General features: G+C 38.5%; 53 protein-coding genes, 2 tRNA genes and 2 pseudogenes (2 of these 57 cut by a window edge). 36 read left to right on the top strand and 21 right to left on the bottom strand.

The genetic code is table 11. The features are described from left to right. Positions 1–1,227 carry the 3' portion of a M1 family metallopeptidase gene (locus AC0VZ4_RS00570; protein WP_475441592.1) on the top strand. The gene continues 615 nt to the left of window position 1, outside the view, so only the last 1,227 of its 1,842 coding nucleotides appear in the window; its start codon lies beyond the left edge, outside the window; the stop codon is at positions 1,225–1,227. Between the two features lie 67 nt (positions 1,228–1,294). Here the strand turns inward: AC0VZ4_RS00570 and AC0VZ4_RS00565 are convergent, their stop codons facing one another. Next, a complete protein-coding gene (locus tag AC0VZ4_RS00565) occupies positions 1,295–1,888 on the bottom strand; it encodes a DUF2057 domain-containing protein (RefSeq protein ID WP_149605374.1) in 594 nt (197 codons plus the stop codon). Positions 1,889–1,980: 92 nt separating this feature from the next. On the opposite strand from AC0VZ4_RS00565, the gene AC0VZ4_RS00560 reads away from it, so the two are divergent. From AC0VZ4_RS00560 to AC0VZ4_RS00550, 3 genes are all read left to right on the top strand, one after another. Then, positions 1,981–2,352, top strand: coding sequence for a histidine triad nucleotide-binding protein (locus AC0VZ4_RS00560; RefSeq protein WP_007378045.1), 372 nt, complete (start codon positions 1,981–1,983; stop codon positions 2,350–2,352). A 219-nt stretch (positions 2,353–2,571) separates the two neighbouring features. Then, positions 2,572–3,228: a helix-turn-helix transcriptional regulator gene (locus AC0VZ4_RS00555; protein WP_475440621.1), complete on the top strand. Its 657-nt coding sequence runs from the start codon at positions 2,572–2,574 to the stop codon at positions 3,226–3,228. Between the two features lie 94 nt (positions 3,229–3,322). Next, positions 3,323–5,479, top strand: a complete 2,157-nt coding sequence (locus AC0VZ4_RS00550) for a response regulator (RefSeq protein ID WP_475440620.1) — start codon at positions 3,323–3,325, stop codon at positions 5,477–5,479. A gap of 40 nt (positions 5,480–5,519) precedes the next feature. Here AC0VZ4_RS00550 and AC0VZ4_RS00545 read toward each other — a convergent pair whose 3' ends face one another. From AC0VZ4_RS00545 to AC0VZ4_RS00530, 4 genes are all read right to left on the bottom strand, one after another. After that, positions 5,520–6,095: a hypothetical protein gene (locus AC0VZ4_RS00545; protein ID WP_475440619.1), complete on the bottom strand. Its 576-nt coding sequence runs from the start codon at positions 6,093–6,095 to the stop codon at positions 5,520–5,522. Between the two features lie 38 nt (positions 6,096–6,133). Next, on the bottom strand, positions 6,134–7,561 hold the full coding sequence (locus tag AC0VZ4_RS00540; protein ID WP_475440618.1) for a mannose-1-phosphate guanylyltransferase/mannose-6-phosphate isomerase: 1,428 nt from the start codon (positions 7,559–7,561) through the stop codon (positions 6,134–6,136). Between the two features lie 75 nt (positions 7,562–7,636). Beyond that, positions 7,637–8,410 carry an amidohydrolase gene (locus AC0VZ4_RS00535; protein ID WP_337150566.1) on the bottom strand — a complete coding sequence of 258 codons (774 nt, stop codon included), beginning with the start codon at positions 8,408–8,410 and terminating at the stop codon, positions 7,637–7,639. After that, complete coding sequence (locus tag AC0VZ4_RS00530) at positions 8,398–9,540, bottom strand: methionine aminotransferase (protein ID WP_475440617.1); 1,143 nt, start codon at positions 9,538–9,540, stop codon at positions 8,398–8,400. Before AC0VZ4_RS00530 ends, AC0VZ4_RS00535 begins: the two co-directional genes overlap by 13 nt. A gap of 108 nt (positions 9,541–9,648) precedes the next feature. Here AC0VZ4_RS00530 and AC0VZ4_RS00525 point away from each other — a divergent pair, with 108 nt between their 5' ends. The 4 genes and pseudogenes from AC0VZ4_RS00525 to AC0VZ4_RS00510 all read left to right on the top strand — a co-directional run bounded on the left by AC0VZ4_RS00525 (position 9,649) and on the right by AC0VZ4_RS00510 (position 12,712). Continuing rightward, positions 9,649–10,278, top strand: coding sequence for a methylthioribulose 1-phosphate dehydratase (locus tag AC0VZ4_RS00525; protein ID WP_008136552.1), 630 nt, complete (start codon positions 9,649–9,651; stop codon positions 10,276–10,278). Next, a pseudogene (gene mtnC / locus AC0VZ4_RS00520) lies at positions 10,275–10,957 on the top strand (acireductone synthase). The gene AC0VZ4_RS00525 and the pseudogene mtnC overlap by 4 nt, the downstream one beginning before the upstream one ends. Next, on the top strand, positions 10,954–11,496 hold the full coding sequence (locus tag AC0VZ4_RS00515; RefSeq protein WP_475440616.1) for a 1,2-dihydroxy-3-keto-5-methylthiopentene dioxygenase: 543 nt from the start codon (positions 10,954–10,956) through the stop codon (positions 11,494–11,496). Before mtnC ends, AC0VZ4_RS00515 begins: the two are co-directional and overlap by 4 nt. A 124-nt stretch (positions 11,497–11,620) precedes the next feature. After that, positions 11,621–12,712 carry a RelA/SpoT domain-containing protein gene (locus AC0VZ4_RS00510; RefSeq protein ID WP_475440615.1) on the top strand — a complete coding sequence of 364 codons (1,092 nt, stop codon included), beginning with the start codon at positions 11,621–11,623 and terminating at the stop codon, positions 12,710–12,712. Here AC0VZ4_RS00510 and mtnA read toward each other — a convergent pair. Further along, positions 12,701–13,729 (bottom strand): S-methyl-5-thioribose-1-phosphate isomerase, encoded by a 1,029-nt coding sequence (mtnA, locus tag AC0VZ4_RS00505; RefSeq protein WP_475440614.1) that lies wholly within the window; start codon positions 13,727–13,729, stop codon positions 12,701–12,703. The genes AC0VZ4_RS00510 and mtnA overlap by 12 nt on opposite strands. A 129-nt stretch (positions 13,730–13,858) precedes the next feature. Here mtnA and AC0VZ4_RS00500 point away from each other — a divergent pair, with 129 nt between their 5' ends. Beyond that, positions 13,859–14,347 carry a hypothetical protein gene (locus tag AC0VZ4_RS00500; RefSeq protein WP_475440613.1) on the top strand — a complete coding sequence of 163 codons (489 nt, stop codon included), beginning with the start codon at positions 13,859–13,861 and terminating at the stop codon, positions 14,345–14,347. Here AC0VZ4_RS00500 and AC0VZ4_RS00495 read toward each other — a convergent pair. Then, entirely contained in the window at positions 14,322–15,419 is a 1,098-nt protein-coding gene (locus AC0VZ4_RS00495) for an ISAs1-like element ISPsesp1 family transposase (protein WP_475439755.1), read from the bottom strand. The genes AC0VZ4_RS00500 and AC0VZ4_RS00495 overlap by 26 nt on opposite strands. An 86-nt stretch (positions 15,420–15,505) precedes the next feature. On the opposite strand from AC0VZ4_RS00495, the pseudogene mtnK reads away from it, so the two are divergent. Beyond that, positions 15,506–16,288, top strand: a pseudogene (mtnK, locus tag AC0VZ4_RS00490) (S-methyl-5-thioribose kinase); the annotation flags it as partial. 46 nt (positions 16,289–16,334) lie between these two features. On the opposite strand, the gene AC0VZ4_RS00485 reads toward mtnK, so the two are convergent. Next, positions 16,335–17,816: an FMN-binding glutamate synthase family protein gene (locus AC0VZ4_RS00485; protein WP_475440612.1), complete on the bottom strand. Its 1,482-nt coding sequence runs from the start codon at positions 17,814–17,816 to the stop codon at positions 16,335–16,337. A gap of 177 nt (positions 17,817–17,993) precedes the next feature. After that, entirely contained in the window at positions 17,994–19,775 is a 1,782-nt protein-coding gene (locus AC0VZ4_RS00480; protein WP_475440611.1) for a DUF885 domain-containing protein, read from the bottom strand. A gap of 356 nt (positions 19,776–20,131) precedes the next feature. Here AC0VZ4_RS00480 and AC0VZ4_RS00475 point away from each other — a divergent pair, with 356 nt between their 5' ends. From AC0VZ4_RS00475 to mdoH, 14 genes are all read left to right on the top strand, one after another. Continuing rightward, positions 20,132–21,118, top strand: a complete 987-nt coding sequence (locus tag AC0VZ4_RS00475) for a GGDEF domain-containing protein (protein WP_007378027.1) — start codon at positions 20,132–20,134, stop codon at positions 21,116–21,118. Positions 21,119–21,201: 83 nt separating this feature from the next. Beyond that, positions 21,202–21,957: a bifunctional demethylmenaquinone methyltransferase/2-methoxy-6-polyprenyl-1,4-benzoquinol methylase UbiE gene (gene ubiE / locus AC0VZ4_RS00470; protein ID WP_007378026.1), complete on the top strand. Its 756-nt coding sequence runs from the start codon at positions 21,202–21,204 to the stop codon at positions 21,955–21,957. Positions 21,958–21,968: 11 nt separating this feature from the next. Then, positions 21,969–22,643 carry a ubiquinone biosynthesis accessory factor UbiJ gene (locus AC0VZ4_RS00465; protein WP_007378025.1) on the top strand — a complete coding sequence of 225 codons (675 nt, stop codon included), beginning with the start codon at positions 21,969–21,971 and terminating at the stop codon, positions 22,641–22,643. Between the two features lie 9 nt (positions 22,644–22,652). Further along, positions 22,653–24,254 (top strand): ubiquinone biosynthesis regulatory protein kinase UbiB, encoded by a 1,602-nt coding sequence (ubiB, locus tag AC0VZ4_RS00460; protein WP_475440610.1) that lies wholly within the window; start codon positions 22,653–22,655, stop codon positions 24,252–24,254. Positions 24,255–24,334: 80 nt separating this feature from the next. Further along, complete coding sequence (tatA, locus tag AC0VZ4_RS00455) at positions 24,335–24,583, top strand: Sec-independent protein translocase subunit TatA (protein WP_475440609.1); 249 nt, start codon at positions 24,335–24,337, stop codon at positions 24,581–24,583. Between the two features lie 5 nt (positions 24,584–24,588). Next, positions 24,589–24,921: a Sec-independent protein translocase protein TatB gene (gene tatB, locus AC0VZ4_RS00450; RefSeq protein ID WP_475440608.1), complete on the top strand. Its 333-nt coding sequence runs from the start codon at positions 24,589–24,591 to the stop codon at positions 24,919–24,921. Positions 24,922–24,969: 48 nt separating this feature from the next. After that, entirely contained in the window at positions 24,970–25,710 is a 741-nt protein-coding gene (gene tatC, locus AC0VZ4_RS00445; RefSeq protein ID WP_007378021.1) for a twin-arginine translocase subunit TatC, read from the top strand. A gap of 1 nt (position 25,711) precedes the next feature. Further along, positions 25,712–26,230 (top strand): hypothetical protein, encoded by a 519-nt coding sequence (locus tag AC0VZ4_RS00440; RefSeq protein WP_475440607.1) that lies wholly within the window; start codon positions 25,712–25,714, stop codon positions 26,228–26,230. Further along, a complete protein-coding gene (locus AC0VZ4_RS00435) occupies positions 26,230–27,015 on the top strand; it encodes a TatD family hydrolase (RefSeq protein WP_475440606.1) in 786 nt (261 codons plus the stop codon). The genes AC0VZ4_RS00440 and AC0VZ4_RS00435 overlap by 1 nt, the downstream gene beginning before the upstream one ends. Beyond that, on the top strand, positions 27,015–28,742 hold the full coding sequence (locus tag AC0VZ4_RS00430; protein ID WP_475440605.1) for a diguanylate cyclase: 1,728 nt from the start codon (positions 27,015–27,017) through the stop codon (positions 28,740–28,742). The genes AC0VZ4_RS00435 and AC0VZ4_RS00430 overlap by 1 nt, the downstream gene beginning before the upstream one ends. Positions 28,743–28,754: 12 nt before the next feature. Beyond that, entirely contained in the window at positions 28,755–29,765 is a 1,011-nt protein-coding gene (gene hemB / locus AC0VZ4_RS00425; protein WP_007378017.1) for a porphobilinogen synthase, read from the top strand. A 128-nt stretch (positions 29,766–29,893) separates the two neighbouring features. After that, positions 29,894–32,617: an ExeM/NucH family extracellular endonuclease gene (locus AC0VZ4_RS00420; RefSeq protein WP_475440604.1), complete on the top strand. Its 2,724-nt coding sequence runs from the start codon at positions 29,894–29,896 to the stop codon at positions 32,615–32,617. Between the two features lie 308 nt (positions 32,618–32,925). Then, a complete protein-coding gene (locus AC0VZ4_RS00415) occupies positions 32,926–34,545 on the top strand; it encodes a glucan biosynthesis protein G (RefSeq protein WP_475440603.1) in 1,620 nt (539 codons plus the stop codon). Continuing rightward, positions 34,517–36,478, top strand: a complete 1,962-nt coding sequence (mdoH, locus tag AC0VZ4_RS00410) for a glucans biosynthesis glucosyltransferase MdoH (RefSeq protein WP_475440602.1) — start codon at positions 34,517–34,519, stop codon at positions 36,476–36,478. The genes AC0VZ4_RS00415 and mdoH overlap by 29 nt, the downstream gene beginning before the upstream one ends. Positions 36,479–36,847: 369 nt before the next feature. Here the strand turns inward: mdoH and fusA are convergent, their stop codons facing one another. The 3 genes from fusA to ylqF form a co-directional block, all read right to left on the bottom strand. Then, positions 36,848–38,932, bottom strand: coding sequence for an elongation factor G (gene fusA / locus AC0VZ4_RS00405; protein ID WP_475440601.1), 2,085 nt, complete (start codon positions 38,930–38,932; stop codon positions 36,848–36,850). A gap of 735 nt (positions 38,933–39,667) precedes the next feature. Then, positions 39,668–40,429 (bottom strand): IS5 family transposase, encoded by a 762-nt coding sequence (locus tag AC0VZ4_RS00400; protein WP_475439610.1) that lies wholly within the window; start codon positions 40,427–40,429, stop codon positions 39,668–39,670. Positions 40,430–40,543: 114 nt separating this feature from the next. Then, positions 40,544–41,488: a ribosome biogenesis GTPase YlqF gene (gene ylqF, locus AC0VZ4_RS00395; protein ID WP_149605358.1), complete on the bottom strand. Its 945-nt coding sequence runs from the start codon at positions 41,486–41,488 to the stop codon at positions 40,544–40,546. A 91-nt stretch (positions 41,489–41,579) separates the two neighbouring features. On the opposite strand from ylqF, the gene AC0VZ4_RS00390 reads away from it, so the two are divergent. Then, complete coding sequence (locus AC0VZ4_RS00390) at positions 41,580–42,116, top strand: YaeQ family protein (RefSeq protein ID WP_475440600.1); 537 nt, start codon at positions 41,580–41,582, stop codon at positions 42,114–42,116. A 21-nt stretch (positions 42,117–42,137) separates the two neighbouring features. Then, positions 42,138–42,743 carry a PGAP1-like alpha/beta domain-containing protein gene (locus AC0VZ4_RS00385; protein ID WP_475440599.1) on the top strand — a complete coding sequence of 202 codons (606 nt, stop codon included), beginning with the start codon at positions 42,138–42,140 and terminating at the stop codon, positions 42,741–42,743. On the opposite strand, the gene AC0VZ4_RS00380 is transcribed toward AC0VZ4_RS00385, so the two are convergent. After that, positions 42,740–42,949 (bottom strand): hypothetical protein, encoded by a 210-nt coding sequence (locus tag AC0VZ4_RS00380; protein WP_007579816.1) that lies wholly within the window; start codon positions 42,947–42,949, stop codon positions 42,740–42,742. The two genes, AC0VZ4_RS00385 and AC0VZ4_RS00380, sit on opposite strands and share 4 nt — an antisense overlap. 335 nt (positions 42,950–43,284) lie before the next feature. On the opposite strand from AC0VZ4_RS00380, the gene AC0VZ4_RS00375 reads away from it, so the two are divergent. Next, positions 43,285–43,758 carry a Dps family protein gene (locus AC0VZ4_RS00375; protein WP_007377885.1) on the top strand — a complete coding sequence of 158 codons (474 nt, stop codon included), beginning with the start codon at positions 43,285–43,287 and terminating at the stop codon, positions 43,756–43,758. Positions 43,759–43,975: 217 nt separating this feature from the next. Here AC0VZ4_RS00375 and AC0VZ4_RS00370 read toward each other — a convergent pair whose 3' ends face one another. The 4 genes from AC0VZ4_RS00370 to AC0VZ4_RS00355 form a co-directional block, all read right to left on the bottom strand. Beyond that, positions 43,976–44,125, bottom strand: coding sequence for a hypothetical protein (locus tag AC0VZ4_RS00370; protein WP_475440598.1), 150 nt, complete (start codon positions 44,123–44,125; stop codon positions 43,976–43,978). 318 nt (positions 44,126–44,443) lie between these two features. Then, on the bottom strand, positions 44,444–46,519 hold the full coding sequence (locus AC0VZ4_RS00365; RefSeq protein WP_475440597.1) for a S9 family peptidase: 2,076 nt from the start codon (positions 46,517–46,519) through the stop codon (positions 44,444–44,446). Between the two features lie 144 nt (positions 46,520–46,663). Further along, complete coding sequence (locus AC0VZ4_RS00360) at positions 46,664–47,233, bottom strand: chitin-binding protein (RefSeq protein WP_475440596.1); 570 nt, start codon at positions 47,231–47,233, stop codon at positions 46,664–46,666. Between the two features lie 227 nt (positions 47,234–47,460). After that, the gene (locus tag AC0VZ4_RS00355) at positions 47,461–48,117 is read right to left on the bottom strand and encodes a cytochrome b/b6 domain-containing protein (protein WP_475440595.1); all 657 of its coding nucleotides are present in this window, start codon (positions 48,115–48,117) and stop codon (positions 47,461–47,463) included. A gap of 106 nt (positions 48,118–48,223) precedes the next feature. Between AC0VZ4_RS00355 and AC0VZ4_RS00350 the strand changes: the two genes are divergently transcribed. The 3 genes from AC0VZ4_RS00350 to AC0VZ4_RS00340 all read left to right on the top strand — a co-directional run bounded on the left by AC0VZ4_RS00350 (position 48,224) and on the right by AC0VZ4_RS00340 (position 49,794). Beyond that, complete coding sequence (locus AC0VZ4_RS00350; protein ID WP_149605352.1) at positions 48,224–48,928, top strand: AzlC family ABC transporter permease; 705 nt, start codon at positions 48,224–48,226, stop codon at positions 48,926–48,928. Beyond that, the gene (locus tag AC0VZ4_RS00345; protein ID WP_004335020.1) at positions 48,925–49,224 is read left to right on the top strand and encodes an AzlD domain-containing protein; all 300 of its coding nucleotides are present in this window, start codon (positions 48,925–48,927) and stop codon (positions 49,222–49,224) included. The genes AC0VZ4_RS00350 and AC0VZ4_RS00345 overlap by 4 nt, the downstream gene beginning before the upstream one ends. 72 nt (positions 49,225–49,296) lie before the next feature. Continuing rightward, positions 49,297–49,794, top strand: coding sequence for a glutathione peroxidase (locus AC0VZ4_RS00340; RefSeq protein WP_475440594.1), 498 nt, complete (start codon positions 49,297–49,299; stop codon positions 49,792–49,794). 118 nt (positions 49,795–49,912) lie between these two features. On the opposite strand, the gene AC0VZ4_RS00335 is transcribed toward AC0VZ4_RS00340, so the two are convergent. After that, the gene (locus AC0VZ4_RS00335; RefSeq protein ID WP_007579801.1) at positions 49,913–50,098 is read right to left on the bottom strand and encodes a PA3496 family putative envelope integrity protein; all 186 of its coding nucleotides are present in this window, start codon (positions 50,096–50,098) and stop codon (positions 49,913–49,915) included. Between the two features lie 388 nt (positions 50,099–50,486). Between AC0VZ4_RS00335 and AC0VZ4_RS00330 the strand changes: the two genes are divergently transcribed. Next, positions 50,487–51,281: a YggN family protein gene (locus AC0VZ4_RS00330; RefSeq protein ID WP_475440593.1), complete on the top strand. Its 795-nt coding sequence runs from the start codon at positions 50,487–50,489 to the stop codon at positions 51,279–51,281. A 238-nt stretch (positions 51,282–51,519) separates the two neighbouring features. On the opposite strand, the gene AC0VZ4_RS00325 is transcribed toward AC0VZ4_RS00330, so the two are convergent. Then, positions 51,520–52,962 carry an aminotransferase-like domain-containing protein gene (locus AC0VZ4_RS00325; RefSeq protein ID WP_096792197.1) on the bottom strand — a complete coding sequence of 481 codons (1,443 nt, stop codon included), beginning with the start codon at positions 52,960–52,962 and terminating at the stop codon, positions 51,520–51,522. Between the two features lie 102 nt (positions 52,963–53,064). Here AC0VZ4_RS00325 and AC0VZ4_RS00320 point away from each other — a divergent pair, with 102 nt between their 5' ends. From AC0VZ4_RS00320 to AC0VZ4_RS00300, 5 genes are all read left to right on the top strand, one after another. Next, on the top strand, positions 53,065–53,994 hold the full coding sequence (locus AC0VZ4_RS00320; RefSeq protein WP_306725093.1) for a DMT family transporter: 930 nt from the start codon (positions 53,065–53,067) through the stop codon (positions 53,992–53,994). A 529-nt stretch (positions 53,995–54,523) separates the two neighbouring features. Then, positions 54,524–54,664 (top strand): hypothetical protein, encoded by a 141-nt coding sequence (locus tag AC0VZ4_RS00315; protein WP_007377900.1) that lies wholly within the window; start codon positions 54,524–54,526, stop codon positions 54,662–54,664. Between the two features lie 218 nt (positions 54,665–54,882). Further along, a tRNA-Ser gene (locus AC0VZ4_RS00310) sits at positions 54,883–54,973 on the top strand. 52 nt (positions 54,974–55,025) lie between these two features. Then, a tRNA-Ser gene (locus tag AC0VZ4_RS00305) sits at positions 55,026–55,118 on the top strand. Between the two features lie 491 nt (positions 55,119–55,609). Next, positions 55,610–56,098, top strand: a complete 489-nt coding sequence (locus AC0VZ4_RS00300) for a DUF4124 domain-containing protein (RefSeq protein ID WP_342865198.1) — start codon at positions 55,610–55,612, stop codon at positions 56,096–56,098. Here the strand turns inward: AC0VZ4_RS00300 and AC0VZ4_RS00295 are convergent. Continuing rightward, positions 56,082–57,206 carry an aminotransferase class V-fold PLP-dependent enzyme gene (locus AC0VZ4_RS00295; protein WP_475440592.1) on the bottom strand — a complete coding sequence of 375 codons (1,125 nt, stop codon included), beginning with the start codon at positions 57,204–57,206 and terminating at the stop codon, positions 56,082–56,084. The two genes, AC0VZ4_RS00300 and AC0VZ4_RS00295, sit on opposite strands and share 17 nt — an antisense overlap. Position 57,207: 1 nt before the next feature. After that, positions 57,208–57,671, bottom strand: partial view of a PrnB family protein gene (locus AC0VZ4_RS00290; RefSeq protein WP_475440591.1) — the 3' portion only. Its footprint extends 706 nt past the window's final position; 464 of the gene's 1,170 nt are visible here — the last part of the coding sequence; the start codon falls outside the window, past its right edge — the gene reads right to left on this strand; the stop codon is at positions 57,208–57,210.

Here is a 57,671-nt window from a genome sequence, read left to right as displayed (position 1 = left end):
GATATGCCACAAGCAATTTCACCTTACCTAATTGCTATTGGCGCAGGTAACTTAGAATTTAAAGCAATGTCGCATCAAACTGGTATATTTGCTGAGCCGACAATTTTAGATGCCTCAGTTGCTGAATTTGACGACACCCAAGCCATGATCGATAAAACAAACGCGATGTACGGCGAATATGCATGGGGTCGCTACGACTTATTAATGCTACCGCCAAGTTTTCCGTTTGGTGGAATGGAAAACCCACGCTTATCATTTATTACTCCAACTGTTGTTGCTGGTGATAAAAGCTTAGTTAACCTTATTGCTCACGAGCTTGCTCATTCTTGGTCAGGTAACTTAGTAACTAACGCAACGTGGGAAGATTTATGGTTAAACGAAGGTTTTACCTCGTACGTTGAAAACCGCATTATGGAAGAAGTATTTGGTCGTGACCGTGCGGTTATGGAACAAGCACTTGATTCAGCGTCTTTACGCGCACAAATTAAAACAATTGATGCACCAGATACACGCCTTAATTTAAAGCTTAATGGCCGCGACCCAGACGATGCGTTTAGCTCAGTGCCTTACACTAAAGGTCAGTTATTTTTAATTTATCTAGAAAACAAATATGGTCGCGATAAGTTTGACCCGTTTGTAAAAGCGTACTTTAAAGAGTTTTCGTTTAAATCACTTACTACCGCGCAATTTGTTACTTACTTAAAAGCTAACTTAATTGAGAAGTACCCTGGTGTTGTAAGTATGGATAAAGTAAACGAATGGATTTTTGAGCCTGGCTTACCAAGTGATGCGCCAAACCCTACTTCTGATGCATTTGATAAAGTAGATACTGCAACAGCAGCATGGCTAAAAGGCGACACAACAGTAGCTCAACTACCAACGGCTGATTGGTCTGTGCATGAGTGGCTACACTTTTTAAATAACTTACCACGCGATTTAAGCATAGAGAAAATGAGCGAGCTTGATAGTGAATTTAACCTAACGCAATCAACTAACGCTGAACGTGCGTTTGCTTGGTTTATGCTAGCAGTAGGTAATGGTTATCAACCAATTTATCCTGCGCTTAATAAGCACTTATCAGGTATTGGCCGTCGTAAGTTAATTGTGCCGTTATATAAATCACTTATCACTAACGGTAAAAAAGACTGGGCACAAAGCGTGTACTTAAAAGCACGCCCTGGGTATCACCCTCTTGCGCAAGGCACTATTGACGCATTATTTGAATAAATAGCGTTAACTAGACACTAAAAAGGGCCAAATTTGGCCCTTTTTTTTCTGTTATTTTGTTATTTTGTTATTTTGTTATTTTTTCTAAAAAAGCTTTACGCTCTACAGTTGTGGCTTGTTGCCACCAAAAATCAAGCATATTCGCTGCGCTTGGCATCCCCTGACTATTAACAGGCCCTAGTGGCTTATTTGATTTTTGAGAAACAACAGCCGAACTTACCATTGGTTTCATCGGCTTTACTTTTTCCATTTGATTATTGGAAATAACAGTTAAGGGTTCAGGCAATGAACTGCCTTTGGCTTGTAAACTCACTTCTGGTACTTCTGCAAATAGTTTCGCCGACACGGCGTTATCTGCCCGATTAAACACCAAAGTGTAATTTTTCCCAGCTTCAACGGTAACATCTACCCAAAACGGTTCTGACTCAATCACTTCATGATCGTCAAAGCCTTGTTCATATAAGTCGGTATATTTTAATTTTAGCTGATAAGTACCCGGCGCAAGCTCTAAATCATCAACCCGACTAAATAGAGAGCTTTCTATAACACGCTCTCCCACTTGTAATGGCACAAACTCTTCAGGGAAGTGAATATTTTCTGCCATACTCGATACACTAAATAACAGCACTGCCGCACTGCCCATTAATACTGATTTACGCATATTTACTCCTTTAGTTATTTTCAGTTTGACACTGCTATGAAATTTTGTCATTAGTGAGCCTAAATTTCATAATATTTAATTAGGGACATACCATGAGTCAAAATACAATTTTTACAAAAATAATTAATCGTGAAATTCCAGCAGACATTATTTATGAAGATGATGATACCCTTGCATTTAAAGATATAAATCCTCAAGCCCCATTCCATGTATTGATTATCCCAAAAAAAGCAATTGCCACTATCAATGATATAAATGATGAAAATTCATACTTAATTGGCAATTTATATACCGTAGCAGCAAAGTTAGCTAAACAACATAATTTTGCAGACAACGGCTATCGAGTAGTAATGAACTGTAACGAGCATGGTGGGCAAACTGTATACCATATACACTTGCATATGCTTGCAGGGAAAGAGATGGGCTGGCCTCCGTATCAAGATGTTAAAAAGAGTTTTATTTAAATGATGACTTTTATTGTACTCTTTTAATATACGTTAAGTGCTAAATGTTAATCTTTCTCATGTTTAACAAACGAAAAACAATTACTTATTTGCAACATTTTATGTTTAAATAATCGTAAAATCGTACTTATTTTCAAGTAAAATAGCGACTTTCTAATACAAAAGGTGTGGAAGTCGTGATAAACTTAATCAGTCAGCTTTATAAAAGAGTATAAAAATATGAGCAGTTCTGCCTTTTTGTTATTAGATCAAGAGCCAATTAATACTATTGGCATTAACGTTTTAGAACCTTTGTTAAAAACGCAAGGCCTTGACGTAACCACAGGTACAAACATTATAGATATACCTGAAGGGACTCGATTACTGTTTATTGAAACATCAAGTAAAGATGCATGGGGAAAGCTAAAAGAACAATTAGTAAACCTACGCGTTAAATGCGATATCATATTATTTAACCTAGACGAAAATCCAGAACTAGCTAACCGTGCATTATTAAGCGGTATTCGTGGTGTGTTTTATACGACTGATAACGCCGATGTATTAATGAAAGGTATTCGTTTATTAATGGAAGATCAGCTTTGGTATCGCCGTGACATAATGTGTAACGCATTAAACCGTATGCTGCAGTTTAATAAAGATGCACTTCATAAGCTAACCGAAGGTGATATAGAACCAGTTAAATTAACTAAACGAGAAAAAGCAATTATCTCGTTAATGAGTAATGGTTCTAAAAATAAAGAAATTGCTGAAGAATTAAGTATTAGTCCGCACACTGTAAAAACTCATCTATACAGTGCATTTAGAAAAACTAAATGTCGTAATCGCATTGAGCTATTGTCTTGGGCGCAGCAAAATATACCAGACGAAATTCGTTAAATACGCATTTCGTTTAAATATAAAAACAGACACTTAGGTGTCTGTTTTTATATTTACTACCCACTTGTTAAAACATCACTTCGCTGGAACCTAAATGCTCGACTCTTTCACTCTTTACTTTGCCAGCATAGCCATAGTGGTTGTAATGACCTTGCTTAATTTTTTAACATGGCGAACAAACAAGCAAACTCCGGGTACGCTGCTTTATATTTTTTACCCTATTTTATTACTGGGTTCTGTTATTGGTTTTACCCTTGTTGGTAATACACATAATTTAGTTATTATTAGCATTGCCAGTAGCATGATGTTTGCAGCTTCTATTGTGCATTGCCTATCACTCAGCCAATTTTTAAATTATCACGGTATTGGCTTCAAATTAATCTGCTCATTTACTGCTTTTAGCGCTGTAATGCTCGGTTATTACACCTTTTATGATCCCTCTTTACACGAACGAGTTATTGCATCTGATATACAACATATAGCTGAAGCTATATTTTTATTATTTATATTTATCAAACATGCCCGTGCGCCCTATCCTAATGGCAGTATTGTATACATTATTATATTGACTCTCGTTGCTTTTAGTTTTATTGGCCGCTCGTTATTTATGGACGATATTGAACAAAGTAATCTATTAATTAATGGCTGGTTTAGCTCACTATTATTTTTAAATGGCGTCATTGCACCCATGTTCTATGCTGCAGGCATGGCCTTATTGTGTAATGAACGCAGAGAGCAGCATCTTAATAAACTAGCCGATAAAGCGCAAAAAGACTTAGAAATACGCGGACTATTTCTCTCAACTATTAGCCACGAAATACGCACCCCACTGAATGGTATTTTAGGCAGCGCTCAGCTTGTCATGAACCAAACAAGTGATACTCGTAATAAAGCTTATTGCGAGGCAATTATAAACTCCGCCGAATCACTCAATTTACTCGTAGATAAAGTACTTGATTACGCAAGCCTAGATCAAAGTGATGAAGCACTTTATGAAGAAGATATAGAATTTAAAACATGGCTCAATAATTTATGTCTATTACTGAGCCCACTTGCCGAGCAAAAACATCTTAAATTTGAGCTTGTGTGCAATATTCCAGAGCAAGCTTGTTATTACTGCGACCAACAAAAACTTAGGCAAATTATTATTAACTTAGTGGGTAATGCCATTAAATTTACCGACCACGGTGTTGTGAAAATTCAAGTTGATTTAATTTTAGAGAAACAACTTGAACACACCATAAAAATAAGTGTGAAGGACTCTGGCCCAGGCATAGAAAACGACGAGATAGCTTACTTAACAGAACCTTATGTACAAAGTAGCGCAGGTAAAGAAAAAGGTGGAACCGGCCTAGGTTTAGCCATTACCAGCCGTTTGCTTGAAAAGCTTAGTAGCCGACTCGAAATAGCCAGCCAACTTGGTACAGGCAGTGTATTTAGCTTTACCGTTACTTTTACTTTAGGTGAATTAAGCCTTGTAGAGCAGCGCCATCAAACTAAAGATTACTTAACAGGCCTTGATGTATTATTGGTTGAAGATTTAGATTTAAATCAAAAAATTGCTATAGAATTTATGGCCGACGATGAACACAAAATTAAGCTCGCAAAAGATGGAAAAAGCGCCATAGAGCTCATGCAAGCTCACCACTTCGATGTAGTGTTACTTGATATGAACTTACCTGACTTAACAGGCCAAGAAGTACTTAAACGCCTAAAGCACATAGATCATAAGAATCAACGAACTCCTGTGCTCGCTTTTACTGCAAGCCTTAGCCCCGACGAAGTAAAAGAATATTTAGAATTAGGAATAAAAGATATTGTTGGCAAACCTATTAAACACCAAAAGCTTCGCCAAGCACTTAGCGACTCTCAATCAAACCAAACGGCTAGTATTACTGTAGAACTTATTGACACTTTGTACGACGAAACCGCAGCAGAGACACTAACCACGTCGTTTAGTGAAGATGAAGTATCGTCTATTTATAACGAATTTGTACTTTCAGCACGAAATAAACTCATTCGTTGCCAAGAGCTTACTACTCAGCATCCAGAGCAATGTATTAAGCTTTTACATCGCCAGGCAAGCACAGCCTTACAGTTAGGTTTTAATCGTTATGGTATAGCGCTAAAAAAAATAGAGCGCCGCTTACTCGATAAAAAACCACACAACGACATGCTTGATGAAGCGTTAGATCTGTGGCAACAAAGCTTAGAGCAATATTTAAAGTTTGTGCGCGGGCAGTTAGAGTGAAATTAAAAAAGCGTTAAGGTTTTTTAAATTTCACTTTAAGTTAATCAAATCTTGCTACCTCTTCAAAGTTAAGACCTGTGAAACCATGTGCTTGCAAGGCACAAAAGAGGTTTAAAGAAACATCTTTATCATTTTTACGAGAATCAAAAATATATGTACCTTCAAATCGATCTTCTGGCATTTTAAATATACAGCTATGCTTAGGTAATTTTTCTTTTTTGAATATCGCTTTTTGTAATCCAATATTTAAGCTTGGCAGCATAAAAGTACTCATTTCAACATCTAAGATGCCCTCTATTTTTCGAGTGACATTATAAAAGTACCAGTTGTCATCACCTACATAGAAAGGCAATAACTCTCCCGAATCTTCGAAAAGTTCAGCTAACTCATTTGCAACATGATCCCTTATAGCAAGGCCTTGTAAATTAATTGCAGTGAAATCACCTAGGGGTGTCTCTTTTTCATTATTATAGTGGGCACTAAAATTTATCAGTGTAGACTCTTTTGTAGAAGTATCAGGTTTCCATAACTCAGATTCACATAAAGTTTCATCATCAGGAAAAATGACTCTGTAATGATTAACATCTGGCGTGATTTTATAAATGACTTTACTCATTAGTATTGGAACGTCCTTTTTGGCATGGATTTGATTTTTTAACCCCTTCCATATTTATCATCAAATCGCTCTATATCACTTTCATCAAGTACAGTACCGGTTTGCACTTCAATGACAATTAACGGCTCTTTTTGATTATTAGCCAAGCTATGAATTTGTTTTGCGGCGATATAACACGATTGATCGTGCGTTAGCGTATACGCTTGCTCATCAATACATACATTTGCAATACCCGAAACCACCACCCAATGTTCAGCGCGATGCTGATGGCGCTGCGTCGAAAGCTTAGCACCGCTGGTAACAGTAATTTTTTTAACTTTAAAGCCAGTGCCTTCAACCAAAGTGCGGTAATTTCCCCATGGACGAAAAACCACTTGATGATGGTTAAGTTTATCAGCCTGTGTTGTAGCAATTTGCTTAAGTAACAAAGGCAGAGAATCTAGCTCATTTTGATTTGCGATTAGTGTGGCATCGTGGGTATGAATAATTGCTAAGTCACTTACTCCAAGCGTGGCAATAGTGTGTTCAGCCTCGTTAATAACCAAATTATTAGCGCTTTTTTGAGCAATATAATTAGCATTTGAACTATTACCGTTTTCATCTTTTTTTGTAAGTGCATCAAGGGACGAAAAACTACCTACATCACTCCATTTTAAATCAACAGGCATAACAACTACGTTATCGCTTCGCTCTAAAATAGCGTAATCAATTGAATCGCTTGGGCAGTGCTCAAGCGCACTATTGCTTGGGCGGGTAAACCCTAAATCTTTAGTAAATTGTGCGGCTGCAGCGACACTTGTTGCTATTTTTGGCGCAAACCGCTCGAGCTCTTTTAAATAGGCTGCTGGGGTAAATAAAAACATGCCGCTATTCCAGCTATAACCTCCTTGAGCTAAATAACGATTCGCTGTATCTAAGTCAGGCTTTTCTTTAAATTGTGCAACATCGTAACAACCCGTTCCAGCAATAGCCGCGCCTTGTTTTATATAGCCATAGCCATAGCCATAGCCAGTATGAGGCTCTGTAGGAGTAATAGAAAATGTAACTAGCTTTCCTTGCTCGGCAAGTTTTACAGCTTCAGGGAGCTTAGCCGTTAATACATCAAAGTTTTCAATATGATGATCGGCAGGCATCACTAATAACGGACCGGTAACCCCATTTTGCAGTGCATAGTGGGCGGCTAATGCGATGGCAGGCGCGGTATTTTTACCTTTGGGTTCGAGTAATAATGCACTAGGATTTGAGCTTTCAGCCTGCTCGGCGGCAATAAATCGGTGCTGTTCGTTACACACTAAAATAGCATTATCAAATAAGTTATTAGTAACACGCGCTAATGTACTTTGCAGTAATGACGTGTTTTCACTAAGTAGTGATAAAAATTGTTTAGGCATCGCTTGGCGAGAAAGCGGCCACAAGCGAGAGCCTATGCCACAAGCTAAAATTACAGGAGTGATTAAAGTGTTCATAATGTATATTAGCCGCCAACAAAAATATCAGCGACTATTTTAACACTTTATTGGCTCTGCGCTAAATTAACGTGTCTATATTAATGTAAAAGGGTCTGCATCTAAATAGGCAGGAAACGCTGCTTTAAACTCATCCAGTGGTGCTTTTTCAAGTGTTATAGTAACTAGTTGCTCGGTGTCATCTTGCGCTTTAGTTAATGCATCGCCTTTGAAGTCGTATACTGCAGTACCGCCATTGTGCGCCACGCCATTACCGTCGTCACCCACTCGATTAACGCCTACTACGTAACACAGGTTTTCCATTGCGCGCGCCATAAGTAACGTATCCCAAATATGGCGGCGCACAGCTGGCCAATTTGCTACGTTTATCATTACATCGTAGTCGTTATTATTACGTTGAAATACCGGAAAGCGCAGGTCGTAACATACTTGCGGTAATAGTTTAAAACCGTTGATTTCAAAAACTTTACGCGCTTGCCCTGCTACAACGTAATCGCCCTCGCTGCCTAAGCGAAATAAATGGCGTTTATCGTAATAACTCACCTCACCATCGGGTTTTACCCAATAAAACCGATTCGCTTTTTTATCGCCTTGTGCAACAAGTGCCGAACCTGCAATAACCGCATTATGTTTATGAGCCTGCGCCTTTAACCACGTCAGTACTTTACCGTTTTCGGGCTCTGCACAATCTAAATTGATAGCAAAGCCAGTCGAGAATGTTTCGGGCAGTAAAATAAGATCGGGCTGATGCATAATTGCTTCAAGCTGCTTATTAAACATGGCTAAATTAGCATCTTTATCAAGCCAATAAAGCGAGCTTTGCAATGCTGTAATGGTTAAAGTTGACATAATATTTGCGAAGCCTCTATGAGAGTGTTGTCGTTTTTAGCAAAGCATAAACGAATTACTTTGTCGGTTGGTGCCTTTTGATAAAACACACTTAACGGAATAGCCGCAACACCTGCTTGCTCAACTAACCAATGGCAAAAATCAATATCGTTTAAATCCGATACATCACTGTAATCTAACAATAAAAAGTAAGTACCTTGGCTAGGTAAAATTTTAAAACGGCTGTTACTTAAATGGCTCGCTAATAAGTCGCGTTTTTGCTGATAAAACCCGCTTAGCTCATCTATATGCTCACCTTGCTGCTCGAGCATATCGGCAAGCGCATGCTGTGCGGGGGTAAAACTTGAAAACGTAACGTACTGATGAATTTTTCTAAATTCGACAGCTAAATCGGCAGGTGCAATACAGTAACCCATTTTCCAGCCCGTGCTATGAAATGTTTTACCAAAACTCGATATAACAAAGCTTTTGGTAAATAATTCATCATCGCGTAATACACTTAAATGCGGTTGTTCATCAAACGTAATGTGCTCATATACCTCATCGCTTATTACATATAAACTGTGAGTACTAACTAACTCTTTAAGCTCTTTTATATCTTGTGGCTGTAATATTTTACCGCTTGGGTTATGAGGCGTATTTATAATAATTGCACGGGTATTTTTAGTAATTGCTTGGCTTACTACTTGCCAATCAATGGTGTAATTTGGCGCACTTAAGGCAATGTGTACCGACTTTCCACCAGCGAGTTTAATTGCCGGTTGGTAAGAGTCATATGCAGGGTCAAATACAATCACTTCATCACTGGGGCGCACAATTGTTTGAATAGCCACAAACAATGCCTCTGTTGCACCCGAAGTAACAGTCACTTGATCAGCTGCGTTTATATCAGCTGTATATTTGCGCTTTGCTAAATCAGCAATTTGTTGCTGTAATCTTGGTACACCACTTGAAGGTGAATATTGATTAACGCCCTGCTGCACATAATAATTTAACTGCGTTTTTAAAAGATCAGGAGCATCAAACTCAGGAAAGCCTTGAGAGAGATTAATTGCCGAAAACTCATTAGCCAATCCGCTCATTTGGCTAAATATACTAACGCCTAAATTTGGTAATTTACTTTCAAACACGAGATGCCCTTAATGATGGTTTTGCGCTTAAAGCGATGCTATCATTGCTTAAAACAGAAGTATAGCCGTCTAAAAACAATTAACTTTACGCTCATTAGTGAGGAATGTATGCAAAACAATACCGCTATTTCACAACTTATTGAAGCCGGAAAATGGGTTAGCCAAAAAGGCTGGGTACCCGCAACAGGCGGAAACTTTTCAGCTCGTACTAGCACTGGCTTTGTTGTTACAGCAAGTGGGCACGATAAAGGCTCACTGACGCAAGCGCATTTTTTGCAATTAGATCACCAAGGCGAGCGCCTAGCAGGAGCTGTAAAACCATCGGCAGAAACACAATTACACCTAAGTTTGTATCAGCTTATACCTGATGCACAGTGTGTTTTACATACTCACTCTGTAGCCGCTACCGTACTGTCGCAAATTACCCAAGAGCATCAGCTTGATTTAACAGGCTATGAAATGCAAAAAGCACTGAGCGGCTTTACTTCGCATTTAGAAACGCTGAGCATTCCTATTTTCGATAACGATCAAGATATTGACCGATTAAGCCTGCTGGTCAGTGACCATCATTTACATACACCTATAGAACATGGCGTACTGATACGTGGTCATGGTTTATATGCAGTAGGACGTAATATTGATGAAGTTCGTCGCCACCTAGAAGCCTTAGAGTTTTTATTTAGCTGCGAACTAGAACGCCTAAAAATAATAGGTATTCAAGCGGGAGTAACTAAATGATTAAAGCCATTTTAACCGACATCGAAGGCACAATAACCCGTATTTCGTTCGTTAAAGAGGTATTATTTCCTTACGCGGCAAAACAGTTACCTACCTTTATACGTGCCAATGCTAATAAACCGGATGTAGCCGAGCAAATTAGTGCCGTAAAAGCCCTTATCGAAAAGCCAAACGCCGATATAGAAGAAGTCATTAGCGCCTTACTTACCTGGATTGATGAAGATAAAAAAATCACTCCACTTAAGCAGTTACAAGGCTTAATTTGGCAAACAGGGTATGAACACGGCGATTTTAAGGGGCATTTATACCCAGATGCATTTGATTTTTTACAAGCTCAACACAACAACGATATTACTTTGTATGTGTACTCATCTGGTTCGGTAAAAGCGCAGCTGTTGCTTTTTAAATACAGTGATTATGGCGACATTCGCAGCTTGTTTTCTGACTTTTTTGACACCAAAGTTGGCGCAAAGCAAGAGCGAGCTGCCTATAACACCATTGTTGAACTGTTACCATTTCAAGCAGAAGAAATACTCTTTTTAAGTGATGTAACCGGTGAGCTTGACGCCGCGCAGGCTGTGGGTTTAAAAACACTACATTTAATTCGTGATGGGCAAGCACTAAAGCACACCCTTATATTAATGACTTTAGCCAATTTAAATTGGAGCAATTAGTATGAGCCAATTAACAGTGTATGCCGACAACGATGCAAACAAAGCACTTGTAAGCACATCAGATGCTGATGATATTGCAAAGCAACTAGCTAAAGTAAACGTACGTTTTGAACAGTGGCAAGCAAATGCAGATATTAATGAGCACACCACCCATGAGCAAATTATTAGTGCGTACAAAAGCGATATAGATCGGTTAAAAACTGAAAATGGCTATCAAACAGTAGACGTTATATCTCTAGCTAAAGGTAATCATGGCGCATCAGAGCTGCGCAAAAAGTTTTTATTTGAACATACCCATAGTGAAGACGAAGTGCGTTTTTTTGTAAAAGGCCAAGGGCTATTTTGCCTGCATTTAGGCAATAAGGTTTACCAGGTACTTTGCCAACAAGGCGATTTAATTTCAGTGCCTGAACTTACCCCGCATTGGTTTGATATGGGAAGCGATCCTGAGTTTACTGCCATTCGCTTATTTAACAATACAGAGGGCTGGGTAGCAAAAAGTACTGACTCGTCTATTGCAGAGCAATTTCCCTTTCTCGATTAATAAAGCTCAGTGCACATATGCCTAAATTATATTTTCTATAAGCGTATTTATACATATAAAAAAATAAAACAAATTTATTTGCAGGATGACTTCAATCACTTAACTCTGTAATATTATTTTAGCAATGCAGCTGATAAAGAGTAACTTTCCAATGGTGAACGAACAATATCAAAAGTCTAAACAACAACTAGCCTACTCACGTAAGCAAGTTGAAAAGGCTGGTCGTATTTTTCGTAAAAATGAAGGTGATTTTGACTTTGCAATAGAGGTTGTACAAAACTATCGTGCAGCACATTTATATCCGCTGACTATTATTAAAAACCTCGTATGGAAACATGTAAAAAAGCTTCATTTGCTAGAATCGGCGACCATAGTTAGACGCTTAAAGCGCTTGCCAACTATTATAGATAAGTTACAAAGAGCCTCGTTGGATGGTAAAAGTGAAAACGCAATAAATCTGAAGCGAATGCACGATATAGGTGGTTGCCGAGTAATCTTAGATAATCTAGAGCATCTATATCAACTCAACGCCAGTTTAGATTCGAGTAGAGCAGTTCATAGCGTTAAATCATATGATTATATTGAAAACCCAAAAGCGACAGGCTATAGAGGTATTCATCGTGTTTATAAAAGTTATAACAATTTAAAATCTCACGATTATAAAGGCTTTCAAATTGAAGTTCAGTTACGCACTAGGCTTCAGCACCTTTGGGCTACTACTGTTGAAATTGTAGATATTATTGAAAAAGAAACACTAAAAACCAATCCCCAAGCAGCCGACACAGATTGGAAGCGATTATTTTTTATCATGGGTGAGTTTCTTGCAGTCAAAGATGGTTCAAATCAATTAAGTTCACAACAATCGCAGACCTTTGTTGATGAGCTTTCGGCACTAAATAAAAAGCTAGCCGCATTTCATAAGCTTGATGCATTTAATCGTGCATTCCAAGTTGACGAAATTAAAAATAAATCGAAAGATACAGGCTTTGCTTTACTCGTTCACAACACAGAAACACAAATGGGTCGAGTCTTTTTATATGCAGAAAATAAAAAGCAAGAAGCTCTAACGCATTACGCCGAACAAGAAAAACAAACTCACAATAACGTGCTTCTAGTTGCAGGGAGCGACTTGAAATCAATAGAAAAAGCCTACCCCAACTACCTAAATAGTACCTCTGAGTTTCTTTCAGAATTCAGTCGCATATTATTGAGTTAGCTCTTTAAGTTTACCCATTAATACTTGTTGCTGGTTATAAACACCTGTATCTAACACCCACCCTGTGACCAACTTTGCCGGCGTTATATCAAATGCAGGGTTATATACATTGGCATTAGTGGGTGCCCATAAAGCCTCACCAAAGCTACCGCTAACTCCGCGCACTTCTTGAGGATTACGTTGCTCTATTTCTATATCATTACCACAAGCGGTGTTGGTATCAAGCGTGGTAATAGGCGCAACTACATAAAATGGAATGTTATGAAAATACGCAAGTACGGCTAAATTATAGGTGCCCACTTTATTAGCAAAATCACCATTGGCGGCAATACGATCAGCCCCTACCACTATTTTATCTACCTTACCTGCAGCCATTAAACTTGCCGCCATATTATCGCAAATTAATGTGTAAGGTATTTTCCAGCGCTCAAGCTCAAAGGCAGTTAAGCGGCCGCCTTGTAATAATGGTCGTGTTTCATCAACCCACACATGTACGTTGCCATATTTTTGCTGCGCTTTGTAGACAACACCCAGTGCAGTACCAATACCAGCGGTTGCAAGCGCCCCTGTATTACAATGAGTTAATATGTTGTCGCCGCTATTTATAAGCTCGGCACCACGGTTTGCCATTCGCTCACACAGCTCAATATCTTCAATAAACAACTGCTCGGCTGTGGTAACAATACCGGCAACATAATCGCTTTGCGTTAAAGCTTTTCGCAATGCCGCCATACAATGCATTAAATTAACTGCCGTTGGACGAGTGGCTTCTAGTTCATTGATTACTTTTTCAAGCTCACTTTTCACTACCCCTTGCTCAGCTAAATACGCCACTAACAAGCTCGCGCCTAAACCAATAAGTGGAGCTCCACGCACTTTTAAGTTAATGATCAGCTCTTTCATGGTTTCTACATCATGGCACTGATGCCATACCTGCTGGTGAGGTAGTAAATATTGGTCGAGCACACTAAGCGACCCGTTTTCATATTTTAAACTGCTTGCGATTACATTTTGCATAATGCTTAAGGTATTAAAAATGCGTAACGTTATTTTACACCACTTTGAATAACTCTCAAGTTAGACTTGTAGACATCTAAACATTTAAATGTATAGAATGCTTAAAAGCTGATTTTTGAGATTTAAACCATGACTAACTATGTTGCTTTTAATGCACAGCGCGCTATCGATTACGTATCCACATTAATTGAATCTAAACAATGTAATTTTTTTGATTCCGGACAAACCTTATCTGCGTATGAGTTTGGTGATGGCAATCTTAATTTAGTGTTTAGAATTACTGATGAGCAAAACAATAGTGTTATTTTAAAGCAAGCTCTGCCTTACGCGCGTTGCGTGGGTGAGTCGTGGCCATTAACACTTGATAGAGCCCGTATAGAAGCACAAGTTTTACTTAACCATGGTGCTATTTGCCCTACTTATACTGCTAATATTTTACATTATAGTGAAATACAAGCCCTTACTATTTTAGAAGATTTAGGTAATTTACAAATACTGCGAACTGCACAAAATAATGCTGAGCAATTTCCTAAATTAGCGCAGCACGTAGCTACCTACTTAAGCAGGGCGCGAGCATACTTTGTTAAAAATGTTAACCAAAAAGAAGTTCTTCTCTAAAAGCATCATCATAACAAGCTCTTACACACTTACTTCTTATTGACCCCTTGCTTTTCGTATGCTGCTTTATCATGTTCCTAACGACGCGTCTAAATAGTGCCATATGTTGCGCACTTAATGGCTCATGTATTTGACAGGCATCTTCTTTAAATACGACATCCAGTATCCAGTGTTGCTGATTTTCTATCAGCCAATGTTGTCTTATTGCTTTACTTATCAATATATTGTCTGTCAACGATGTTAGGTAGTAATGTGTGTCAATACTCGTTCTATTACCCTTCGTTCGCTCTCGCTGTACCGCAACGATTGTTCTAACTGATGGCCAGCTCTCTTTAATTTCACTCGGTAATAAACGCGCATCAAGACAATCTATCGTGCGTACTTCTTTTCGCCCATGCCCTTCATCTTGTGTTACATGACTAAGTATCTCTGAGTTTTCAGATTCATACTGGTGTGTAAATGCATCTTGAATCGCGCTATAAAGTTTCTTTTGATTACCCTTTGCTTGCACTAGATAATCTGCATGTCTGCTAATTAGCTGTTTTAGCGTTTCTTTTTGGCAGTGCAAAGCATCAAGTGTAATAACGGTGTTATTGATATCGAGTATTTTCAATAAATCCCGAACTGCCGGTATTTCATTCGTCTTACTGCCAACTGTTTGGTGGAATAATGTGAGACCTGCTTCACAATCAAATGCTGAGACGAGATGTAATTTATCAGCAATGTGTTTACTTGCTCCGCGAATAGTTTTGCCATCGAAGGCAATGACAGGATGCGCTGACTTAACGCGGTTTTGATTGACCCAGCTATACATCGCGAGTAGTAATGAGTCAGTATCAACGGTTCTAAAAATCCGAGCAATACTATGTCGAGTGGGTATGCCATTTTTGAAAGAACGAAATCCTCTTAACCAATTAAGCTTACTTTCGCCATAGACTTCAATGTCTTGCCAGTTTTCACACCCTGATGTAACGGCAGTAATAATAAGAAAAAGCACATCAACTAAGTTATGGTGCTGATTTATATGTGAACGATTATCTTTGACGAGTTCTAAATGTGAGAAGAGTGACATAATAAGTTTAAGGTGATGAAATTTATGGTATTAGATCATAAAATTTGTTTATTTACAAAGTGTGATCCCGCCCTGCCTACTTAAGCCATACTGGTTTTTATAATTCAGATTTTTACTTAACCGCGCAAACTAAAAAAGCGCTCGTTAGCCAATTTACTAACCCTGAGCTTTGCCAAATCACTGAAGACTTATTTTTTAGCGATCCGTACATTGGGCACGAACGCAATAACTACCCAAAGCAACTACAAAGCGAAGTTGATGCAATACAAAAAAACAGCGCATTAAAGTTAGAAATAGCAAAATTAAAAGCTAATTTTTTATCTAACCCGCAAACATTACTCCATGGTGATATGCATAGCGGCAGTATTTTTGTTGATTGTAATAATACAAAGATGATCGATCCTGAGTTTGGTTTTTTTGGTCCTGCTGGGTTCGATATTGGCTCTTTTATTGGTAATTTACTTTTAAATTACTGCGCACAAGCAGGTCATATTGAAGATTTTTTGGCTCGTCGCAATTACCAAACACATTTACTTAGCTGTATCGTAGACACCTATAGTTTATTTGAGCAGCAATGGCTTGAATTAATACGCACTAAAACAACGGATGAATCACTAGTGCCAGTAGGCTATGCGCAATACTTTATGAAAAACGTATTGCAAGATGCTGTTGGTTACTGTGGTGCTGAGTTAATTAGGCGTACTATTGGGCTTGCGCACGTAAGCGATATAGATAGTATTAGTGATGACAATGCGCGCCTTACAGTGCAAAAACAAACATTAGCACTAGGCGAGCAACTTATTTTAAATGCAAAAGCATGCAACAACAAAGAAGCATTCTTTAGTTTATTAATAAGCCAATTAAACTAACAAGCATTAAAAAAGGCGCTATTAGCGCCTTCTAGTTAGTTAAAACTTACTTGTAGTTTTCGTAAATTTTATCAAGCGGTTCCGAAAGCCCACTTTCTTGCACTATACGTACATGCTCACGTTTTAATTCGCGTGCACTAGTCACACCACAAGAATGAGCTATTAGCCCAGCTCCATAATGAATGTATTTATTATAGTTAGCTACTCGCTGCGCTTTATCAGCTACATTTAAGCCGCGTTGCAAACGCTCGTTATGCGTAGTGATCCCGGTTGGACAAGTATCTTTATTACATTGCATTGCTTGAATACAGCCCAGTGCAAACATATGACCACGAGCCGATACAACAAAATCAGCACCGAGCGCCAATGCCCAAGCAACCTTTGAAGGAACAATTAATTTACCAGAAGCGATTATTTTAATACGATCTCGAAGCCCATGTTTTTCAAGCATATTAACTACAAGCGGTAAACTTTCGCGCAGTGGTAAACCCACCGAATCCATAAGCGGTTGCGGTGCTGCGCCCGTACCACCATCAGCACTATCTATGGTAATAAAGTCAGGTGCAGACTCGATACCGCGGTGATTTATTTCAGCGAACAACGTTTCTAACCATCCGTACGCACCAATAACAGCTTTAAACCCTGTAGGCTTACCTGTCGCGTTACGTACAGTGGCAATCATATCAAGAATATCGGCTGGATTTTTAATTTCAGGGTGACCATTGGGGCTAATCGAATCTTGCCCTTCTGGTATCCCCCTAATTTTAGCTATTTCGGCATTAACTTTGCGCCCTGGTAACATACCGCCTTTACCTGGTTTTGCACCTTGGCTCATTTTAAGTTCAAACATTTTTACTTGTTCGTGAGCCGCTATTTCTTTTAGCTTTTCAGTACTTAAATTTCCATGCTCGTCTCGTGCACCATATTTAGCTGTACCAATTTGAAATACCAGATCAGCGCCACCTTCAAGGTGGTAAGGGCTTAATCCCCCTTCACCTGTGTTCATCCAACAACCTGCTAACTTAGCTCCTTTTGATAAAGCACGTACAGCGGGTTTTGATAACGCACCAAAGCTCATACCTGATACATTAAATAGCGAGTTGGTGGTGTAAGGTGTTTTACAGTATGGACCCAAAGTAACATTACTCGGGTCGAGCGCTTCTTCATCTAAAGTAGGAAACGCACAGTTCATAAACATAACTGTACCCGTTACTTCTAAGCTTTGCGTAGAGCCAAATGCCGCAGTACGGTCAACATCTTTTGCAGCACGATAAACCCAGCTTCGTTCAGCTCGATTAAATGGCATTTCTTCTCTATCTTGCGCAAAAAAGTACTGCCTGAAAAACTCCCCTTGGCGCTCAAAAAAATACCGAAAACGCCCTATCACGGGGTAATTTCGCCTTATAGCGTGCTTAGTTTGTGTAATATCGCGAAAATAAAAAACAATTACAGTAAGCACAACGCACCCGAGTAAAACTATAAACATACTTGCAAATATATCGATACTAAACATTATAAAATTGCTCATTTATGACCCTTGGTGATTTTTAAAATAAGACCTAATAAGTACTGACCGCTTTAATGAACTAAATGGCTCATCATAATTACTAACCTGCTTACTTAAAATAAATACAACTACTTACCAACAGAGTACTAACTTACATAGCTATAAAAACAACTCAGTACCCATTTTTAAAAATTATACTTATTTACTTTCCAGCTTAACTGATTCATTTTTTATATACATACGTACTTGTGTTTCTAGCACTGATAAAGGCACTGAACCATGGCGAAGAACCTGATGGTGAAATTCGCGAATATCAAAATTTGGTCCAAGCGCTTGCTCTGCTTCAACACGTAAACGTTTAATAGTTAACTCACCAATTTTGTATGACAGTGCCTGAGCTGGCCAAGATATATAACGGTCAGTTTCTGTTTTAACATTATGCAGCGAAAGCGCTGTGTTCTCGCTCATAAAGTTCATAGCTCGCTCGCGGCTCCAGCCATACATGTGCATCCCTGTATCAACAACCAAACGTGCTGCTCGCCACATTTCATAAGTTAAGCGACCAAAACGGCTATATGGGTCTTGATAAAAGCCTGCCTCTAAACCTAAATATTCAGAGTAAAGCCCCCAACCTTCGCCAAATGCCGAAAGGTAAGCATCACGACGGTAGCTCGGTAGATTTTCAAGCTCGGCATTAAGTGATATTTGTAAATGATGTCCTGGCACTGCTTCGTGCAGAGTCAACGCTTCTAAAACATAGAGAGGGCGCTTATCTAATGCGTAAGTATTCACCCAATAATAACCTGCTTCATCATCTCGATTAGAGCCAGAATAACGGCCTGTTGTGTATTTAGGAGCAATATTGGCTGGTACGGGGGCTACGCCATAAGGTTTACGTGGCAAGGTATGAAATAGCTTAGGCAGCTGTGCATCCATTTTTTTAGCAATATAAGATGCTTCTTTTAAAAGCTGCTCTGGTGTTGTGGCATAAAATTGTGGATCCGTACGTAAAAAGTGAATAAATTCGGCGAATGTGCCTTTAAAACCTACTTCAGCTATTACGTCCTCCATTTCACTGCGAATTCGAGCGACCTCTTTTAATCCAAGTTCATGAATCTCTTTAGGCGTCATGTCGGTAATAGTGTAATACTTAGCTCTGTTTTTATAAAATGCCTCGCCATTAGGTGTATCTGATATGCCAACGCTTGTGCGTGCACTAGGTCGATACTGCTGCGTAAAAAACACTAAATAATTTTTATAAGACTGTATAACATCTTCTTTTATAATGTTTTTAGCTTTTTGTTGTAGTGCCTTAAATTCACTATCGCTCAAACCAGCAGTATTAGTTAAAAAAGGTTTATAAAACTCAGATGTAGTTATATCGTCAACAATGTAAGCATTAATTGAATCTTCGTAACCCTCTAGCACAGCTTTAGGTTGAGTAAGGCCCGTTTCTATCCCTTTTTTCATCCAATATATGTTTTGTTCAAAAAACCGTGGAACTTGCGCCAAACGTGCAAGGTATGTATCGAAATCTTGCTGATTTTTATATTGAGAGCTATTGATGATGTATGATAATCCAGAGTGAAAACCATACTCTGATGTAAGCGGCATATAATGCGCATTGAATATATACTCATCAACGCTGTTTTGTACTTGTGCTCGAATAATGCTGAAGTTTATTTGATTTTCATCACTTAATTTATCAATGCTGACGGTATCTAAATCGGCAAGTAACTGTGTTTTATTCTTATATTCTTGCGCTAAAAATTCGGGCGATAGATTTGGTAACAAGTAACCTTTAACCCCTTTTCCATTGCTATAAGGATTAATGCTTTGTCTGTAATCAACAATGCTTTTGGCTATCTGCGTAAACTGTTGATCTGCATTTTGCGTTGTTATTTGACATGCACTTAATGAGCATAAAAACATGAAACCAAGTAAAGAATGGCGCATTGGCCGCTGTAAAAAATGATTCATTGCAATTTAACTTGACGATGTAATAGATATCACAAAGCTATCGTAGGCTAAATAAATAGCAAGTAAATGAGACCAATCAACGGTTATAAACCTTACTAAAACTAAGTGTATTTCGAGAGTAAAGTATATCAACAGAAGTAAAAACAAGCTTAATTGATGAGAAAAGCAGCTATTGAGTTGTTAAAATGAAAATTTAAGTTCCGTAACTCTTTTTTTACTTTTAAATAACCGCCATAACGATTACTGTAGTAAAAAATAATAAAAGCTCGGATGCATAACCGCCTCACGGAATGAGATATTTAAATTAACTCTTATGCGTACTCAGTTGGTATTTAAAAATGATGTTCCATGATTCCATGGCAATTGCACAAGAAAAGATGACTAAAGTGTGTGTGTTTTTAGAGCGTTATGCGCTGCCGCCAACCCCGCTTAATTTTCAAGTAATTTATACCTATATTAGCCAAGCCAATATAAACCTTAAAAATGCACTAGAACGTGCGATTGCAACAGAAGAAAATATAGACAGTGTTTTAATTGAACAATTATATTTTCAATTTTTAAATGAAGGGCACACAACTCAGGTCTCGATGATTCAAAATGTTGACGGTATTATCGGGTCACTTTCTCGAAATGCTCAAGCAACAGAAAAACAAATTATCCGCTTTGCTGATCAAGTAAATGAATGTGTACATACGCTTGATGAAAACAGTATAGAACAAAGCCGTAAAGCCCTTAAAATCCTCAATACACAAACCGTAGAGTTACTAGAGCAGCATAAACAATTTAAGAAAGAACTTAGCAAAGCTAAAAAGTTACACGAAAAAACGCAAAAGCAATTAACTCAGCTCCGAAAGCAGCATATAGTAGATAGCCAAACGGGCCTTTATAAACGTCATTATTTAACTCAACAAACCCAAGTTTGGACAAATCAAGAAAAGTCCATTTGTGCCATTGCTGTTCAAATAGATAACCTTGATCACTTTGTTGATAATTATGGTGATATTCTTGGTGAAGTTATTTTGAATAAAGTCGCTAAGCAAGTACAAAAGTATGTATTCCAAAGCGGTTTACCTGGACGGACTGCTAAAGACCAATTTACTATATTACTCGCCGACATTGATCCTGAAACGGCAACTTTAATAGCCGAAAAAGTACGTAATGGGGTAGAAAAGTTGCGATTTGTTAGCTCAAAAAGTGGCACAAAACTACCCGCTATAAACTTATCATTAGGTATTGCACAGCATCAGCAACAAGATGACTTTAATCAACTTGCTAAAAAAGCCTCAAATGCAGCTTTTAAAGCTCGATCTCTTGGGCAAAGTTGTTTTATTGCTGGGCATTAAATCACCTGATAAATCATATTCAAATTGCACCTGCAGTACACAATAAAGTACACTAGTGCTTATTGCCACGATAGAGATTAATCATGAACGAAACACCGCAAAAGACCACGCATTTTGGCTATAAAACGGTAGCTGAAAACGACAAAGCCTCAATGGTTGCAGACGTATTTCACTCAGTTGCAGCAAAATACGATGTAATGAATGATTTAATGTCTTTTGGTGTGCACCGCTTATGGAAACGTCAAACTATTGCCAGTTCTGGTGTTCGCAAAGGCCATCATGTACTTGATTTAGCTGGCGGCACTGGTGATTTAACGGCTAAATTTAGTCAATTAGTCGGTGAAACAGGTCAAGTTGTTTTAGGCGATATTAACTCCTCAATGCTCAAAGTGGGCCGTGAGAAGCTGCATAACTTGGGTCTTGTTGGTAATATTGACTACGTACAAATGAACGCCGAAATGCTGCCATTTCCAGATAATAGCTTTGATGTGATCACTATTGCTTTTGGTTTACGTAATGTAACCGATAAAGACAAAGCACTTCGTTCTATGTACCGTATTTTAAAGCCAGGTGGTCGCTTACTAGTGCTAGAATTCTCCAAGCCTGAGCATGAAGTACTAAGTAAAGCTTACGATTTTTATTCATTTAATTTATTACCAACAATGGGCAAACTAGTTGCTAACGACAGCGAGTCGTACAAATATTTAGCCGAATCGATTCGTATGCATCCAGATCAAGATACCCTTAAAGCAATGATGGATGACGCTGGCTTTGAACAAACAACTTATCAAAACCTAACAGGTGGTATTGTTGCACTTCACCGTGGTTTTAAATACTAAGGCAGAGTGATATGGCGCTTGAACAAGTAACTGAAAAAAATAATGATAGGTCAACCACATCTACTTTTTTCATGTTGCCTAACTTTGTACTTTCGCTTATCGAGCATGTACTTAATCAAGCACTTAAACTCGACCCAAAGCTTTCAAAAAAACTAAATGAAGTTAAAGAGCTGCGTTTAGTTGTTGAAGTAAGAGATTGGCAACAAACAATCCAACTCGTTTTTGCTGATAAAAAACTACATTTATATACCGCACAAAGCAGTGATAACGCTGATTGCATGATAAGCGCCGATATAGATACGCTTATTGCGCTAAAAAATCCAGCGATGCTTACCCAGCTAATACGCCAAGATAAACTCGACCTGCAAGGTGATTTAAATATTGCCCAAACTTACAGTAACGCATTTTCGAGTTTAGATATTGATTGGCCAGAACAACTATCAAAGCATATTGGCGATGGCCCGGCCCAGCAACTTTATTTACACTTAACCTCGCTCAAGCAGCAAAGCAGTAAAGTAAAAAAGCAGTTAGCCACTACACTTACTAGTTTATGTCAGGATGAGCTTGCTATAACTATTCATCCCTTAGAGCTTGAGCAATTCAAACAACAAAACCGAGTAATTAAAAGCCAAGTTGCTGCTATTGAGCAGCGTATAAACGCCTTATTAAACATCGTAACCCGCTAAGGATTTTTTGTGTTGACTGCACGATTGTATTACATCACTAAAACACTACTTAGCTACGGGTTAGATGAGTTAGTCCCTAAGCATAAAACGCCCTGGTTTGCCAAAATAGTGCGTGGAAGCTTTTTTTGGCTACGCAATCAGCATAAAGAAAAATCAGTAGAGTTGCGTTTACGTCTTGCATTACAAGAGCTTGGTCCTGTATGGATTAAGTTTGGCCAAATGCTCTCCACCCGTCGCGATTTACTACCACACGATATAGCCCTAGAGCTCGCGTTTTTACAAGATCAGGTACAACCTTTTGAAGGTGAACTTGCACAAAAAATCATTGAAAAAGCACTCGAAATTAATGATATAAGTGAATTATTTAGTGAGTTTTCACAATCACCGCTGGCCTCGGCATCTATAGCGCAAGTACACACAGCAAAACTTATTGATGAGCACAACATTGAGCAAGATGTTGTAATAAAAGTTATTCGTCCAAATATTCATGAACAGATTAATGCTGACTTAGCGTTAATGGAAAAGCTCGCTAAAGTACTTGCCAAAGTACATAACGAGTCAAAACGCCTGCGCCCTGTAGAAGTTGTTAAAGAGTATAAAAAAACACTCCTTGATGAACTCGATTTAATGCGAGAAGGCGCTAATGGCATTCAGCTTAAGCGTAACTTTGAAGGTTCTGATTCTCTTTATATCCCTGCAGTTTATAGCGATTATAGCCGCCATAATGTATTAGTTATGGAGCGTATTTACGGCATACCTGTCTCTGATACTGATGCACTATTAGCACAAAATACAAATATGAAATTACTTGCTGAACGCGGTGTAGAGGTGTTTTTTACACAAGTATTTAGAGACAGTTTTTTTCATGCTGATATGCATCCTGGCAATATATTCGTCTCTCGCGAACATCCTGAAAACCCAAAATACATTGGTATAGATTGTGGTATTGTTGGCACGCTTAATAAAGAAGATAAACGCTATTTGGCTGAAAATTTCATTGCCTTTTTTAATCGTGATTATCGCCAAGTTGCCCAGCTACATGTTGATTCAGGTTGGGTACCACCCGATACCAGCATTGAAGAATTTGAATTTGCGATTCGTACAGTGTGTGAGCCTATATTTAACAAGCCACTTGCTGAAATTTCATTTGGTCATGTGCTTGTTAATTTATTTAATACCGCACGCCGCTTTAATATGCAGGTACAACCTCAACTCGTACTACTACAAAAAACTTTATTGTACGTTGAAGGGTTAGGCAGACAGCTTTACCCGCAACTAGATTTATGGAAAACAGCTAAACCCTTTTTAGAAGACTGGGTAAAACAACAAGTCGGCCCATTATCTGTATTGAAACAAATGTATGCTAATTTACCTTTTTGGGCAGAAAAAATGCCCGAGCTACCAGATTTAATTTATCAAAATTTAAAGCGAGCTCCTCGTACTCAAGTACAAATACAAAAGGTATCTCACAAACCTTTAATCTTGGCCTTGTTTGGTAGTGCGACGATAATCATGTCAGCTCTTTGTTATTTACAGCACGATTTAATTGCTGCCAGCATAGCTATTAGCTGCTCTGCTGTTAGCTTTATAACGGCATGGCGCAGCGCATAAACTAAGTGCTATTTGCGTTATTGAGCGTATAATTAGTATTTAAAATATACATTTAATCATTTTATAGACTGGAGATAACCATGGGTTTTAGTGGTATTAGTATTTGGCAATTATTGATTGTACTAGCAATCATCGTTCTTCTTTTTGGTACTAAAAAGTTACGCGGAATGGGTGGGGACTTAGGCGGTGCTGTTAAAGGCTTTAAAAAAGCCATGTCTGACGAAAAAAGTACAGAACAAGACACTACCGAGCAAATCCAAAAATCAGAAAATGCATCTCCAAACGATCCAGCTAACGCTGAAAAAACCAAAGATAGTAATAAGGTTTAATTAGCATGGGAATGTGGGAGCTTGTTATTGTTCTTATTGTTGGTTTAGTGGTTTTAGGCCCTGAACGCTTGCCTGTGGCTATAAGAACAGTGAGCCGCTGGATTAAAACAGCCAAGTCGCTAGCTAATTCAGTTAAAGCCGAGGTCAGTGAAGAGCTGCGTGTGCACGAACTACATGAAAACCTTAAAAAAGCAGAACAAAGAAATCTAAAAGATTTGAGTCCAGAACTACAAAACTCATTGAGCGAGCTACAACAAGCAGCTCAATCAGTTACCCACAGCTATAAAAAACAACCGCCAAAGACAGAAAACAACCAACATATTGATGAAAAAAAGTGAAATTAATTTCCTTTTCAATGGTCAACTTACTAAATGGTATAAATAATAATGGTTGAGCAAGTAAAATCGGGGTTTGTGGCTCACTTAATTGAGTTACGAGATCGACTTATAAAAGCACTATTGAGCATTTTCGTTATTTTTATTGCCATAGTGTATTTTGCAAATGACATTTACGCTTTTGTTGCACAGCCGCTAGTCTCACATTTGCCAAGCACTGCAACTATGATTGCAACTGATGTGACAGCTCCTTTTTTCGCCCCTTTTAAACTGACTTTATTTGTCGCTTTATTTGCATCTATTCCATGGATACTACATCAAATTTGGGGGTTTATCGCACCAGGGTTATATCAGCACGAAAAGAAAATGCTCATGCCTATTCTCGCCTCTAGCATAATACTGTTTTATGGTGGTATAGCCTTTTGTTACTTTGTAGTACTGCCAATTATTTTAGGCTTTTTTACAAGCGCAGGTCCTGAGATGATGACTCTTGCGCCCGACATAAGTAGTTATTTAGGATTTGTATTAAAATTATTTTTTGCTTTTGGTGTCGCGTTTGAAATTCCAGTTGCCATTATGCTGCTATGCTGGAGTGGCGCAACAACGACAACAAGCTTAAAAGAAAAACGCCCTTATATCGTGGTAGGTGTTTTTGTAGTCGCGATGTTTTTAACACCGCCCGACGTATTATCACAAACATTACTAGCGTTTCCGATGCTGCTTTTGTTTGAACTAGGCTTAATTTTAGCGAAATTTTATACCGCTAAACCACAACAAGAATCTGAGGAATAAAATGAAAAAACAACTACTCTCACTATTGGTTTTATTAAGCGCACCCACATTTGCTGCGCAAACAGAAATTAACGCTCAAGCATTACAAGCATGTAGCTTTATTGAAAACGACTTTAACCGTTTACTATGTTACGACAATACTATTGCGGGTAAATCGCTAACCAAGCCATCAGTTGCAAAAGTTTTAGCACCACCAACAACAAATACTAATGTGCCAATACCTGCTCCAACACAGAAAGCGTCATCAGTTGCAAATGCCGATGATTTTGGTTTAGAGCATAAAGAGATATACAAAGAAAAAGATACTGAAATTAAAGCTACAATTACTTCAATAGAGAAAGCAGCTTATGGTGAGCTCATTATTAATTTAGATAATGATCAACAATGGCGTCAAATTGGCTCTGATAGTATGCGCTTAAAAGAAAGTGATACGGTTGTTATAACTCGTGGTGTTTTTAACTCATTTTTATTAAAAAAAGCGAATCAAAATCGCTCTATTCGCGTTAAGCGCACTAAGTAATGTCGTATACCTTAATTGATGCTGGTGTTAATTTAACTAACCATCAGTTTGATGAACAGTATCAAGAGATTATTAACCGCGCCAATAGTGCAGGCGTTAACAACATGCTTATTATTGGCTGTGACATAGCAGGGAGTGAACAATCTCTTGAGCTGGCTATAAAGTATCAGCAATACTCTACAGCCGGCATACACCCCCATGATGCAAAATCAGCCACCAGCGAATTAGAGACTCAATTAAAACACCTTGCAAAGCACGATGAGGTGGTTGCTATTGGCGAATGTGGGCTTGACTATAATCGCGATTTTTCACCTCGAGATATTCAGCGCAGCATCTTCAGGCGCCAGCTTGCTGTAGCCGAAGATTTAAATTTACCTGTTTACCTACACGAACGTGATGCCAATGAAGATATGCTTAAAATACTTAATGAATTCAAAGTACGCGGTATACTTCACTGCTTTACCGGTAATGCTAGCTCGTTAAAAAGTTATCTAGATTTAGGGCTTTACATTGGCATTACTGGCTGGGTATGCGATGAAAGACGTGGGAAAGAGTTACAACAATTAGTCCCTCACATTCCTTTAGAACGCTTGCTACTCGAAACTGATTCACCTTTTTTAATTCCGCGCTCGATTAAGCCTAAACCCAAATCACGTAAAAATGAACCCGCATTACTTCCACATATTTGCCAAACTGTCGCTCAACTGTATAAAATTGAAGCTGAAACTGTAGCAACTCAAACTACAAAAAACTTTAATCACATTTTTGCTCTAGAGACACGTTAATGATAGTTGCAAAAGTTTTATTTAGCCTACTTACCCTAGTATGTGTATTTAACGCTTCTGCAAATCCCATTGTAATAAGCCAAAATTTTAAATCCCAAAATATCATAAATTTAAACTATTCTTTTGAACCAACTTCGCTTTTAGAAGCTCGAAATAGTAATTTGAAAAATTGGCATTCACTTAAAAATAGCTCATTAAACTTAGGGTTAGAACAACGACCAGTATGGCTTACATTTACAATAAAAAACACACTCAACAGTGAAGTTGAGCCACTACTTTCAATAGATAATCCTCTCTTAAATAAAGTTCAGGTTTTTCATTTACACAATTCTGAGCTGCTTTCACAAACACAAATAGGCGACGCCTTTGTGCTTTCTCAGCGCCTAATAAAAAGCGAATCTTTATTAGTTAAATTAACATTGCCTGCAAACACAACAACAACTGTGATCCTCAAAGTTACGGATAGTGCGGGGTTACGAGTACCTTTAACTTTGTGGCAGCAAGATAGTTATTTAGCTTACAAAGGTAAACTCAATTTAATATATGGTTTGCTCATTGGTTTTGTATTTTCGTTAGCCTTTAGCTGTCTTGTTTTATATGGGTTCTCACGCAAGCTCTATTTTGCTTGTGCTGGTATGATAACGTTGACGTTAGGTTTATTACTCTCCTATTTGTGTGGATTTGGCTTGCGTTTTTTTCATCCAAACCTAACGGGTATTCAGCAACTAATGAGCTCTATGTTACTGATGCTTATTACCTTGTTGTTTTTACCTTTACAGCAACTCATTTGCCAACCTAAACGCTCTACGCTGTTAAAGGTACAAACGATAATAACCAGCCTATTTGCCATTTCATTACTATGTGTTTGGCTGCTACCTAACTTAATCGTTACTTTATTTAGCCTTGTAACTATTCCTATTATTTTGTGCTTTTATATTATCACTACACTTATATGTACTCGTAGTGACCCATCCAAACAAAATAAAGGCCTTTTACTGACTTTAATCTTCTTCCTTATAGTTATGGCCTACTTTATTGCTACAGCAATGGGCTGGTATTCCCTTGGTCAGAATAGTTTAGTTATTGTCTTTATTTGCTTTTTTAGCTGTATTTTTTGTTTGTGCTATACCGTAATGGAAAAGTTTATTTTGCAACGCGACCAACAAATAGTTACGCAGCAAACCTTGATTGCTAAAAATACGGCGCAAGATACACTCTTAAACGAACGTCTAGCGTTACAAGAGAAAGCTCGCCGAGAGTTAGAAGCGCTTGTCAACGAACGAACCTTTGAACTGCAAGTAACCTTAAGAGAGCTTGAGCAACTTAATACTGAAGATGCTTTAACCGGTATAAAAAACCGTCGCTTTTTTGATAAGAAATTAATAATGGAGCTTCGCCGTTCTCGCCGAGAGCAAACGCCATTAAGTATTATTATGCTTGATATAGACCGCTTCAAAACAATTAATGATACGTATGGTCATTTAACTGGCGATCAGGTTATTAGAGCGGTGTTAGATATTGCAGAACAAATACGCGAAACAATTGCACAAAGTACTGTAATTGTTGCTGGCACTGACATTAAATTTACAATTAGTGCTGGTGTTTACACTAGCGTCGCAGATGATCTTAACACCCCCGAAATATTTACCGAGCACGCTGATAAAGCCCTCTATTACGCTAAACAGCACGGTCGTAATCAAGTAATTAATTTTCCAATTCCACAGTAGGAGTATTCTAATATGGCCCAATCAGGACTAGACCTTTTTCCGTATACTCGTATGCGCAGAATGCGTAGAAGCGATTTTTCTCGTCGTCTAATGGCTGAAAACCAACTTAGCGTAAACGATTTAATCTATCCCGTTTTCGTACTTGAAGGTAAAAATCGTCGTGAAGCGATTGAATCAATGCCCGGTATTGAACGTTTATCAATAGATTTATTGCTTATTGAGGCAAAAGAACTCGTTGAGCTCGGCGTGCCAGCCATTGCAATCTTTCCGGTAACACCTACAGATAAAAAGTCATTATTCGCCGAAGAAGCTTACAATGAAGATGGTTTAGTGCAGCGAACTGTTCGCGCTTTAAAAGAAGCTTACCCTGAACTCGGTGTAATTACTGATGGTGCACTTGACCCATTCACTACACATGGGCAAGACGGCATCATTGATGACTCAGGTTACGTCATCAATGATGTAACAACTGAAATATTGGTTAAACAAGCACTTTCTCATGCACAAGCTGGAGCCGATGTTATCGCTCCTTCAGATATGATGGATGGCCGTATTGGCGCAATTCGTGAAGCACTTGAAGCGGATGGCTTTATCCATACTCGCATTATGGCTTATTCAGCTAAGTATGCCTCTAGCTATTATGGTCCTTTCAGAGATGCAATAGGTTCTGCAGGGAACTTAAAAGGTGCTGACAAAAAGACCTACCAGATGGATCCTGCAAACTCTGACGAAGCAATACGTGAAGTTGCATTAGACTTACAAGAAGGCGCTGATATGGTTATGGTTAAACCTGGCATGCCTTATTTAGATATTGTACGTCGCGTAAAAGATGAATTTGGCGTGCCAACTTTCGCCTATCAAGTTAGCGGCGAATACGCTATGCACAAAGCCGCAATCGATAATGGCTGGCTGAACGAGGAAGCAACAATAATGGAATCTCTCTTGGCATTTAAGCGAGCTGGTGCTGATGGTATTCTGACTTATTTCGCTAAACAAGCTGCACAATACTTAAAAAGTAAATAATGTAATACAATAGTCACAATTTCGCTATTTTTGCTTTCATTTTATTTACTTATTGTATTTTATTTGTAATAAATTTTCCTTAAACTAAGTGTCCCATTTGGGACACAATACACGGGAAAAAAATAATAATGTTTAAAACAAAAATAACGCCACTAGCGCTTGTTATAGCAAGCCTTAGTGCACCAGCCTCCGCTAATCTTATCATTTCGGAATATGTAGAAGGTAATAGCAACAATAAAGCAATTGAGCTTTATAATAACTCGACTGATTCGTTATCACTTGCTGGCTATAAATTAAATTTATATGTAAACGGCAAAACAACGATACAATCTACGCTCGACTTGTCAGCTACTTTGCCTGCCAACGGAACATATGTAATCGTAAACCCAAGTTCAAATGATGAACTAAAAGGTAAAGCTGATTTAGAGCATAGTGTTACAAGCTTTAACGGTGATGATGCATTAGTCCTAATGCAAGGCGACACTGTCATTGATAGTTTTGGTCAACTTGGTACAGATCCAGGCTCTTATTGGTCTGAAGGTGGCGTACAAACACAAAATAAAACACTTCGTCGCAACGATAGCGTCCTCGTTGGCCGTACTTCGCCAAGTGCTGCTTTTAACCCAAGCGAAGAATGGGTGCAATTTGACCTAGATGATTTTTCTGGTTTAGGCGTATTTGGTAGTGACTCAGCTCCAGTACCAGAACCTGAGCCACTAGATCCATTAGTATGTGGTGCAGATAAAACATTGATTAGCGCTATTCAAGGCGATGGTGCAGCAAGCCCTCTTGTGGGTAGTGTTGTTGAACTTGAAGGCGTTGTAACAGCAGACTTCCAAGGCGACGATGAGTTAAAAGGCTTTTTTATAAGCTCACTTGCTGCAGATATAGACGCTAACCCACTGACTTCTGAAGGCCTGTTTGTTTACTTTGCAGATACTGACGTAAGTGTAGGCGACCATGTACGTGTGCAAGGTACTGTTGAAGAATATTTTGATGCAACACAAATCGGCAGCGTAAGCCAAGTAGCTGTTTGTGATACTGGCTTAGCTTCAACCGCTACAAAAATAACTTTGCCTTTAGCTGATGCAACTTATTTAGAATCATTTGAAGGCATGCTAGTAACGCTAGAACAGCCATTAGTTGTTACCAATAACTTTGGTCTTGGTCGATATGGTGAAGTTGAAGTCGCGACTGAGCGCTTGTATCAAGGTACGCAAGTTGCGTTACCTGGTGATACTGCTAACGCAGTTGAAGCCGAAAACTTAACTAAGAAAATATTAATCGATGATGGCTCAACTGTTCAAAATCTAGATCCTACAGCCTACCCAACTCCTGGCTTATCAGCAGAAAATACATTACGTACTGGTGATACAGTAAATACAGTGACTGGTGCACTTGCTTATAGCTTTAGCCTTTACCGAATTCACCCAACTGTAACACCTCAATTTATTGCAACAAATGCACGTAAAGACGCACCTGAACTTAATGCTGAGGCAGATTTACGTGTAGCAAGCTTTAACGTACTTAATTACTTTAATGGTGATGGCCAAGGTGAAGGGTTCCCTACGAGTCGCGGTGCAGATTCTGAAGCTGAATTTATTCGTCAAGAAGCCAAAATTGTAAGTGCTATTAGCGCAATGCAAGCTGATGTTGTTGGTTTGATGGAAATCGAAAATGATGGCTTTGGTGAATTTAGCGCTATTGCTAGCTTAGTTAATGCATTAAACGAAGCTGATGCAGCTAACCAGTATGCATTTGTTGACTTTGGTCTTGATCAAATCGGTACAGATGCAATCACGACTGCGTTAATTTATCGTGCTAATAAGGTAGAAGAAGTCGGTACTGCCGCTATTACTACTGATGCACCATTTGATTTTAGTAATCGTACTCCTATCGCACAAAGCTTTAAATCTTTAGCAACTGATGAAGTATTTACTGTAGCCGTAGCGCACTTAAAATCTAAAGGTGGTTGTGGTAGTGCAAGCGGTGCGAACGAAGATCAAAATGATGGCCAAGCTTGTTGGAATGAAATACGTACACAAGGTGCGAATGCGTACGCAGATTGGCTTGATAGCAAACCAACGGGTGTTGACGACGAAGATACTATTCTAGTTGGCGACATGAATGCTTACGCAATGGAAGATCCAATACGTGCGTTTGCAGATAAAGGATATAAAAATGTAATCGCAGAGCTTGATGGCAATACTCTTGCTTACTCTTATAGCTTCTCTGGCCGTGCTGGTAGCCTTGACCATGCTGTAGCTAGTGCATCATTACTTAGCAAGGTAGTATCAGCTAAAGATTGGCATATTAATGCTGATGAACCAATTTCGCTTGATTACAATGTTGAATTTAAAAGTGATGCTCAACAATCGAGTTTATATTCTCAAAGCGCATACCGCGCCTCAGATCATGATCCTGTAATTGTTGATATAAAATCTGAAATTACGCTAACACCAGAAGAGCAAACACCCGTTATTACAGCGAATCAAACGTTTGCTATTGATGAAAATAGCGCGATTGGGACAGTAATTGGTACGCTTGATTTTAGTGACCCTAATGCAGATGAGTCACCGGTTGTTAAATTTATTGTATCAGGAAACAGCAGTGTTTCTATTAACAACCAGGGACAACTTATTGTAGCTGGTGAGTTAGATTACGAGTTTGAAAACCGCATTACCTTATCTGTTCAAGCACAAGATAGTGCAGGTAACGTATCTAAAGCTGAAAATGTAGCTATTAAAGTTAATAACCTACGTTCAGATGACGATAACGATGCAGGTTCATTATTTTGGTTAACACTTCTTTTAGCGCCGCTATCAATCGTGCGTAGATTTAAAAAGAAATAACTAATTTAGATACCCTTAAAAAGCCGCAATTGCGGCTTTTTTTATTTTTATAAAAATGTAATTCAGACAAGCTTCAGTAAACATCTCGTAATATCGCTTTATTATATAAATCATCCTCAACTAACTAACCAAGTAAGAAGCAACTACAATAGCCGTGGGTGTTTTTTACACGAAGAGTGGTCGAGATCTTTTATGCCTCTTACTTAGCTTTTTGATTTTTAATGTATTTATTTAGGTTTAAAAATTGCTTAAGTAAATAACTTAGTCTCAACCCTAAAAATAAGTCGTGTTTTTATAAAGGAATGAAAATGAAACAATTTACCCATCGATTATCAACATGGCAAAAGATCTCAAAGCCACTCTTGGGTCTACTTATTATATTTTCGGCTTGGGGTAACAGCAGTCAAGCATTTGCAGCTACAACAGAAGCAGCCATTCCACAAAGTAGTTTATTTGACGTTATAAGCGCGCGAGCTAAAAAACTAGCAAGTGAAGAATATATAGCTCCAAAAAACATTGAACTAGATGCTCTCAATAATATTGATTATCAAGATTATCGCTCTATCCGCTTCAAACAAGACGAGTCAGTGTGGAAAGACGAAGGTCTTTACGAGCTACAGCTATTCCACCCGGGTTTTTTATATAAAACACCCGTTACAATTAATACTGTTAATAGTGACTCAAAACGCACCCGCCTCCCATTTAGTACTGACTTTTATCAGTACGACGGCACTGCAGCTCCTCTAAAAGAAGAAATTACTAAAAGCATTGCTAATACTCAGCTTGGTCACGCTGGCTTTCGATTACATTACCCACTAAATACCAATGAGTACAAAGATGAAGTAATGGTATTTCAAGGTGCATCTTATTTTCGTGTTGTTGGCCCAAAGCAAGTTTACGGATTGTCTGCTCGCGGTTTAGCGATTGATACTGCAGAAGCTTCAGGCGAAGAATTCCCAATGTTTAAAGAGTTTTGGTTAGTTAAGCCAAAACTAGATCAAACTAATATTGTTATGTTTGCACTACTTGATAGCCCATCAGTGTCGGGGGCATATAGGTTCGATGTAGACCCAACCACAAATACGGCTGTAAAAGTAAATATGCAAATATTTGCACGTAAAGACGTTAAAAAACTAGGTATTGCCCCCTTAACGAGTATGTTTTATCACGGTGAAAACAGTACTAAATTTTTTGATGACTACCGCCCTGAAGTACACGATTCAGACGGTTTATTAACACAATCGCAAGATAATAAATGGGTGTGGCGCCCACTTAACAATCCCGTGCAACTAAGCGTCACTTCTTTTACATACGAGAATCCAAAAGGTTTTGGTTTAGCGCAACGCGATCGTGATTTTAATAACTACTTTGATACAGAAGCCCATTACCACGACCGCCCTAGCCTATGGATTGAACCAGAAGGTGAATGGGGTAATGGTCGAGTTGAGCTAGTAGAGATACCAACTGACACAGAAACTAATGACAATATAGTAAGTTACTGGGTACCTGAAAAACCCTTCAAAGCGGGAGATTCATTAAAACTAAGCTATAAAATGACGACTTTTAATGCCCATTTAAACCAACATGAAAAAGCACGCGTGGTGCGTACTAGAATTGGCAGTGCAGCACTACCAGGTGAAGACAATCCTCCACCAAAAAGTCACCGTCAATTTACTGTCAACTTTTCAGGCCCAGAGCTTAACCAGCTCTCTAAAAAGCTAGATTTAAAGGCTGATATACAGCTAACAACAGGTGAAGTGAGTGATGTAACAATACAAAAGCTACCTGATACATATGGATGGCGTGTGGCCTTTAAAATCGCCCCACAAGACGGAAAACCAGTAGATATGCGTTTATCGCTAAAACTACGTGATAAAGAAATTAGTGAGGTATGGAGCTATGTTTGGTACCCAAATGACATCAAGTAAGCAAAACAAGGGAACGTCAATGCCTTTCAAAACGGTTCGTGTATGGCTGTTTGCTATTGCAGCTCTTGGCGTATCAGGTTACGGCATATCTATTATGTTTGAAATTTTAAATTCAAACGGTATGACCTTACTTGAATATGCATTATTCGCCCTATTTTCAATTACGTTTGCGTGGATTGTTACTGCATTTTGTAGCGGTACAATTGGTTTCTTACTGCAACTACTGCGCATCGATCCACTAACTTTAAAGCGTATTAAGCCAATCTCTTTCGACAGCCAAGCACTTGCTAAGCAAAGAACAGCGGTTGTTATGCCAATCTATAACGAAGATACTCATCGTGTTATCGCAGGCTTTGAAGTAAGCCTAGAATCACTAAAAGAAACAGGGCAACTAGATCATTTTGACTTTTATTTACTTAGCGATACCCAAGACCCACAAATAGCCAAAAACGAGTTGAGTGCATGGCATGCATTGTGTGAGCGATTAGGCAGTACAGCTAAACACGTTTTTTACCGTCGTCGCGAAGATAATAAACACCGCAAAGTAGGCAACCTAACTGATTTTTGTGAACGTTGGGGCAGCCAGTACGACCATATGATTGTACTTGATGCTGATAGCGTAATGACCGGAAAGTGCATGCTAGAGCTTACTACAAGCATGCTAAACAACCCGCAAGCAGGCCTTATTCAAACAATTCCTATCCCCGTTCGTCAAGATACTTTTTTTGGCCGCTTTTTACAGTTTGCATCCGTACTTTACAGCCCAATGCTAGCGACTGGTTCTGCTTTTTGGCAAACCGATAAAGCAAACTATTGGGGCCACAACGCAATCATTAGAGTTGAGGCGTTTATTACCTGTTGTGGCTTACCAACGCTTAAAGGTAATGCCCCATTTGGTGGTGAAATACTAAGTCATGACTTTGTAGAAGCCTCTTTGTTACACAGTGCTAATTGGGACGTATTGCTACTATCAGACATTGAAGGGAGTTATGAAGAAGTTCCAAGTAACATTTTAGATTATGCTGTACGCGATAGACGCTGGGTACAGGGTAATATTCAACACCTTGGTTTACTGTCCTCATCAAAATTAAAGTTAATGAGTAAATTTCATTTTTTATTGGGAGCAACGGCCTATATTTCATCGCTAATTTGGTTATCAATGCTCGCACTAAGTACGATTGATGCCGTAACACGTGCGCTTAATAGCGATGTTTACTTTAATCGCGCGTACCAGTTATTTCCGACCTGGCAAATTGCTAAAACCGAACTGATTGATTCACTACTTTACTTAACAATCATAATTTTACTACTACCGAAATTAATGGGGGTTATTGTTACATTAGTGCACAGAAACAAACGCTTTGGTGGTTCAATTAAGCTGATACTAGGCTCAATCATTGAAACCGTATTTGCTATTATTGTTGCACCATTAATGATGGTATTTCATGCTTACTTTGTTATATGCGTATTTTTAGGTAAAAAAGTAAAGTGGGATGCACAGCCTCGTGAAGGTCGAATGGTTCCTTGGAGGGAAGCGTTTGGTTATACGCTATTTTCAACTATCGTCGCTATTGCATGGGGCAGCACAGCGTATTACTTTACCCCTGTATTCTTTTGGTGGTTGTCGCCAATACTATTAGGCTTAATACTCGCAGCACCTATAGTCCGTTACTCAAGTAGCATTAAGCTAGGCGTGTTCCTTAGGGATCTAGGTATATTTATTTGCCCTAGTGAAGTAGATAACGATACTACTTTAGAAGCGCTTAAGGTTCATCTCAAAAAGATTTCTGTGCCTCAAGAAGGTCAATATCCAACAACTATTCCAACACTGCCAAAAGAGCATGTGGTTACAATGCCCATTCAAAGCTTTAATAAGCCACACAAGCTAAAGATGAAAGCGCTAAAAGCTAAAGCGATAAAAAAGTTTAATTAGCGCTAAATAAAAGAGCCGTTAAAAACCAAAAAAGGAGCAATAAGTTGCTCCTTTTTTATTGTTTAATAAATATTTTTCCGTATTAAAATAGTTAACCTGAGCTCTGGTTAAGAGATTTACCAACGTTTTGAATTATAGTGATATTTAAATTTATTTTCTCTAGCCAAAGATTTTCAGTGAAAACAAGGCGAATTTACGCGTCAATCGCTGGCCTATTACAAGTAAATTCAACGCAGTAAGCGCTGAAAATAGCTGCTTGAGATAGATTTATTATCCAGAGTTCAGGTTAGCTAAGATCCCCCATCAAAAATTATAGGCAATAAAAAACCCGCAACATGTGCGGGTTTTTTTAAAGAGTTAAAGAGCTAATTACTTAGCAGCTTTTTTCTCTTTTTCTGCAGCGATTACAGTTTCAGCTACGTTAGCTGGACATGCAGCGTAGTGTGAGAACTCCATAGAGAACTGACCACGACCCGATGTCATTGTACGTAGTGTACCGATGTAACCGAACATTTCTGATAACGGTACATCTGCTTTAATACGGATGCCTGTTAAACCAGCTTCTTGGTCTTTCATCATGCCACGACGACGGTTAAGGTCACCGATAACATCACCAACGTGATCTTCTGGAGTGAACACGTCAACTTTCATGATTGGCTCAAGAAGTTGTGCGCCCGCTTTAGGGATCGATTGACGGAAAGCGCCTTTAGCAGCGATTTCGAACGCGATTGCAGATGAATCCACGGCATGGAAGCCACCGTCGAAAAGTTCAACTTCAACGTCAAGTACTGGGAAGCCAGCTAGAACACCTTCGCCCATCATTGACTTAAAGCCTTTCTCAACTGCAGGCCAGAATTCTTTAGGTACGTTACCACCAACAACTGATGATTTAAACGTAAAGCCTGAAGCAACTTCACCTGGCTTGATGCGGTAGTCGATTTTACCAAACTGACCAGAACCACCAGATTGTTTCTTATGCGTGTAGCTATCTTCGATTTCACGAGTGATAGTTTCACGGTAAGCAACTTGTGGTTGACCAACAATAAGGTCTACGCCGTAAGTACGCTTAAGGATATCTACTTTGATATCTAAGTGAAGCTCACCCATGCCTTTAAGAATAGTCTCGCCTGAATCTTCATCAGTTTCAACTTGGAAAGATGGATCTTCTGCAACCATTTTACCGATAGCAACACCCATTTTCTCATTACCGCCTTTATCTTTAGGCTGTACAGCAATCGAGATTACTGGAGTTGGGAATACCATTGGCTCAAGTGTTACTTGGTGCTTAGGATCACATAAAGTGTGACCAGTTTGCACGTTTTTCATGCCTACGATAGCAATGATGTCACCAGCTTGTGCGCTAGTTAATTCGTTACGGTCATCTGCTTGCATCTCAACCATACGGCCAACACGCTCAGTTTTACCAGTAAACGAGTTAAGGATAGTGTCACCCTTATTTAGTTTACCTGAGTAAATACGTACGAATGTTAATGCACCAAAACGGTCATCCATTATTTTGAATGCTAACGCTTTGAAAGGTTCATCTGCAGAAACGATTGCAAATTCGCCATTTTCGTTACCTTCTTCATCCATAAGAGGTTGAGGATCAACTTCTGTAGGAGATGGTAGGTAATCAACAACAGCGTCAAGAATAAGCTGCATACCTTTGTTCTTAAACGCAGAACCACAGTATGTAGGGAAGAAAGCAAGCTCACGTGTACCTTTACGGATACAACGTTTGATGTCTTCTACAGAAGGTGCTTCACCTTCCATGTAAGCTTCAAGTAGTTCATCGTCTTGCTCAAGGGCAGTTTCAACAAGCATTTCATAATACTCGTCAGTCTTTTCTACCATGTCTGCAGGAACGTCTGTGATTTCGTAGTTTTCAGGAAGACCAGTGTCATCCCAAACGTATGCTTTTTTAGTTAAAACATCTACAACACCAACAAATTCATCTTCAATACCAATTGGTAAAGTCATGATTAATGGAGTTGCGCCAAGTACTTTACGTACTTGCTCAGTTACACGATAAAAATCAGCACCCATACGGTCTAATTTGTTAACGAAGATAATACGTGCAACTTCTGAGTCATTAGCATAACGCCAGTTAGTTTCTGATTGTGGTTCAACACCACCAGAACCACAGAAAACACCAACACCGCCATCAAGTACTTTAAGTGAACGGTAAACTTCAACTGTGAAGTCAACGTGTCCTGGTGTATCGATAACGTTAAAACGGTGATCTTTCCAGAAACAGCTTACTGCCGCAGACTGGATAGTAATACCGCGCTCAGCTTCTTGTTCCATGAAGTCAGTAGTAGATTCACCATCATGAACCTCACCTGTTTTATGGATTTGACCAGTAAGCTTTAGGATACGCTCAGTAGTCGTGGTTTTACCCGCATCTACGTGCGCGAAAATACCAATGTTTCTGTACTTCGATAAATCTGCCATTAATTTTACTCTTAATAAAGTCGATAAATTATTCGGCAGGAGTATAACATCACTTAAAGCGAACATCACCATGCAAGCCGCTTAAAATGCAATCAATTCAAGATATTTTTTTTATGCGCAAGATCTATTTTGCATTTTAAGTTGAAAATCACATGTAACATAATGAAAACACTATTTTTTATCGCTCTAACTTTAGGTACATAAAGTTATTTCGTTATTTTGTAACAACACACTACCATAGCTTAAACAGCTAAAATTTTAATCTATACTCAGAAATTACTAATCTTTGAAAACTAATACTTGTTTTAACTAAGAGCGATTTAATCACAGCCTATGTCGCCCAACACTAAGAAAAACTAAATAGTCGCAATTTTTTTATGTTTAACATCAGCTTATAAAACAAACAAATAGATAATAAGAATTATTTGCATTTAGGTATTGACAGTTAATTGAATCTAACTGATAATCACTATCAACAAGACGGCAAACATACTGGCTTGTAACGGAATGAATTGATTTGTTTCTCGACCCTGAAACAACGTGTGGCGCACGTTAACAGCTATGGTTACTTATTATGGACCGCAACGCCCCTTGATGTTGATAATAAGTAACCGCCCTACTATTTTACTTGCTACATTGCTCATATCGGTGACGGTAGATATGAAACTAAAAAAGCCCTTACGGGCTTTTTTTATGTCTGTAATTTAGGGGCTGTTGATCTTTGTAGTATATATATTAATCAGCCCATATTGGTAGCCACATCATAGTGAATGCTAAAGCGAGCATGGAATGATAATTCCGCTCAAGCTTTTCATACCGTGTGGCTATCCCTCTATATTGTTTGATCCGACCAAAGGCATTCTCAACTAAGTGCCTATATTTGTACATGCACCAGTCAATATCTTCATTACCCACTAAACTGTTATCCTTGCGTGGAATAACGGGTGTAGCGCTATTGTCACGAATAAACTCTCTTAGTTTTTCACTATCGTAGCCTTTATCTGCGACAACAACATTACTCGTTGGGCAATTGGCTACAAGTGACTCTGCATGGACGATATCATGCGTATTTCCACAGGATAATTCATAATAAACAGGCAATCCTCCGCTATCTACTGCAAGATGAATTTTAGTCGAATTACCACCTCGACTCTTACCGATTGATTCATTGTCAGCGGTTCTTGCACCGCAACTATGCTGGTGAGCCCTGACAATACTGCCATCAATAAAGATCCAATCCATATCAGCATAGTGGGATAACACTCGAAATAATTCATTCAAAATATCTTTTTTGGACCATAAATTAAATCGTCTATAAATAGCACTCCACGAGCCGAAATAAGACGGTAAATCTCGCCAAGGAATACCGGTACGCATCTTATAGAGTATGCCTTCGAGCGTTTTTCTATGCTCAGGCTTATTATAAATTCGACCACTTAAGTGCATTACTTTTGATAAGACATTCCATGTCGCGTCTGTTAACATTAATCTTGGCATGAGGGTTCGGTGTAACGTTTTTTAGCGAATTCAATTATACCTTATCCTTATGCTGTTTGTTTTTTATACCGCAAAGATCAACACGCCCTAGTTGGTTAAATTAAACTAAATCAATTAACGACGATTTTTACGCGCTCGTGCTCGGCGTTGGAGCTTCTCTTCTTCTTTAGCTTGTTTTTTAGCCTCTGCTGCCGCACGTAAACCTGCAACCATTACTTCTTCTTCCTCACGCATTTGCGGAGTTTCCATCGTAATACGGCCAATAATACCGTCGCGCAGTTCGTTAATTAGGATTTCAGACATTTTGTACGTGTCGATTTGGTTTCCACCACGAATACAACCACGCTTTTTACCTGCCATTTCAACAAACTCCCAGTCACTTTCAGGAAGTTCAGCGATTTTATAGCGCGCTTTTAAAAGCTCAGGATAAGTACGTAATAAATATTCAGCGGTATAACTTGCTACTTCTTCATACTCAAGTGCGGTATCACGAATGGCACCTGTAGCGCCTAAGCGATAACCTGAGTTTTCGTTTTCTACTTTTGGCCAAAGCATACCTGGCGTATCGTAAAGCATAATACCGTCTTCAAGCTTAATGCGTTGTTGTGCTTTCGTTACAGCAGGTTCATTACCTGTTTTTGCAACTATACGTCCAGCCAGTACATTAATTAACGTAGATTTACCCACGTTAGGAATACCCATTATCATGGCTTTTATTTGCTTATCGGCGCCTACTTTATGCGGCACTAACTTTTTACAAAGCTCATTAATACGATGCACTTCAGCTGCTTTATCGTGACCAAAAGAAATCGCTTTAACGCCATTTTCTTGTTCAAAATAATCCTTCCAAATTTGCGTCATTTTAGGATCAGCTAAATCAGCTTTGTTCATTATTTTGATAACTGGCTTACCTTCACGCAAGGTTGCCACCATCGGGTTTTCGCTACTGTAGGGAATGCGCGCATCTAGCACTTCAATGATCACATCCATTTGTGGCATTATTTCTTTAATTTCATTACGGGCTTTATTCATATGCCCAGGGAACCACTGGATAGCCATTTTTAACTCCTAACGTATAATTAACCGCTATTTTAACTGGCAATTCATTTAATTGCGCTATACTGGCGCAAATTTTTTTAGATTAGTTGTTATGGCTCTTAAATCCACCATTATGAAGGTGCAATTATCGCTTAGCGATATGGACCGCCACGTTTACCAAGATTTTAGTTTAACCTTGGCTCAACATCCGTCAGAAACCGACCAACGGTTAATGATTCGCTTACTCGCTTTTGCACTCAATAGCTGTGATGGTTTAGAATTTACCAAAGGGTTAAGTGCAGATGATGAGCCTGAACTTTGGCATGTAAATTACAGCGAAGAAATAGAGTTGTGGGTTGAGTTGGGTTTACCTGATGAAAAACGCCTTAAAAAAGCCTGTAATAAATCTAAAAAAGTGGTGCTTTATACTTATGGCGAAAATAATCAGGCAATTTGGTGGCAAAAACATCAACCTAAGTTGTATGAATTTAAAAACCTAAGTATTTTTAGCCTTGATTACGCAGCCACACAAGCGCTTGCTGCTTTGGTTGATCGCAGTATTAAGCTTGCAATTACCATTCAAGATGCCGAAGTGTGGGTCAACACAGATAATACTAATATTGAAATAAAACCACAGCAGTTAATGTAACTAATGATTTTTTGAGGGCGTATGAAGATTAAACACGTTATTGTTTTACATGGCTTGTATATGTCTGGCTTTGTTATGCGCCCACTGTGCTCTCGCTTGGAAGAATCTGGTGTTAAGGTATTAAACCTTACTTATAATACGCTTGATCCAAACCGCGATGCTATTTTTGCTCAAATTGATGAATTTATTGCAGGTGAACCTTCTGCACTCGTATGTCACTCAATGGGCGGATTAGTCGCTCGCGCATACCTAGAAGCTAATTCAGTTGCAAGCCAACACATTACAAAAGTAGTTACTTTAGGCACTCCTCATCAAGGTAGCCATATAGCACAAAAAATGAAACAAAAAGGCTTTGAATCTTTTTTAAAAAATAGTGTTGAATTTTTGCTTACACAAAATGGTAACTGGCCGTTTAAAGCGAAGCTTTTTAGTATTGCAGGTGACTTACCCATTGGTTTAATGCCCCTTATAGTTAAAGGCAGTAAATCAGATGGCACTGTGTTGCTTGATGAAACTAAGCTCAAAGGTATGGCTGAACATAAAGTGTTCCATTTAAGCCATACCAGTATGATTTACTCACGCGAAGTGGTCGACTACATTTTAAAATGCTTAAGCGAGAAAGATTAATCCTCAGCATTGGCTGCTATTTTATAACTAATTAAAAATACCACTGCCAGTATCAGCGGAATGGGCGCCGCAATGTAACCAAAAAAATCTGAGTTCGCAAAGCTTGCACCTGCTAAGTGCGCTACTAGCCCAAGCACAAATGCGATGACTGCAATTCCTACCACGATTAACTCTGCTTTATTTTGTTTCGCTGTTTTTGCATGCATGTTATCTCTCCTAATTATTTCGACAACATTATTATGCGCCGTTAGGATGGATGATTTTTGACCTACATCAATAAAAAAATAGCTAAGTTATTACCTTGGATAAAGTTTGTTTCAGATCATGATTTATATACTTTTAAGTTTTATTTATTTTTGAGGGGTAGTATTTTTATTAATCAGTCCCACTTCTATTAATAGTCTAAAGTGAATCCAGATACCAAGAACAATTGATAGGTTAAAACGATTAACCAGATAAATTTAAACGATTTTACTAATTTATCGAAATTAGTAATACTTATCACAAGTTCACAAATCAACGGTTATTCAAGGAGCAAGTTATGTCACAGGTAAACGCAATAGGTCTAAACAGTGCAAAAAGTGATGATATTGTAAAATCACTCAATACGCTATTAAGCAGCTACCAAATTCAATACATGAATGCGCGTGGTTTTCACTGGAATATTAAAGGCCGTAACTTTTTTGAGCTACACGTTAAATTTGAAGAAATTTATAACTTATTACTTTTAAAAGTAGATGAAGTTGCCGAACGTATTTTGACGTTAGATGGCGCTCCATTACATGCATTTTCTGATTACCTCGAAGTAAGTAAAATTAAAGAAGCTAAAGGTATTAGTGATGGTGTTACAGCCGTAGAGAACCTACTTGCTGGTTACAGTACGTTAATTCACATGCAGCGCGATATTTTAAACCAAGCAGGTGATGCAGACGATGAAGGCACAGCCTCACTAATGAGTGATTACATCTCAGAGCAAGAAAAACTGGTTTGGATGCTTAAAGCATATTTAGATTAAGTCAAAAAAATAAAAGCCCTCATTAAAGGCTTAATTAGGGATAAATCGTGAACAATCAAGCGATTCGGTTACTATATTAACCTCACCCCAAAGCGAAACAACGCCCCTGTTACCAGTGGCGTTTCTTTTGATTTAAGCGGGCAATAAAAGCCTCAGTGACAACCGAGGCTTTTTTACTGTGAATAACAATACTAGAAGCTAATACTGCTATTGTTGATTAAAACTTACTTCTAAAACCAATGTATATAGTTTGACCGATTGGATCATACGTACCAGCTTCAGTACCTGTATCAGATCCACTAATACCAGAAACGATACGCGGCGGCTCTTTATCAAATAAGTTATTAGCTCCTGCATATAACTCCATTGAATCACTGATATGATAGCTTGCTTGCACATCATGATACGTTACAGAACCAACACCAACTGAGCCAGCTGGGATATTATCAAAGCCATATTTAAATTAACGACCACAAACTTAATCGTATTTTTAGGGTGAGTGCTCAACTCCTGAATAACGCCATTAGTTAACCGAGTAATACCTTCATTGTTAAAGCTTCCCTTCAATTTTAAATACATATGAGGGGGCTGCGAGAAAATCTGGAATTCACCATGAGCTCCAAACATAAATTGCCTTACATATATCAACTTATATATAGAATAATACAATTTTCCGATTTTGTAGTTAATTTAACAGCGCAATAAAAAAGGCCATTTCGAGGGCTTTTTCTTCTAAGCTTTTAAAACGACCTGATGCACCACCGTGCCCTGCATCCATATCTGTTTTAAAGACTAAAATATTACTATCCGTTTTGAGCTCACGCATTTTTGCAACCCATTTCATAGGTTCCCAATATTGCACTTGCGAGTCATGAAGACCGGTAGTAACAAGTATGTTCGGATAGTTTTGCGCACTAATATTGTCATAAGGTGAGTAAGCTTCGATCACATCATAAAACTGTTGATCATTTGGATTACCCCATTCATCGTATTCATTTGTTGTGAGCGGAATACTCTCATCAAGCATCGTGGTTAATACGTCTAAAAATGGTACATGACAGCCAACACCGCAATATAACTCTGGCGCCTGGTTTACAACCGCCCCCATTAATAAACCACCAGCACTGCCGCCTGAGGCAAACACCTTATTGCTATCACAATAACCTTGATCAACAAGCGCTTTTGTCACATCAATAAAGTCACTAAAGCTATTTTGTTTATGCTCTTTTTTACCTTGCTCATACCATTCGCGGCCTAGCATTTCAGAGCCTCGAACATGTGCTATTACATAAACAAAACCACGATCGAGCAAGCTCAGTGACGAACTAGAAAAACTTGGATCAATCGTATAACCATACGCACCATAGCCGTATTGAAATAACGGATTTGAGCCATCCTTTTTAAAGCTGTCTTTTCGATAAACAACAGATACGGGGACTTTGATTCCGTCGCGAGCAGTTACCATTAATCGCTCTGACTGATAGTCATTGGCATTAAAACTACCGAGTACTTTTTGTTGTTTAAGTAGTGTTTTTTCGCCTGTTGCTAAATCAACATCATATAAAGAACCCGGTGTTGTTAAACTTGAGTAATAAATACGCGCAGTGTGTGTTTCTGGCTCTGGGTTCATTGCTATCGCTGCATAATAACAAGGATCGGCAAACTCAAGTGCCATACGATTCCCTAGCCTATTAACAACTACAAATCGAGCTTGCCCTTGTTCGCGTTCACTCAATACTAAAAAGTCATTAAATAACTCGACACCTTCAAGCAGGACATTTTCTCTGTGAGCTGTATGCTCAAACCATTGAGTTTTATCAGCAATCGTTTCGTTTGTTGCCGTCATTAATCTAAAGTTTTTAGCTTGCCAGTTAGTCACAATATAAAATGTGTTACCTAGCTTATCTACGTCAAACTCGTGGCCATCTTCACGCGGCATTAATGCTTTAAATTCGCCATTGGGCTTATTAGCATCAAGCACCCATGTATCGTTGGTCTCTGTCGATGCTAAATCAATAATAATTAAGCTTTCATCGCGGCTTTTACCAAGTCCCATAAAAAAGCTACTATCTTGCTCTTCGTAAACCATTACGTCTTGGCTTTGCTCGCTACCAAGCTCATGCCGAAACACTTGATAACCTAATAATGTTTTTAAATCTTTTTTAACATAAAAAACGGTTTTATTGTCATTAGCCCAAACAATTTGCCCTTCTGTGTTTTCAAGTACATCAGGTAGCATCTCACCTGTTTCAAGGTTTTTAAAACGCACTAAATATATACGTCGGCCTTCAGTATCTTCAGAATAAGCCATAAGTTGTTCACACGAGCTAAGAGCGACTTCACCTAATTCAAAAAATTCGAACCCTGCCGCTAGCACATTTATATCTAGTAAAAGCTCTTTATTATCAGCCTCTATGCTGGTACTACGGTAATGGCGTGAATATTCATCATCGCCACGCACTTCTGAGTGATACCAATACTTTCCGTCTTTAACGGGTATCGAGTTATCGTCTTTTACAATACGCGCTTTAAGCTCTTCAAATAGTGTATTTTGTAATGGTTTTATAGGTGCTAACTGTTTATCACAATAGGTATTCTCAGCATGCAAATGCGCTAGTACGTGTTCATTTTGACGTTCATCATCACGCATCCAATAATAGTTATCGACACGTGTTTTATTATGCGCATTGAGTATATGAGCTTGCTTTTTAGCGATAGGGACGTTAGACAATAAATTTAGAGAGTGATCAGGATGAGGCACAGAAAAGACCAATTTGAAAAATAACAATAATTGCAGTTTACCATAAAAATAAAAAAGCCCACTCAATAGTTGAGAGGGCTTAGAAGGTAATACGTTTCATTACTAAAATCGTTCTACCTATGGGAAGAAGGTTATTTATATTTATTAATCTGATACTTGTAGCCATGCCATAGCCCAGCTTTGTCCAATGCCGGGTTCAAACATAACTTTATTCTCATCATTAACACGGCAAAATTCATTGAATGGCCAAGGCCTACATTGATAAATTTTTCCCGTTTTAGGTTGTAATACTTTTGTACCTGCATTGTAAGCATCGCTACTTTGTGGATAAATAAATTCATATGCGTCACATTCTTTAACTACATAATCATCACATTTCGCGATGCAATGAAAATCAACTTGGGCTTTACAAATACCACTACTTTGCAATGCAAAAATTTCGTTTTGTCGATAAGCAACAACGAGCCCTTGTTCAGTCATTCGCCCTGCGCTTATTAATGGTATATGCACATTAATGTGCTCGGCAACTAAACGCGGCCATGCATGGGGTTCACCTTGCTCTAACGAGGTGATTTTATAATCAAACGATAAACTGACTAGCTCTCCTTGCAAGTCATAAAAGGTTACACTCACCACATCACCAATAAATAATTGGGTATGATGATTTAAACAACCTATAGTCGACCACTTTCCACAGGCCAACGACGTATGCATAAACACAGCAACACCTTAAGAGTCACAAACTATTACCCATACCTATATGGATACACAAAAAATACATCTAGGGCAAGTTATACGCACTAATAAATCGTGCAAAAAAATTTATCCTCACCTTAATAAGCTAACAACTTGATGATTATAATTTGCAATCACACAACAATCAAACAAAAGAATGTAACCAAAATAAAAACCCAACCCTTTAAGGTTGGTTTAATGTGTTTTTAACTAAATAAATAAGTTAAAGGCTCTTTCGCCCACGTAAATACCAGCAACACCAATAAAGATATAAATATTAACCACGCAGGCCAAGACGCTTTTGTTACTTTAGCCTCAGAGTCATCCGCTTTTAACTCTCTTGAGCCTGTGATCATCGCCTTAACTAGCGGTTTTCCTTTTATTCTGTAAACAATAATAGCCAATACATGCAAGCCAATAGCATAAAGTAAAATGTCAAAATTCAGCTCATGTAGCCAATTGGCAAAATCAATCGTATCGCTAGACACATATTGAGCAAGCGGCCCGTCAGTTAAAATACCATCACTGCTCATTAAGCCACTTACAAGTTGCGTTATGATCAATATAAAAAACACTATCACCATACAGCTACCGAGTGCCGAATGGCCTAACGATTCGCTTGGTATTTTTAGCGCCTTTAAAATAGCACCAGGAGAGTGCAGTAACCCACTTAATCTCGCGGTTTTACTACCAATAACACCCCATATTAAACGTGTTACTATAAGTGCTAAAGTAAAAAAACCTGCAACAAAGTGAAGCTCAATCATGCCCTCTTCAATACTAAAATAAAGCACTGCAATACTTACAACCAAAAACCAATGAAAGCATCTAATAAACCCATCCCACACTTTTAACGTCGTCATTGTGCCTATCCTTAAAAAACAGTATTATTTAATTTGTTAACTACTTTAACATCATAATATTAAGGTATCCTTATGAGCCATTCTACAAGCCGTGAGAGTAAATATCATGCAACCAGTTAAAAAAGCTATTTTAAAAGGCTTTTTAGATATGCTACCACTGTGTTTAGCCGTTGTTCCTTGGGGTATTTTATGCGGCTCTTTAGCGATTCAAAATGGTTTTAGCGCCTTTGAAACCCAAGCAATGTCGTTATTAGTATTTGCAGGCTCTGCACAGCTTGTTGCGATTGAACTTATGGCGGGCAACACACCATTGCTCACAATTTTATTCACAACATTTATTATTAGCTCTCGGCACTTTTTATACGGTTTAGCTGTGCGTCATAAGGTCATTGATCAACCTATGCGTTGGCGCTTACCGGTGAGCTTTGTTTTAACCGACGAGCTGTTTGCGTTTTCTCATCATCGAAAAGCATATAGAACAAAAACACGCTTAATATACGCATTGAGCGCTGGCTTTAGCTTTTATATTGCATGGAATATTTGGACATTAATTGGCATTGTAGCGGGCACAATGCTGCCCGACTTAACTAATTTAGGGCTCGACTTTGCGATTGCTGCCACGTTTATCGCGTTGGTTATTCCGGGAATCAAAAATTTGGCCTCACTTGTTACGGTAATTGTAGCTGGCGTTAGCGCAACGCTTTTAAAAAGTACCGGATTTGAGTTATGGCTTGTTTGCTCAGCGCTGCTGGCAATGAGCGCAGGTTACGCTACAGCAAGACTAACCGCTAAAAAGGAAGCAACGCTATGATGACAACTATTTTACTCATGGCGTGCATTACATTTTTTACGCGTTATTTATTTTTACACCGCGCTTTACCGTTTAAAGTAGGTCCTAAAATGCAGCAATTTTTAAGCTTTAGCGCACCTGCGGTGCTTACAGCAATTTGGGTGCCTATCGTATTTTTAAATGAAGATGGCATTAACTTAAACTGGCAAAACCCTTATTTAAGCGCAGCGATAGTCGCCATTATTGTTGCCTATAAAACACATAATATTTATTACACAACGCTTGCCGGTATGGGGCTATTTCTAATTTTAAATTAGAGTGCTCTTTATACTTTATGAAATACTGTACTCAGGTTAAAATACCGATAACAATAATAAAAAGACGCCAAAATGCACGAATTTCATCAATTAAGCGCAACAAGCTTGCAGGATCAACCTATTAACTTTAATGATTTTGAAGGTAAAGTTGTGCTTATTGTTAATACAGCAAGTAAATGTGGATTTACCTACCAATACGAGTCGATGCAAGCTTTACATAATAAGTATGCCAGCCAAGGTTTAGTAATTTTGGGGTTTCCGTGCAACCAGTTTGGTCAACAAGAACCCGGCGGCGCAACACAAATAGAGCAAGGATGTTTAATCAATTTTGGCGTGGGCTTTTTAATGGCGGCCAAAGTAGATGTAAACGGTGAGCATGCACATCCCGTCTTTCGTTACTTAAAATCAGCCTTGCCTGGTTTTTTAACACGCAAAATAAAGTGGAATTTTACTAAGTTTTTAATTGCCGCAGATGGGACGCCAATTAAACGTTATGCACCTTTTACTAAACCCGAAAAGCTAGAACTTACAATTCAAAAAGCTTTGGCACAGGCTAAAAGCACGCTTTAAAAAGTAATAAAGAGGCGCAAGGCCTCTTTATTGCCAATACTATCGAAACTTAAACATACGCATAACTGCACATTTAAACTCTCAATATTAATTGGTATTTTATTTATACTAGTGAAATTTAATCGGTGTAATCGCTTAAATCGTCTTCGCCTAGATTTTTACGCAAGCGTTTTTGCTCAAGGTAGTCTTCCAACTTCTTTTTAACCTTTTGCTTGTTCTTATCGTGTTGATTACGGCCGAGCATTTCGTACTCGTCTTCAACAAAATCGTCATCTAGCGCATCGTAACTAAATGTCTTACCCACAACCCACTCCATAAAGTGTTTGAGACCAACCAAGGATTTTATTATCGCAATAGCCGGTAAATTAAAAATGTTTAACACCAAAATGCGCTGCAAATTAGCATCAAAATAAAGCCACGTGACTATCGTAAATAGTCTTCATGTCAGTAATGTGAATAAATAGCGCTAAATTTCAATTGTGGAAAGTGAGAGTTTTTTATCGTATCGATAAATATTGCTTATAGATTTGTAGAACTTAGTTAATTTGACTAAAAAATAGTTTATTTTTAACTTAACCCAACCTATTAAAAAGGCCTCGAACAAATTAACTTACTGTTTATTATAATAAAAAAATAATGGCATTAAACTTGTTATTAGTTAATAGTCATCAACAAAAAAGCAGAGAATACACATGAAAAAATTACTATTAGTTAGCGCATTAATTTGTACACCAGCAGCTATGGCTCATAACGACAACGATTCTGCAATTTCATTTAGCAGCGATGAATGTAACGTCGAATTTAAAAATGATGTGCGCATTAAGCCAAACGAATTGGAAATTTTTACCGCCAACAATAAAACCATGCAGTTTAATACCCATGGTGACTTAACCGTAAATGGCGAATTTGTAACACTTAATAACTCACAACGCGAAGCGCTAACGAAGTACTCTGATAGCTTACGCACACAATTGCCTGAAGTAGCTAATATAGCGCTTGAGGGTGTTAAAATTGCCGGGGTAGCATTAGAAGAAGTAGGCAATGCATTTAATATTGACGGCCTTGATAATATGTCTGAGCTTATGGACGACATTAAAATTGAAGTAGAAAACACATTTTACCAGCAAGGTACATTTGTCATGGGCCAACAAAGTTTTAATCAATTTGGCGAAAACTTTGAACAACAATTTGAGCGGCAGATAGAAACAGCGGTTGAATCAGCAGTGATGCAATCAATGGGCAGTATTTTAGTTGCTTTAGGTTCTGAGTTACTTGGTTCAGGCGGTGATATGGATGCCTTTGAACAACGTATGGAAAATATGGGCGCACAAATAGAAGAAAAAGTAGAGCTACATGCAAGCGCACTAGAAGAACGTGCTAACTCTTTATGTGGAAACTTTGCTGATATTGCAAAACAAGAAGAGCAATTAGTAATGCAAGTGCCAGAGCTTGAAGGTTACCAGTTATTTAGCTTTAAACAAAATTAGTACAGCAAACGTTATTTAACATCCCTTTGGCAGCACTTAAGTTTACTTAAATGCTGCTTTTTTGTGTTTCGCAAACTTATACCAACCTGCATAAATCTTTGATCAATTTAACGAATTAAATTGCACTATAACTTCGTTAAAAAATTTTTATTTAGAACAACTAGATACAAAAACTTTTGCCTAGCTCTAGCGTAATTTTCTTAACGTTAAATAGACCCCATATATAAGCAGATTGGTATTACTTTTTAGCTAATAAAGTGAGCTTACCCAATGTAACTATTGCTTGCTCAATTTGCGCGCTCCATTGCACACCATAACTTAACCTTACGCAGCTTTTATATTTATTAGAGGCTGAAAAAACAAGTCCAGGGGTAATGCTTATACCGACCTCAAGCGCAAGTAAAAACAATGTTTGGCTATCGTACTCGCCTCCTAAATCTAGCCACATTACGCAGCCTCCTTTTGGATTGCTTATACGTGTGTTTTTTGGCATTGCTTGTTGTAAGCACCATCGCATACGCTCTTTATTATCGCGCAAGCGCTGCCTAAGTACTTTTAAATTTCGGTCGTACTCGCCGCTGGCAATAAATTCAGATAACGTCCATTGGTTTATTAAAGAAGCAGAGCAACTTAGCGCTCTTTTATATCGCCTTGCTTGCGTTGCAAATTTACCCGCAACTAACCAACCTACACGATAGCTCGGCGCTGCCGTTTTAGAAAAAGATGAGCAACTAATCACTAATCCTTTTTTAGAGTACGCTAAAGCAGGTGTGCCTCGTTTTGCCGTAAAATATAAATCGCCGTATACGTCATCTTCAATAAGCACTACGTCATGACTTTCAAGTAGCTCCACCAGCTGCTGTCTATTTGTATCAGGCATAAAGCTGCCCACAGGGTTACTAATTGCAGTCGAGAATAAACACGCTTTTATGTCATGCTCATTTAAAGCGCGTTCCAAATCACTTAACCAAATACCATTATCTGGGCACAGTGGTATTTCGAGCGCTTTAAGCCCTAGGCTTTCTATTAACTCGATAATCCCGTGATAACAAGGCGTCTCAATAGCAACTACATCGCCAGGCTTTGTTACACATTTAAGCGCAATAGCCATGGCTTCTTGCGCACCATTGGTGATCACAAGCTCGTCCATATCAATGCCAATACCAAAATCTAAATAGCGATGCACCAATTGCTTTTTCAGCGGTACAAACCCATCTGTTGGCCCATAGTTAATGGCTTTACTGCCCGCAATTGTCATTACACGGCGCATGTTTCTGGCGAGTGCTTTATCGGTGGGTGCAGCAGCAATTGGATTAGCAATACCAAAAGGGACTACGTTAGCTTGATGAATCGCACTGTACACCTGCTCTATTAAGGCTTGTTTATTTACCACAACAGGCTCGCGACTTAATTTAACGCGCTTAGGCAAATTGCGCGCCATGCTAACGACTTTTAAAAAATATCCCGATTTTTCACGCGCCTCTACTAACCCTTGATCTTCAAGTGACTGGTAAGCCTGTTTTACAGTGGGGATACTTATGCTTAAGTTATCTGCCATTTTACGCAGTGATGGAAGTTTTTCGCCGGGGAGTAAAACTTGTTGAGCGCTCATATCTCTAATCAACTGAATAACTTGCTGATATAAAAACTCATGCCCTTGGCTATTTTTTTGTCTTATCATCACACACCAAATCTGTATAGGTTACATTTTTACTTTTCTGTATATGGTAAGTATACAGATAGGTCTTAAAATAGCCATTCAACCGGGCTTTGGAGACTAACCATGAAAAGTGCAGCGCTATACATTACAACCGTTTTAATTTGGGGCTCAACTTGGTTAGCCATCGAATTTCAACTGGGCGATATTGCGGTAGAGTTATCGTTATTTTATCGCTTTGCTATTGCAGCGCTTTTAATGTGGTTATATGTAGCGTACAAAAAACCCGACATGCGATTTAAATTACTAGATCATGGCTTTTTTGTTTTATTAGCCATTTGTAATTTTGGATTAAACTATTTAATGCTTTACTGGGCGCAAAATTACTTAACCTCCGCAATGACCTCAATTGCCTTTTCAATGCTGCTGGTTATGAACATAGTCAACACTCGACTATTTTTTGGTAAGCCAATCTCAAAACGAATTTATACAGGTGCTGTACTCGCTGTGTTAGGTATTACGTGTCTGTTTTGGCCACAGCTACAGCAGTTCGACTTGAGTAATGGTGCGTTGGTCGGGTTACTACTTGCCCTTGGCGGTACATTTGTGGCTTCATTAGGAAACATGGTAAGCGTTCGTAATTCTCGTAAGCAAATTGGTGTATTGCAAGGCAATGCATGGGGTATGTTATACAGCGCCATAGGCTTAGCTTTATATGTATTAATGAACGATGTGCAATTTAGTTTAAATGCTCCACCAAGTTACTGGTTATCACTACTTTACCTATCAATATTTGGCACCGTAATCGCTTTTGGGTGCTACTTTGCACTGCTAAGAAATATAGGCCCTGAAAAAGCCAGCTACGTTATTGTTTTATTTCCATTAGTGGCAGTAACACTGAGTAGCTTTTTTGAAGGCTTTGAATGGCATGCAAATACCTTTGCAGGATTTAGCCTAGTGCTATTAGGTAACGCCATTGTGCTTACCCCAACAAAACAAATTAATGCCTTTTTAGCAAATAGAGCAATAGCTAAAAGTGGCTCCGTCCCCAGTTAGACGCGTTATTTAACGCAACTAACGCAAAGCGCCTACAGTATGTAGGCGCTTTTTTATTACCAATATAGTGAAAAACAAATAAACTCATCATTGCAGTGCCATTGACTCGTTATAATAAACGCCATCATCAATGAACAATTTCAAATAATTTAAGCTGTTTTTTGATTATATATTTACCCACATTAGTAATTATCAATAACAGCAACTTTACTGATATAAAACATAGCCGAAAAGCATGAAAAAAACACTTTAATCAAAATAATTTAATCTGAATAATTAGTCAAAAAAAACAAAGTAAAATGCATAAAAAACCTAAACAAGCACACAAGCCTTGCAAATATAGAGCAATAGGTATTTTGTTTTTTAAATAACTATTCAAAACACTTATTTAAAAAGTAAAATCGAACGTATTTAAAAGATTTTCACATCAAAATAACTAATGCTTCACACTCAATTTTTATCGTTGTATTTTTAATCAGTTAACGTGCAAAATGCACTCGATTTCAACAGACAAACTCGGAGCAAGGTAATGAATCCAATTAATACATTAAACCAAACGGCATCTGCGCACATTGCAGTTAAACCAACTAACCGTAAAGCAAAAATGTTAGCTAGACTTAACACTATTGGTAAAAGGTTAGCACTTAGCGGCGCAGCTCAATATAAATAATCACCCAACCATGATTATTTTTGCGGTGCAGCAAACACTCAACCACTAAATGAAGCCTCTTCTTTAGCTCCCACAGTTTGCTGCAACCTATTTATTATTCAAAAACTGCCTTAATTTCTATTTATTTACAAAAAAAACCTCATTTACGTACAAATATTAGGCAAACAGTCATTTTGCTATTTACACAGCGGTATCACCTAAGTATTATTCTGCGTCACGGAGAGATGGCAGAGTGGTCGAATGCACCGGTCTTGAAAACCGGCATGGGTTTATAGCCCATCTAGGGTTCAAATCCCTATCTCTCCACCATATTTTAATTGGTGGCTTTTTTTACTTCCATCAATACAACCGGTTATGCGTTGGAGAGGTGTCCGAGTGGCCGAAGGAGCTCCCCTGCTAAGGGAGTATAGAGTTTGTAGCTCTATCGAGGGTTCGAATCCCTCCCTCTCCACCATACTTAATTTAAACAACTTAATTGTGGTTTTTTTGTGCCTAAATTTTAACACCGGTACGAAATTGGGAGGGTGAGAACCCTCGACAGGGTTCAATAAAATGTCTGGAACATTTTAGGCCGCTGCAAGCGTCGCGCAGCGATTGATTACATGGATGTAAGCAAGTCTATCCCTCCCTCTCCACCATACTTAATTTAAACCACTTAATTGTGGTTTTTTTGTGCCTAAAATTTAACACCGATACTAAATTGGGAGGGTGAGAACCCTCGACAGGGTTCGACAAAGTGTCTGGAACATTTTGGGCCGCTGCAAGCGTCGCGCAGCGATTGATTACATGGATGTAAGCAAGTCTATCCCTCCCTCTGGACCATACTTAATTTAAACCACTTAATTGTGGTTTTTTTGTACCTGAAATTTATAAAAACTAAACAAATTGTGCCTTGTAATAACTTCGGGCATTATTAACACAACTTTAGCCACTTTAGGTTTAGCTATGATCCGATTCATATTGCTATCAGTTTGCGCGGCAGTTCCATTTTTGACCTTGGCACAAAGTACAACAGTGTATAAGTGTGTAATTAAGGGCGTTACTACCTTTAGCCAAACGCCTTGCGCTAAAGATGCACAAGTTATTACTCTTAAAGATATAAACGTAATTGAAGCATATAAAAGCTCTACGCCCGATAAAGGTATTAGCGACACCTCTGTGGATGACTACTTAGAGGTTCAGCAAATAGAGCGTGAAATAAAGCGTCTTGAGCTATCTATTGCACAAAGCCAAAAAGAATACGCAGCTAAAAAACAGCAGATAGATTACATGACTCAAGATAAAGCCAATCGTTTAGGCGCTTCGTCTATTGCTGATGCTATCGCAACTAAAACAAATTCGTTAAAGCAAGCTTACGACGCATCAATTAATCAAATGCAGCAAAAAATAGAGTCATTAAAACAAAGACAGCAGCAGCTTAGCCAAAACCCTTAAGTGCTCGTTTTACTATCGAAATAAACTGCTCAACGTCTTCTCGGGTATTATAAATATGTGGCGATACTCGTATCCCAAATTTACGAGCATCTACACTGACTTTCGCTTTATTAAGCTCTGTAAGTAAATAGTCTTGCTGCTTGTTAAAAAATAAAATAACAGTCCCGCTGCATTTATCACTACCCATAGGTGATGCAACATATTCAGCTAGTTGCTCATGAATAAGCGTAAGCATAGCTAAATTATGATCCCTTACCTTGTGAGCAGTTAGTTCTGCAAAGTAATTAATGCTATTTGCAGCGATAATATAAGGCGCTACAGAAGGTGTTCCACCCCAAAACTTAAGCGCACTGCTGTTATATTCAAAATTATTAATATCGAACTCAAATGGATTTTGATGCGAAAACCACCCCACATCTTTAGGCTCACAGAACTTTATTTGGTTTTTGTTAACCCATAAATAAGCTGCACCTGGGCCACCACATAACCATTTGACGCTCGAGCCAATCATAAAGTCCGCATCGAGCACGCTTAAATCAAGCGGTATCACACCCGCTGACTGAGCAACATCAACTATTGATAAACTATTGGTTAATTTACTTATAGCTACAATATCGTATACCGGCGCCTGTACACCTGTATTTGAATACACATGACTTATAAAAACTAAATCGATGTCGGCGGTTATATAACGCTGCCAAACACTAATATCAGTTAGGTTTTCGTGCTCTGGTATAAACATAATTTGCGCACACTCTGGCAACGCTTTTTGCATTGCAAAACCCATGCTCGGAAAATCACTTTGCGCCATAAGCACTTTACAATTTTTTTGCTGTAATCGAGGGTGCGACATAAGCAACTTTGTTAAGCCACTTGATAAATTAACTTGAGGACAAAACTGCGAACTAGGCGCATTAAATAACTTACCAAGCGCGGTAGTAAATTGCTCAACTGCGGGCAGCCATTGTTGCCAAGGTTCTTTATTTGAGCTCTCCCACGGTAAAAAGTAGTGCTGTGCTAAATATTGCTGTGTATTTTTAAGAGGACGCCCTACCGAGTGGTTTAATAAATAACAGCCATCTGCCATACAAAAATCATTTTTAAGCATGCTATTTAACCCATTCTTTAAGTGTATTTAGATCGTCAAAACGTGTTTTTATATCGTCGCGTTTGGCACTGGCTCGCCTATCTCTTAATTTTTCGAGCGAATCAAGTAATACATGAAGCGGCGGACCACTTGCTGTTACCTTGCTCATATGCTGCTGTTGCATATTTTTTGAAGGCTGAGCAATAAATTTTTCAACCAATTGATTATGATGACCGACTGCGGTGTCGCCATGTAATTTACACACTTGAATAAATAACGTTGCGTGATTTTTAAACCAATCTGTATTTTTAAATGGCTTGGCTTGTAAAAAGTCATCCATAAAGCTTTGCATACGCATGGCTTCTCGTAGGATTTGTTGATCCTCCGGCATCATATATAAAAACTTATCCACCAGCATTTGCGAGTAACTAGGCTCATTTGCGCTACATAGCCCTAGTAACATGTCAATCACATTAATACCTGCAA

This window comes from Pseudoalteromonas sp. QJM3NY_22 (genome assembly GCF_056173065.1).
This window is presented reverse-complemented; position numbering and strand designations above follow the sequence as displayed.

Bases quoted from the DNA above. Each gene is read 5' to 3' on its own strand.
- AC0VZ4_RS00565 (WP_149605374.1), bottom strand. From the start codon at position 1,888: ATGCGTAAATCAGTATTAATGGGCAGTGCGGCAGTGCTGTTATTTAGT.
- AC0VZ4_RS00560 (WP_007378045.1), top strand. From the start codon at position 1,981: ATGAGTCAAAATACAATTTTTACAAAAATAATTAATCGTGAAATTCCA.
- AC0VZ4_RS00555 (WP_475440621.1), top strand. From the start codon at position 2,572: ATGAGCAGTTCTGCCTTTTTGTTATTAGATCAAGAGCCAATTAATACT.
- AC0VZ4_RS00550 (WP_475440620.1), top strand. From the start codon at position 3,323: ATGCTCGACTCTTTCACTCTTTACTTTGCCAGCATAGCCATAGTGGTT.
- AC0VZ4_RS00545 (WP_475440619.1), bottom strand. From the start codon at position 6,095: ATGAGTAAAGTCATTTATAAAATCACGCCAGATGTTAATCATTACAGA.
- AC0VZ4_RS00540 (WP_475440618.1), bottom strand. From the start codon at position 7,561: ATGAACACTTTAATCACTCCTGTAATTTTAGCTTGTGGCATAGGCTCT.
- AC0VZ4_RS00535 (WP_337150566.1), bottom strand. From the start codon at position 8,410: ATGTCAACTTTAACCATTACAGCATTGCAAAGCTCGCTTTATTGGCTT.
- AC0VZ4_RS00525 (WP_008136552.1), top strand. From the start codon at position 9,649: ATGCAAAACAATACCGCTATTTCACAACTTATTGAAGCCGGAAAATGG.
- AC0VZ4_RS00515 (WP_475440616.1), top strand. From the start codon at position 10,954: ATGAGCCAATTAACAGTGTATGCCGACAACGATGCAAACAAAGCACTT.
- AC0VZ4_RS00510 (WP_475440615.1), top strand. From the start codon at position 11,621: ATGCAGCTGATAAAGAGTAACTTTCCAATGGTGAACGAACAATATCAA.
- mtnA (WP_475440614.1), bottom strand. From the start codon at position 13,729: ATGCAAAATGTAATCGCAAGCAGTTTAAAATATGAAAACGGGTCGCTT.
- AC0VZ4_RS00500 (WP_475440613.1), top strand. From the start codon at position 13,859: ATGACTAACTATGTTGCTTTTAATGCACAGCGCGCTATCGATTACGTA.
- AC0VZ4_RS00495 (WP_475439755.1), bottom strand. From the start codon at position 15,419: ATGTCACTCTTCTCACATTTAGAACTCGTCAAAGATAATCGTTCACAT.
- AC0VZ4_RS00485 (WP_475440612.1), bottom strand. From the start codon at position 17,816: ATGAGCAATTTTATAATGTTTAGTATCGATATATTTGCAAGTATGTTT.
- AC0VZ4_RS00480 (WP_475440611.1), bottom strand. From the start codon at position 19,775: ATGAATCATTTTTTACAGCGGCCAATGCGCCATTCTTTACTTGGTTTC.
- AC0VZ4_RS00475 (WP_007378027.1), top strand. From the start codon at position 20,132: ATGGCAATTGCACAAGAAAAGATGACTAAAGTGTGTGTGTTTTTAGAG.
- ubiE (WP_007378026.1), top strand. From the start codon at position 21,202: ATGAACGAAACACCGCAAAAGACCACGCATTTTGGCTATAAAACGGTA.
- AC0VZ4_RS00465 (WP_007378025.1), top strand. From the start codon at position 21,969: ATGGCGCTTGAACAAGTAACTGAAAAAAATAATGATAGGTCAACCACA.
- tatA (WP_475440609.1), top strand. From the start codon at position 24,335: ATGGGTTTTAGTGGTATTAGTATTTGGCAATTATTGATTGTACTAGCA.
- tatB (WP_475440608.1), top strand. From the start codon at position 24,589: ATGGGAATGTGGGAGCTTGTTATTGTTCTTATTGTTGGTTTAGTGGTT.
- tatC (WP_007378021.1), top strand. From the start codon at position 24,970: ATGGTTGAGCAAGTAAAATCGGGGTTTGTGGCTCACTTAATTGAGTTA.
- AC0VZ4_RS00440 (WP_475440607.1), top strand. From the start codon at position 25,712: ATGAAAAAACAACTACTCTCACTATTGGTTTTATTAAGCGCACCCACA.
- AC0VZ4_RS00435 (WP_475440606.1), top strand. From the start codon at position 26,230: ATGTCGTATACCTTAATTGATGCTGGTGTTAATTTAACTAACCATCAG.
- AC0VZ4_RS00430 (WP_475440605.1), top strand. From the start codon at position 27,015: ATGATAGTTGCAAAAGTTTTATTTAGCCTACTTACCCTAGTATGTGTA.
- hemB (WP_007378017.1), top strand. From the start codon at position 28,755: ATGGCCCAATCAGGACTAGACCTTTTTCCGTATACTCGTATGCGCAGA.
- AC0VZ4_RS00420 (WP_475440604.1), top strand. From the start codon at position 29,894: ATGTTTAAAACAAAAATAACGCCACTAGCGCTTGTTATAGCAAGCCTT.
- AC0VZ4_RS00415 (WP_475440603.1), top strand. From the start codon at position 32,926: ATGAAACAATTTACCCATCGATTATCAACATGGCAAAAGATCTCAAAG.
- mdoH (WP_475440602.1), top strand. From the start codon at position 34,517: ATGTTTGGTACCCAAATGACATCAAGTAAGCAAAACAAGGGAACGTCA.
- fusA (WP_475440601.1), bottom strand. From the start codon at position 38,932: ATGGCAGATTTATCGAAGTACAGAAACATTGGTATTTTCGCGCACGTA.
- AC0VZ4_RS00400 (WP_475439610.1), bottom strand. From the start codon at position 40,429: ATGCCAAGATTAATGTTAACAGACGCGACATGGAATGTCTTATCAAAA.
- ylqF (WP_149605358.1), bottom strand. From the start codon at position 41,488: ATGGCTATCCAGTGGTTCCCTGGGCATATGAATAAAGCCCGTAATGAA.
- AC0VZ4_RS00390 (WP_475440600.1), top strand. From the start codon at position 41,580: ATGGCTCTTAAATCCACCATTATGAAGGTGCAATTATCGCTTAGCGAT.
- AC0VZ4_RS00385 (WP_475440599.1), top strand. From the start codon at position 42,138: ATGAAGATTAAACACGTTATTGTTTTACATGGCTTGTATATGTCTGGC.
- AC0VZ4_RS00380 (WP_007579816.1), bottom strand. From the start codon at position 42,949: ATGCATGCAAAAACAGCGAAACAAAATAAAGCAGAGTTAATCGTGGTA.
- AC0VZ4_RS00375 (WP_007377885.1), top strand. From the start codon at position 43,285: ATGTCACAGGTAAACGCAATAGGTCTAAACAGTGCAAAAAGTGATGAT.
- AC0VZ4_RS00370 (WP_475440598.1), bottom strand. From the start codon at position 44,125: ATGGAGTTATATGCAGGAGCTAATAACTTATTTGATAAAGAGCCGCCG.
- AC0VZ4_RS00360 (WP_475440596.1), bottom strand. From the start codon at position 47,233: ATGCATACGTCGTTGGCCTGTGGAAAGTGGTCGACTATAGGTTGTTTA.
- AC0VZ4_RS00355 (WP_475440595.1), bottom strand. From the start codon at position 48,117: ATGACGACGTTAAAAGTGTGGGATGGGTTTATTAGATGCTTTCATTGG.
- AC0VZ4_RS00350 (WP_149605352.1), top strand. From the start codon at position 48,224: ATGCAACCAGTTAAAAAAGCTATTTTAAAAGGCTTTTTAGATATGCTA.
- AC0VZ4_RS00345 (WP_004335020.1), top strand. From the start codon at position 48,925: ATGATGACAACTATTTTACTCATGGCGTGCATTACATTTTTTACGCGT.
- AC0VZ4_RS00340 (WP_475440594.1), top strand. From the start codon at position 49,297: ATGCACGAATTTCATCAATTAAGCGCAACAAGCTTGCAGGATCAACCT.
- AC0VZ4_RS00330 (WP_475440593.1), top strand. From the start codon at position 50,487: ATGAAAAAATTACTATTAGTTAGCGCATTAATTTGTACACCAGCAGCT.
- AC0VZ4_RS00325 (WP_096792197.1), bottom strand. From the start codon at position 52,962: ATGATAAGACAAAAAAATAGCCAAGGGCATGAGTTTTTATATCAGCAA.
- AC0VZ4_RS00320 (WP_306725093.1), top strand. From the start codon at position 53,065: ATGAAAAGTGCAGCGCTATACATTACAACCGTTTTAATTTGGGGCTCA.
- AC0VZ4_RS00315 (WP_007377900.1), top strand. From the start codon at position 54,524: ATGAATCCAATTAATACATTAAACCAAACGGCATCTGCGCACATTGCA.
- AC0VZ4_RS00300 (WP_342865198.1), top strand. From the start codon at position 55,610: ATGATCCGATTCATATTGCTATCAGTTTGCGCGGCAGTTCCATTTTTG.
- AC0VZ4_RS00295 (WP_475440592.1), bottom strand. From the start codon at position 57,206: ATGCTTAAAAATGATTTTTGTATGGCAGATGGCTGTTATTTATTAAAC.